Raw genomic sequence first — 55996 nt, forward strand, 5'->3', positions numbered from 1 at the left:
CCCTGGGTCGTGTCTTCGACGTGGCGCCGTCCGCCCGCAGGGCGGGGCCCGCGGCGGCCGGCGCGGTGCGTCGCGAGACGGAGGACCGGTCTCGCACCGGGCGTACCCGGCCGACTCCGACCACGCGGCGATGCGCCGCGCCAGGCGTCCCGGGCCGGGCGGGACTTCGAAGACACGACCTAGGACTCCTCCGCCGCCACCCGGACGATCGCCCGCAACTGCTCCGTGATGTCCAGCCTGTTCTGGACGAAGACCGGGTCCGTCACCGAACCCGTCGCCGGATCGGTGTTGCCCGGCCCGAACTGGAGCACCGGCGTGTGGACATGGCCGCCCGGGATGTCCAGCCCGAGCCGGTCGCGCAGCAGCGTCGCCCGGTACGCGATCTCGTTCGACAGATAGTCCCCGCCGCCGCCCGCACGGGCCGCCGATCCGGGTGTCGGTCCCTCGGGCCGGACGACCGGCGTGGTGCCGCCCGCCGGGATCTCGGTGACCGACGTGTTGTCGTACACCGGGAAGCGCCCCGTGTCGGCGGCGACGATGTCCGCGTAGGGGAGGCTCGTCCGCGTCCACTGCGGCTGGGTGGCCGGGTCCTTCACCGGGACGAGCCCGGTCTCGGACACGTTCTCGTTGTCGCCGAAGCCGCCGCGCCACGCGCCGTTGTACCGCTCGACATCGATGCGGCCCACCCGTCCCTGACTCACCGTCACGAACAGATCGGCGCGCGGCAGCGCGCGGCGCAGGGCGCGTTCGACCGTGCCGTCGGCGAAGTCCCCCCAGCGCACCGGGAAGACGGCCGTCTCGACGCGTGCGGGTCCGTCGGCCGTACGGATCACCGTGCCGTCCAGGGCGAGCGCGACCGCCCCGGACGGGTTGCTGATACGGATGTCCCGGTCCAGTGTGAAGGGGTCGAAGCCGGTCACCACGATCCGCTTGAGACCCTTGTCCCGGCCGCCGCCGAGCGCCAGCGATTCCTGCCCGCGCGACGCGCTCTCCAGCCGTTCCAGCAGCCGTGTGCCCGCCGCCTCGGACAGCCCCGACTCCGCGTGCCAGGCGCGCAGTTCACGGGTCATGGCCAGCCGCGCCCAGTACAGCGGCCGGTCGTCGTCACGGCTCAGCTCACCGCCCGCCGGGCCCCGCCCCTGCGCGCGGTCCACCGCGCGCTGCCACAGCCGTTCGCCGTGCCGTACGGCGGCGCGCTCCGCCCGCGGGTAGGAGTCCGCGCCGCGCAGTGCGGCCGCGAACGCCGGGGCGACCTCGTCGAAGCCGCTTTCGGCGAGTATCCGCCGGGGTACGTCCCTGTCGAGCCGCGCCTCCTCGACGGTGACCGCCGGCGCGGCGTCGGACGCCGCGCGGGCGACGGCTCCGCTGCCTGCCGCGGCGTGCGGGGGAGGCGCCACCGCCACGAGCGCGGCCGACGCGAGCAGAACGAGGCCGAGCCGGCCGGCTGTGTTGCCTGTGGTGCGCACGAGTCTCACGGGAGTCCTTCCTTCGGGTGGCGGAAGTATCACCTCCGCACCCCGCCCCTGGCTACGGCACCCGCCGCGCCCCGCGCCTCCCGGCCGGCCCGGCGACGACAGACACCCCTTATCTCCCGGGCCCCTCCGCCCCGCCCCGCAGCAGCGTGACGAACGCCCGGAACGCCTCTCCCATGTCCACCGACTCGGGCGCCAGCAGCCACTGGTACTGGAGCCCGTCCATGACGGCCACCAGCAGCGGCGCCGTCTGCTCGGGCGTGAGCCCGCTCGGCAGCCGGTCGCCGAACTCGTCGCGCAGTACGCCCGCCATGTTCCCCCGCACCTGGACGTACCGCCGGGTGAAGAACTCCCCGGCTGGGTGACCCTCCGTCACGCTCTCGCCGAGGAGCGCCGAGAACGTCTGCACGATGCCCGGCCGCATCGCGTTGTAGTCGACCATCGACGTCAGCAGCTCTAGCCGCCAGCCGTCCGCGCCGCGGCTGCCGCCACCGGTGTCCCACTGGTCGCGCTCGTCCATGACGGCGAGCAGCAGCGCCTCCTTCGTGGGGAAGTAGTGGAGCAGCCCCTGCTGGGTGAGACCCACCCGTTCGGCCACCGCGCCCAACGTCGCACCGCGGTAGCCGCGTTCGGCGATCACCTCGATGGTGGCGCGGAGAATCTCCGCCCGTCGCTCCACGCCTCTGGGCCTCGCCATCCAACCGGGTCCTCTCGCCTCGCACCTGGCCGCTCACCGACCGTTGCCCGGACCGTACACGAGTAACAAACCGGTAACGAAGCCTACCCGGCTACAGAATCGGGGGCCACCATGTAACCGTCCGCACGACGCAGGGCACTGACGAGGAGGTACCGCCGTGACCGGCGCACCCATCACCCGGGCCGACCAAGCACGCGAAGCGGCCGTCGAGGCGGCGCTCGGCAAGCTGGAACTGGACGACAAGGCGCGGCTGCTGGCGGGGCAGGACAACTGGTCGCTGCCCGCGCTCCCGGAGATCGGCCTCGCCTCCCTCGTCATGTCCGACGGCCCGATCGGCGTCAGGGGCGTGCGCTGGACCGCCGACGACCCGTCCGTCGCGCTGCCCTCGCCCACCGCGCTCGCCGCCACCTGGGACCCCGGACTGGCCCGCAGGGCAGGCAGGCTGCTGGCACAGGAGGCCCGCCGCAAGGGCGTGCACGTCCTCCTCGCGCCCACCGTCAATCTGCACCGCTCCCCGCTCGGCGGACGGCACTTCGAGGCGTACAGCGAAGACCCCTACCTCACCGGCGAGATCGGCACCGGCTACGTCCTCGGTGTCCAGGACGGCGGCGTCGGCACGACCGTCAAGCACTTCGTCGCCAACGACGCCGAGACCGACCGCTTCACCGTCGACAACATCGTCGCCCCGCGCCCGCTGCGCGAGCTCTACCTCGCCCCCTTCGAGGCCATCGTCAAGAACGCCCATCCCTGGGGCATCATGGCCGCGTACAACCAGGTCAACGGCGACTCGATGACCGAGCACCGCCATCTCCAGAACGAAGTCCTGCGCGGCGAATGGGGATTCGACGGCTTCATCGTCTCCGACTGGCTGGCCGCCCGCTCCACCACCGGCGCCCTCCTAGGCGGCCTCGACGTCGCGATGCCCGGCCCCAAGACCGTCTACGGCCGGGCGCTCGCCGCCGCCGTCCGGGCCGGCGAGGTCGGGGAATCCCTCGTCGACGACGCCGTACGCAACGTACTGAGGCTCGCGGCCCGCGTCGGCGTCCTCGACGACGCCCCCGCCGTGGTCGCCCCGTCCGCTCTCCCCGCACCCGTCGACGGCGACGCGCTGGCCCGCGAGGTGGCGCGCCGCTCCTTCGTCCTCGTACGCAACGAGGTACGCGACGGCCACCCCGTCCTGCCCCTCGACCCGGCCAGGACCCGCACCGTCGCACTCAGCGGCGCCGCCGCCCGCGACGCCCGCATCCTCGGCGGCGGATCGGCCACCGTCTTCCCGCCGCATGTCGTCGCCCCGCTCGACGGCCTCACCGCCGCCCTCCCCGAAGGCGCGCTCAGCTACCGCGTCGGCGCCGACCCCAGCGACCAACTCGGCGTCGCCTCGAAAGGGTTCGAGCTGCGCGCCGTCTGCCGCGCCGCCGACGGACGGGTGCTGGGCACCACCGGCATCCCCTCCGGCATGGTCCAGTGGGTCGGCGCCGACCTGCCCGACGGCGTCCGCTACGACGAGCTGCACACCGTCGAGTTCACCGGCACCTTCACCCCGCGCGAGAGCGGCGACCACACCTTCGGCACCCGCGGCATCGGCCCCCTCGTCCTCACCGTCGGCGGCGAGAAGGTCTGGGAGGGCGAGGAACGCCTCGGCGCCGGAACCGACCCGTTCAACGCGTTCTTCGGCGAGCGCCTGGAACGCGGCCGAGTCACCCTCACCGAGGGCGAGACGGTCGATGTCTCGCTGCGCCTCACCGTGCCCAGGCTGCCCGGCGCCCCGATGGACGCGGTCGCCTTCTCACTGCTCCACCTCGGCCCGCGACGCGACCCCCGGGAGCTGATCGCCGAGGCCGTCGAGGCCGCCAGGACCGCGGACACCGCCGTCGTCGTGGTCGCCACCACCACAGCCGTCGAGTCGGAGGGCTTCGACCGTACGAGCCTCGAACTGCCCGGCCACCAGAACGCGCTCGTCGCGGCCGTCGCCGCCGTCAACCCGAACACCGTCGTGGTCGTCAACACCGGCTCACCGGTCGAACTGCCGTGGCGCGACGACGTCGCCGCCGTACTGCTCAGCTGGTTCCCCGGCCAGGAGGGCGGCGCCGCCCTCGCCGACGTCCTCACCGGAGCCGAGGAGCCCGGCGGCCGGCTCACCACCACCTGGCCGGTCGCCCTGACCGACGTCCCCGTCCGCGACACCACACCCTCCGACGGCGAACTCCACTACACCGAGGGCGTGTTCATCGGCTACCGCGCCTGGGAGCGGACCGGCACCGCGCCCGCGTACCCCTTCGGACACGGCCTCGGCTACACCGACTGGGAGTACGAGACCCTCCGCGCCACCGCGGACAACGCCACCGTACGGCTGCGCAACACCGGGGCGCGGCCCGGCCGCGAGACCGTGCAGATCTACCTCGCCCCCGCGCCCGGTGCCGCGCCGGGGACCCCCGAGCGCCCGACGCGCTGGCTGGCGGGCTTCGCCTCCGCCGAGGCGGGGCCGGGTGAGAGCGTCGAGGTGACCGTCCCGCTGAGGCCACGCGCCTACCAGATCTGGGACGAGCACGAGAACGCGTGGACGACCGTCCCCGGCACGTACGAGATCGAGGCGGGCCGCTCTCTGACGGACCGCCGGCTGACCGCGACGGTCGAGCGGTAACCGGTCCGTCCCCCGGTCGCCGGGCTCGGCAGGAGCCCGGCGACCGCGACACCCCTACACCACGCCGAACCCGTACACCGTCTCCGAGGTGAACTCCTCACCGGGCCGCAGCACCGTGCTCGGGAAGTCCGGCCGGTTCGGCGAGTCCGGGAAGTGCTGGGTCTCCAGCGCGATGCCCTCGCCCGGCCCGAACGGCCCCGCGTCGAAGTGGTCACCGGTGTACAACTGCATGCCCGGTTCGGTCGTCGTCACCGTCAACAGCCGCCCCGACGCCGGGTCGTACAGCTCCGCCGCCACCGAACCCCCCTGGTCCAGCACGAAGTTGTGGTCGTAACCCGAACCCACCTTGCGCGGCTCACGGAAGTCGAAACGCGTCCCGTCGACCGGCACCGGTGGGCCCGTCGGCACCGAGTCGCCGTCCAGCGGCGTGATGTGACCGGCCGCGATCCGCAGCACGTGTCCCGCCGCGCCGCCACCGCCCGCGCCGCCCAGATTCCAGTACGAGTGATTCGTCAGGTTCAGCACCGTCGGCGCGTCCGTCACCGCCCGGTAGCCGATCCGCAGGGCCCCCGCCGCGTCCAGCGCGTACGTCGCCGAGACCTCCACCCGCCCCGGAAACCCCTCCTCGCCGTCCGGGCTCACCAGCGACAGCCGCACACCGTGCCCGTCCGCCGCGGGCTCCGCGTCCCACACCCGCTTGTCGAAGCCGCGCTCCCCGCCGTGCAGACAGTTGCGGCCGTTGTTGCGCGGCAGCCGGTACGTACGCCCGTCGAGGGTGAACGCACCACCCGCGATCCGGTTCGCGTACCGCCCGATCAGCGCGCCGAAGTACGGGGAGGGACAGCCGACGTACCCCTCGACGTCCTCGAAGCCCAGCACCACGTTCGCGGGTGCCCCCTCGCGGTCCGGCACCTCGACGGACTGGAGGATCCCGCCGTAGGTCAGCACCCTCACCCGCACACCCGCCCGCTCAAGGGTCCAGCGGTGCACCGCGGTTCCGTCGGGCGCCGAACCGGCCGGCTCGGGCGTCATCTCGTTCACCGTCGACTCGTCCACGGTCGCCGACCCTACGCCGGGGGCTTCGCCGCCACCACGTTGCGGTAGGCGATGTCGGCCAGCTTCCCCTGGCCGTTCTTGCTCGGATGGAACCAGTCCCACGTGCTCAACTGCTCACCGGTGAACCGGAAGTCGAAGACCGCCCCGCCGTCGTGACGGCAGCGCAGATCCTTCGCGCACACCTCCTTCAGCACCTTGTTGTACGCCACCACCCGCGACTGCACCGTCGACCGCCGCTGCCGCGCCTCGGCGCCCATGTCCTGCGAATCGCCCAGCATCGACGCGCAGATCCCCAGCTTCCAGATCTGCCGGCCCAGCGGATTCTCCCGGCCCTCGGACCAGAGCCGCTTCAGATCGGGCACACTGGCCACGTACACATGCGTTTTGGGAGACTCCGCCCGCAGTCGGCGCATCGACTCCTCGAACGACGTCCGGAACTCGTCCACCGGCGTCATCAGGGACACCTCGTCCTTGCACGCGTCGTTGGCCCCCATCATCACCGTGACCAGATCCGGCTCGTGGGCCGCCGCCTTCCCCATCTGCGCCGGCAGCGCGGCGACGGACGCGCCCGAGCGCGCGTAGTTCCAGCTGCGCTCCACGGCGCCCGGCTTGCCGAGCAGCCGCAGCGCCAGGCTGCGCACACCGTCGTCGGTGCCCGTCGCCCACGACACCTCGGGGCAGTCGCTCAGCACCCCGCACGCGTCGAAACCACGTGTGATCGAGTCGCCCACCGCGGCGATCGAGGCGGGACTGCGGTTCCAGATCGGCTGGGGCGGCGACTGGCTCGCCTTCGCCTTCTTCCCCTCCGGACCGGCGTCGTCCGACGACGTGCAGCCCGCCAGGGCCGCCACGGCGACCACCAGCCCCGCACAGGACGCGGCGACCGCCGCGTACGGGGTGCGGCGGCGGGGGGAGCGCCCGGCGAGGCGTCGCCCGTGTCCCTGAGGGCTCTCCTGCATCGTCCGAACCCTCCGCGTGGGCGTCGTCATGCGTACGGCGGCGTCCTGGCGAGTGAAAGCTTCGCGTATATCGCGCCTGGGACCGACAGTACGGCACCCCCGTGGCCCCCGCGCAAGGTAGCTTTTCAGGCGTCGAACCAGAGTCAACAACGCTCTCCGGATCCGGCGCGTCACACCCCGTCACATGCTGTCCGTTTTGCGGGTTTTCCATCGCGATGATGTTTACTGAGGCCGCTGGGCAATGGCGATCCTCGTACCACACTGGAGGTCCCGGTGACCACACGTGGCGTTCTGTACGTGCACTCCGCACCGCGTGCGATGTGCCCCCACGTCGAATGGGCGGTGGCGGGCGTCCTCGGCCTGCGCGTCCAGCTCGACTGGACCAAGCAGCCCGCCTCACCGGGCACCTGGCGCTCCGAGTTCTCCTGGCGGGGCGAGGCGGCCACCGCCTCCAAACTCGCCTCCGCGCTGCGCGGCTGGCAGATGCTGCGCTTCGAGGTGGCCGCCGAACCCAGCGCCACGGCCGAGGGCGAGCGTTACAGCGCCACCCCCGAGCTGGGCATCTTCCACGCCGTGACGGGCGTGCACGGCGACATCCTGGTCCCCGAGGACCGGCTGCGCGCCGCACTCGCCCGCTCACTGACCGGCGAGACCCAGCTGGAGACCGAGGTCGCCAAGCTGCTCGGCAAGCCGTGGGACGACGAACTGGAGCCCTTCCGGTACGCGGGCGAGGGCGCCCCGGTGCGCTGGCTGCACCAGGTCGTGTGAGCCCGGCCGCACGTCCCGCCCCACGGAACGCGCGCCCGCGCCCTACCGTGGGCACATGGCTGATCAACTCGAAGTGGCCGTCCTCGGCGCGGGCATCATGGGCGCCGCGATGGCCCGCAATCTCTGCCGGACCGGTCACACCGTCCGGGTCTGGAACCGTACCCGCGCGAAGGCGGAGCCGCTGGCGGCCGACGGGGCACGCGTCGCGGACAGTCCGGCGGACGCCGTACGGGGCGCGGACGTCGTCCTCACGATGCTGTACGACGGCCCCGCCGTCCTGGAGGCGATGACCGCGGCGGCACCGGGGCTGCGGTCCGGCACCGTCTGGCTCCAGTCGACGACGGCCGGCCCGGAGGGGCTCGCCCCGCTCGCGGAGCTGGCCGGGGCGCACGGACTGGTCTTCATCGACGCGCCCGTCCTGGGCACCAGGGGCCCCGCCGAGCAGGGAAGGCTCACCGTGCTGGCCGCGGGCCCCGAGGCCGCGCGTGACACCCTCGCGTCCGTCCTGGAGGCCGTCGGCGAGCGCACGGTGTGGGTGGGCGACGACGGGGCGGCCGGAGCGGCGACGAGACTCAAACTCGTCTGCAACAGCTGGGTCCTGACGCTCACTCACGGAACGGCCGAGGCACTGGCCCTGGCGAAGGGGCTGGGCGTCGACCCGCGCGCCTTCCTCGACGCGGTGGCGGGCGGCGGCCTCGACTGCGGTTATCTCCGCGTCAAGTCGGCGGCGATCCTCGACGACGACTACACCCCGAGCTTCGCCCTCACCACGGCCGCCAAGGACGCCCGGCTGATCGTCTCGGCGGCGGAGGCGGAAGGAGTCCGGCTGGACGTCGCCGAGGCGGGCGCGAACCGTTTCGCCCGCGCGGAGGAGATGGGGCACGGCGCGCGGGACATGGCGGCGACCTACTTCGCCAGCTTCGACACCTGAGCCGCCGCCTGGCACACGCAGGCGCCGGACACACGCAGGCGGGGGGGGGGGGGGGGGGGGGGGCGGGGGGGGGGGGGGGGGGGGGGGGGGGGGGGGGAGAGGTGGGGTGTGGCGGGGGGGGAGAAAACACCCCCCCCCCCCCCCCACCAACCCCCCCCCCCCCCCCCCCCCCCCCCCCCCCCCCGCCTGGGGACGAACGGTCAGACCGAGCGGAACGCCAGCACCACGTTGTGGCCGCCGAAGCCGAACGAGTTGTTGATCGCCGAGATCGTGCCCTCGGGCAGCGCCCGCGGCTCACCGCGCACGATGTCCGCGTCGACCTCCTCGTCCAGGTCGTCGACGTTGATCGTCGGCGGGGCCAGCCGCTTGTACAGCGCGAGCACCGTCGCCACGGTCTCGATACCGCCGGCGCCGCCCAGCAGATGGCCGGTCATCGACTTCGTACCGGAGACCGCGACATGGTCGAGGTCGTCGCCGAGGACCCTGCGCAGCGCCTTGATCTCCGCGATGTCGCCCTGCGGCGTGGAGGTGGCGTGCGCGTTCAGGTGCACGACCTCCGAAGGCTTCATACCGGTGTTGTCCAGCAGGTTCCGCATCGCCGCCGCGACACCGCGGCCGGTCGGCTCCGGCTGGGCGATGTGGTGGCTGTCGGCGGACAGACCCTGGCCCAGCACCTCGCAGTAGACCCGCGCGCCACGCGCGGCCGCGTGCTCGGCGGACTCCAGGACCACGACACCCGCGCCCTCACCCAGGACGAAGCCGTCACGGGCCTTGTCGTACGGGCGGGACGCCTTCTCGGGCGTCTCGTTGTTCTTCGACATCGCCATCATGTTGGCGAACGCGGCGACCGGCAGCGGGTGGATCGCCGCCTCCGTACCGCCCGCCACCACGACATCGGCGCGGCCGGTGCGGATCATCTCCACGGCGTAGCCGATGGCCTCGGCACCCGACGCGCAGGCCGACACCGGAGTGTGCACGCCCGCCTGGGCGTTCACCTCCAGGCCGACGTTGGCGGACGGACCGTTGGGCATCAGCATCGGCACGGTGTGCGGGGAGACGCGGCGTACGCCCTTCTCCTTCAGCACGTCGTACTGGTCGAGCAGGGTGGTCACGCCGCCGATGCCGGAGGCGATGACCGTACCCAGACGTTCGGGGGCGACGGAGTCGTCCTCGCCCGCCTTGTCCTTGTAGCCCGCGTCGGCCCACGCCTCACGGGCCGCGATCAGCGCGAACTGCGCCGAGCGGTCCAGCTTGCGGGCGAGCGGGCGGGGCAGCACGTCGGCCGGATCGACCGCGGCGACCGCGGCGATCCGGACCGGCAGGTCGGCGAACCGCTCGGTTTCGAGGGGCTTGACGCCGGAGCGGCCGGCGAGCAGGCCCTCCCAGGTCGATGCGCTGTCGCCACCCAGCGGTGTGGTTGCGCCGATACCGGTGACGACCACGGTGCGATTGGTCGGGCTCACTGGAATTCTTTCTCCACGTGTAGAGGGTGCGGAATTTCTACGGCACCACCACCGGGTGGCGTCAGCCGCGCGACCTGGATCAGGCCTGGTGCTTCGCGATGTAGTCGGCGGCGTCGCCGACGGTCTTCAGGTTCTTGACGTCGTCGTCCGGGATCTTCACGTCGAAGCGCTCCTCGGCGGCGACGACGACCTCGACCATGGACAGCGAGTCGACGTCCAGGTCGTCGGTGAAGGACTTGTCCAGCTGGACGTCCTCGACCGGGATACCGGCGATCTCGTTCACGATCTCGGCAAGACCGGTGACGATCTCTTCCTGAGTGGCGGCCATGTGGGCGCTCCTTCGATATTCAGCGTTGAGCAGAGGGATTTGTACGAGCACGGTCCGGAAAGATCCGGTGTGCCTAGGGGAGGGTAACGACCGTCGCGGCGTACACGAGACCCGCCCCGAAGCCGATGACGAGCGCGGTGTCACCGCTCTTCGCCTGACCGGTCGCCAGGAGCCGCTCCATCGCGAGCGGGATCGAGGCGGCCGAGGTGTTGCCGGTGGTTTCCACGTCACGGGCGACCGTGACGTGCTCCGGCAGCTTCAGAGTCTTCACCATCGAGTCGATGATCCGCATATTGGCCTGGTGCGGAATGAAGACGTCCAGGTCCGCCGAGGTGATCCCGGCCGCGTCCAGGGCCTGTTGGGCGATCTTCGCCATCTCGAAGACGGCCCAGCGGAAGACCGCCTGGCCCTCCTGCGTGAGGGCGGGGAACCTCTCGACCGTTCCGCGGCGGTAGTCGTCCCACGGCACGGTCTGCGTGATCGTGTTGGACTTGTCGCCCTCGGAACCCCAGACCGTCGGACCGATCTGCGGCTCGTCCGACGGGCCGACGACGACCGCGCCCGCGCCGTCGCCGAACAGGAAGGCCGTGGCGCGGTCCTCCAGGTCGGTGAGGTCCGACAGCCGCTCCACACCGATGACCAGCACGTATCGCGCCGAGCCCTCGACGACCATGCCCTTGGCGAGCGTCAGCCCGTAACCGAAGCCCGCGCAGCCGGCCGAGATGTCGAACGCGGCCGGCCTGCCCGCGCCGATCCGGTCGGCGATCTCCGTCGCGACGGCCGGTGTCTGCTTGAAGTGCGAGACGGTCGACACGATCACGGCGCCGATCTGCTCCGGCGTGATCCCGGCGTCGGCGACGGCCTTGCCGGACGCCTCGATCGACATCATCGCCACGGTCTCCTCGTCGGAGGCCCAGTGGCGGGTCGCGATACCGGAGCGGGAGCGGATCCACTCGTCGGACGAGTCGATCGTCTCCAGGATCACCTCGTTGGGCACCACGCGCGTCGGACGGTAGCCACCGACACCCATGATGCGGGCGTACGGAGCGCCCTGGCCGGGCCTGATCTTCGCCATGCTCTCTCGGGCTCCTTAGGAAGCGCGCTCTGCGACGATCTCGCGAGCGGCGTCGAGGTCGGCGGGGGTCTTCAGCGCGAGGGTCCGCACCCCTGGCAGGGCGCGCTTGGCGATACCGGTCAGCGTGCCACCGGGGCACAGCTCGATCAGCGCGCTCACACCCTGCTCCTTGAACGTCTCCATGCACAGGTCCCAGCGGACCGGGTTCGCGACCTGGCCGACCAGACGCGCGACGACCTCGGCCCCCGTGGTCACAGTCTGCCCGTCCTTGTTGGAGACGTACGGCAGCGCCGGGTCTGACACGTCGAGCTTTTCGGCCGCTTCCGCGAGCTTCGCCACCGCCGGAGCCATGTGCTCGGTGTGGAAGGCGCCCGCGACCTTGAGGGCCACCACGCGCCGTACGCCCTCGGGCTTGTCGGCCTCCAGCGCGGCGATCTGCTCCAGCGTGCCCGCGGCCACGATCTGGCCCGCGCCGTTCACGTTCGCCGGCGTCAGACCGAGCTTCTCCAGATGCGGCAGGGTCACGTCCGGGTCGCCGCCGAGCAGCGCCGCCATACCGGTCGGCGTGATGCCCGCCGCCTCGGCCATGGCCAGCCCGCGCGTACGGACGAAGCCCAGCGCGGCCTCCTCGCTCAGCACACCCGCGTACACGGCCGCGGTGATCTCGCCGACACTGTGCCCCGCGACCGCGCCGATCCCCGCGCCGTCGCCGACCAGGCCGCGCACGGCCCCGGACGACAGCAGACCGGCCGCGACCAGCAGCGGCTGGGCCACGGCGGTGTCGCGGATCTCGTCCGCGTCGGCCTTCGTGCCGTAGTGGACCAGATCGAGGTCGATGGCGTCCGACCACGCCCGCAGCCGGTCTTCGGCGCCGGGGAGGTCGAGCCAGGGAGTCAGGAAGCCGGGCGACTGGGCGCCTTGGCCGGGAGCGACGAGTACGAGCACCCTCACACTCTCTCCTGCGGACGGCCTCCGACGCCCGTGGGGACAGGGACGAAGAACCGTCGGGGGAATTGTTGATGTCCCACAAAAAGCTATGAGGACGATTCTCCGTCGGCCAGCCGCCCCAAGATCAACGCGATCCGCAGAGTGAAAGCGGAACGGACGTCGGACGGTGACCAGCCGGTGACGTCCGTCACACGTCGAAGCCGGTAGCGCACGGTGTTGGGGTGCACGAACAGCATCCGGGCGGCGCCTTCCAGACTGCTCGCCTGCTCCAGATAGACGCTGAGAGTCTCCAGCAGCGCCGAGCCCGCCTCTTCGAGCGGTCTGTAGATCTCCTCCACCAACTGCTCACGCGCGGCAGGATCCGACGCGATCGCGCGCTCCGGCAGGAGATCGTCCGACAGTACGGGACGCGGCGCGTCCTGCCACGCCGAACACGCCTTCAGGCCGGCCGCCGCCGCCTGCGCCGACCTCGTGGCCGCCAGCAGGTCGGGCACCACGGGACCCGCCACCACCGGCCCCGCCGCGTACGGCCCGATCAGCGCCTTCGCGACCTGGAGCGGATTGTCGCTGCCGCCCGCGATGACGACCAGCCGGTCCCCGAGCACCCCCGTGAGGACCTGGAGCTTGGCGTGCCGCGCCGCCCGCCGGATCGCCTCCACCGTCAGCTCGCTGTCCCCGTCGGGCGCCGTGCCCAGCAGCACGCACACATGCTCGGGCGAGTTCCAGCCCAGCGCCGAGGCCCGCGACACCGCGCCCTCGTCGGCCTCGCCCGACAGCACCGCGTTCACCACCAGCGACTCCAGCCGCGCGTCCCACGCACCGCGTGCCTCGGCCGCCTGCGCGTACACCTGCGCCGTGGCGAAGGCGATCTCCCGCGCGTACACGAGCAGCGCCTCACGCAGCACCGACACATCACCGGGCGCCGCGACCTCCTCGATCGCCGACTCCATCACCTCGATGGTGGTCCGCACCATCTCCACGGTCTGGCGCAGCGTGATGGCCCGCGTCAACTCCCGCGGCGCGGTGCCGAACACATCGGTCGAGATGGCCTGCGGGGTCTCCGGATGCCGGAACCACTCGGTGAAGGCCGCGATCCCCGCCTGGGCCACCAGACCGATCCAGGAACGGTTCTCCGGAGGCATCGCCCGGTACCACGGCAGCTTCTCGTCCATGCGGGCGATCGCGTTCGCGGCCAGCCGGCCGGCCGACTTCTCCAGTCGGCGCAGGGTCGCGGGGTGCGGATGGGCTTCGTTCGCGGGTTCAGGCACGGGACAAGACTGCCTTATCCGGACGGGCGCGTGCCGGGGCGGGTCTACCGTGGGGACGTGATTTCCGTCCGGTACGCCGACGACCGCTATCCCGGCGGGGACCCGTCCACCGGGATCGAGTCCTTCCACGCCTTCTCGTTCGGGCAGTTCTACGAGCCCGACAACCTTCGCTTCGGCGCGGTGATCGCCTGCAACGAGGAACACCTCGCGTCCGGTGCGGGATTCGACGAACACCCGCACAGCCACACCGAGATCGTCACCTGGGTCGTCGAGGGGGAACTCACCCACCGCGACTCCGCCGGGAACGCCACGGTGGTACGCCCCGGCGACGTCCAGCGGCTCGGCGCGGGCGGCGGCGTGCGGCACGTGGAGCGCAACGACGGCGCGGCTCCGCTGGTCTTCGTCCAGATGTGGCTCGCCCCGCTCGCGCCCGGCGGCGACCCCCGCTACGAGATCGTGCGCGGCATCGCCGACTCCACGCCGTACGCGCTGCCCGAGGCCGGCGCGATGCTGCACGTACGCCGCCTCCAGGAGGGCGAACGGGCGGCGGTGCCCGACGCGGCGCGGGCGTATCTGCACGTGGTCCGGGGCGTGGTGGTGCTGGCCGGTGTGGAACTGGGCCCCGGCGACTCGGCGCGCGTCACGGACGCCGACGGCCTCGAACTGACCGCGCAGACCCCGTCGGAGACCCTGATCTGGGAACTGGGGCCCTGACGGCGGGACGGGCGGGGCCCCGCGGACCCGCCCCAGGTCCCGTCTTCGAACCGGCGTCGTCCGCCCGCGGGGCGGGGCTCACGGCGTCCGGTGCGTGCGCCCGCGAGGCGGAGGACCGCCCTCGTACGGGACGTGCTCGTGCGACGTCCGGCAACGCGGCGCGGGCGCGTGCCGGGTGCCGTGAGCCGGACTCCGGTGTGAGGACAGGACCTAGCGTGCCGCCCGCAGCTCCGCCAGCACCGCGTCCGTGAACGGCGGCCACGCCTCGATCGCCCACGGGCCGAAGGCCCGGTCGGTCAGGGCCACGCACGCCGCGCCCGCGTCCGGGTCGACCCACAGGAACGTGCCCGACTGACCGAAGTGGCCGAACGTACGCGGCGACGACGAATCGCCCGTCCAGTGCGGCGACTTGGAGTCCCTGATCTCGAAGCCCAGACCCCAGTCGTTGGACTTCTGGTGCCCGTAACCCGGCAGGATCCCCGACAGCCCCGGATGCACCACCGTCATCGCCTCCAGCACCGTACGGGGGTCCAGCAGCCGGGGCGCCTGGAGCTCCGCGGCGAACGCGGCGAGATCGTCCACCGTCGAGACACCGTCCCTCGCGGGCGAACCGCCCATGGTGGTCGACGTCATGCCCAGCGGCTCCAGGACCGCCTGGCGCAGATACTCGCCGAACGGGATGTCCGTCGCCTTCGTCACATGGTCCCCGAGCACCTCGAAACCCGCGTTCGAGTACAGCCGCCGGGTACCGGGCGGGGCCGTCACCCGGTGCTCGTCGTAGGCCAGCCCACTGGTGTGCGCCAGCAGATGGCGCACCGTCGAGCCCTCGGGCCCGGCCGGCTCGTCCAGCTCGACCGCGCCCTCCTCGTACGCCACGAGCACCGCGTACGCGGCGAGCGGTTTGGTCACCGACGCCAGCGGAAAACGGCGCGACGCCGGACCGTGCGATCCGCTCACCGTGCCGTCCGCCCGTACGACGGCCGCCGCGGCGGCCGGCACCGGCCAGTTCTCGATCAACGCCAGGCTCTCCATGGCCACGAGCGTAGACGGGGCCACGTCCGGCACCCGACCCCGGTACGGCGACGCCCGAAAATCGTCACGGGTCGCACTTGCTTCGAGTGCACTCCAGGGTTCTACGTTGAAGGCATGACGCTGATGGAGAGCACCCCCGTCCGCACCGACACCGAGGACATCTGCGTAACGGCCCCGCCGACGCATCCGCGCCCCGCCGGACGGGACCAGTACACGATCAGCGAAGTCGTCTCCTTCACCGGCCTCACCGCGCACACCCTGCGCTGGTACGAGCGCATCGGGCTCATGCCGCACGTCGACCGGTCCCACACCGGACAGCGGCGCTTCTCCAACCAGGACCTCGACTGGCTCGCCTTCGTCGGCAAACTGCGTCTGACCGGCATGCCGGTCGCCGACATGGTCCGCTACGCCGAACTCGTCCGGGAGGGCGAGCACACCTTCGACCAGCGGCAGGAACTGCTGGAGCGGACCCGGCGCGACGTACGCGCACGGATCGCCGAACTCCACGACACCCTCGCCGTACTCGACTACAAGATCGACTACTACGCCGGTGCGCGCCCCGCCACGGAAAGGGCCTCATGAACACCCCCAGCACGGAGAAGATCACCTCGGTCACGCTCGGCGCCGCCGGGCCCACCGTCGGCGTCCAGGGCTTCGGCGCCATGGGCATCAGCGAGTTCTACGGCGACAGTGACGACACCGCCTCCCGCGACACCCTCGAAGCGACCGTCGAGACCGGCGTCACCCTCATCGACACCGCGGACGCCTACGGGCGCGGCGCCAACGAGACGTTCCTCGCCCCCTTCGTCGCCGCCCACCGCGACGAGATCACCCTCGCCACCAAGTTCGGCATCGAGCGCGGCGACGACCCCGCCTACCGCGGCATCCGCAACGAACCCTCCTACATCAGGCAGGCCGTCGAAGGCTCACTGCGGCGCCTGGGCGTCGACGTCATCGACCTCTACTACATGCACCGGCACAACCCCGCCGTGCCGTTCGCCGAATCCGTCGGCGCGATGGCCGAACTCGTCTCCGAAGGCAAGGTCAAGTACCTCGGCCTGAGCGAGGTCACCGGCGCGGAGCTGCGCGAGGCGCACTCGGTGCACCCCATCACCGCGCTCCAGTCCGAGTGGTCGCTGTTCTCCCGCGACGTCGAGACGAGCGCCGTGGCCGTCGCCGCCGAACTCGGCGTCGCCGTCGTGCCGTACTCCCCGCTCGGACGCGGCTTCCTGACCGGCTCGTTCACCCGGGCCGACAAGGAACTGAAGGGCGCCGACATCCGCCTCACCCAGCCCCGCTTCACCGGGGACAACGCGGACCGCAACGCCGCGCTCCTCGAACCCGTCCGCACCGTCGCCGCCGCGCACGACGCGACGCCCGGCCAGATCGCGCTCGCCTGGGTGCAGCAGCGCGCCCGGGAACACGGCCTGACCGTCGTACCGATTCCCGGCACCCGCAAGCGCTCACGCCTGCTGGAGAACGCCGCAGCCACCCGCATCACCCTCACCCCCGGGGAACTCGCGCTCCTGGAGCCGATCGCCGGACAGGTCGCGGGCGACCGCTACCCGGACATGTCCGCGACAGCGTCCGCCCGCGAGTAGCCGCGCGGCGTCTCACGACGCCAGCGCGTACACCGCGAAGCCCGCCGCCAGCAGCGCCGCCGCCGCCCGGCGGCTGCTCGCCGCCCGTGTCCCCGACCGCCACGGCGCCTCGAAGACACGCGCGTACCGGGCGATCAGCACCAGCAGCACCGCGAACAGCGGCATCCACAGCAACCGGCCGAGAATCCAGTCGTACGAATCCGGCGCCGTCGTCAGCCCCGGCACCGCCCCCAGATACGAGCCCGGCACCGCCGCCGCGAGCATCGCCGTCTGGTGCCAGCACAGGATCGTCATCGCCGACAGATTGATCACCACGACCGGCGCCCACAGCGCCGGCCTGCGCAGCACACCCGCGATCCGGTCCCGCAGCAGGATCGCCGCACCGCTCTGCGCCGCCGCCAGCGCCAGAACCAGCAACGACGGCGGATGCGAATTGGTCCGCGCCTCACCGGGCACCCCGACCATCGACGCCGGGTAGTGGAAGACCAGCAGCAGAACGGCGAACAGCACCCCGCCGCCCACGAGCAGCGCCCGCGCCCCGCGCCGGCCGATCCGCCCCTCACCCCACGACACACCCAGCTGATACGCGAACAGCCAGCCCGGCAGGATGTTGACCACGCTCAGCCACGGAGGCACCGCCTCGCCGTACGGGCCGTACCTCAGCACGTCCACGACGGCCACCACCCCCAGCAACGGCGCCGCCGCCCACCCGCCCAGCCGCGCCGCCGCCCGCACGCAGTACGGCGTCAGCGCCGTCACCACGACGTACACCCCCACGAACCACAGCGGCTGCACCACCAGCGTCGAGCCCGTACGCAGCGTCGTCCCCGGCACACCGGCCGCGTACAGCACCGGGATCAGCACCGCCCACACCGCCGTCACCCCCAGCACCGGCCGCCCCAGCCGGGCGGCACGCCGCCGGAGCCAGGCCGCCGTGGAGGACTCCCGGCGCCGGTACGAGAGCACCGACGCGTAACCGCCGACCAGGAAGAAGACGCCCAGCAGCTGAAGCACCCAGCTCACCGGCGCGAGGAAGCCGAACGTGCTCAGCGGGCTCGCGTTGCGCAACGCCCCCGCGTCCAGGGTGAATCCGCCCAGCAGCCAGTGCCCCGTCGGCACCGCGAGCAGCGCCAGCGCGCGCAGACCGTCGATCGCGCGGTCACGGGAGGCGGGCGTCCGCGCCTCGATCCTCTCCACGAGCCTCATCGCACGTCACCACCCGTGGCGATCGAGGCGAACGCACGCAACGAGTCCGTGCCCGGGGCGAAGTAACCGGTGTGCCCCCGCGCGGTCCGCGCGGGCACCCTGCGCGCCCCGAAGCCCTCGGCCGCCGGGTCCGCGCCGTGGCCCAGGCCGAGGAACTCCACGTTCGGCACCCTGGAGATCCAGTCCGACGCGTCCTTCGCCGCCCACACCCGGGCCTCGGTGCCGAGCGCGGCGGCGTTCGCGGCGCGCATGCCGGGAGAGCCCAGGACCACGATGTCCGACGCCTTCGCCTCCGACGCGGCGAGCCCGCACACCACCGAGCCGTAGCTGTGGCAGAACAGCGCGGGTGTCCTGACCTCCTGCGCGGCCAGCCCCCGCGTGAACCGGGCCAGCCGCTCCGCGCCCGCCTCGGCGAGTTCCCCGGTCGCGGCGTCCAGCCCGACGCCGACGGGTGTCGTGTAACCGGCCCACGCCACCACGGCGGTACGCCCCCCGGTCGCGGTCCGCAGCGACGTGGCCATCCCGGCGGGGGTGCCGTACGGGTCGCCCGGCCGGTCGTACGTCCCGGCGTCGATGTCCGAACCCGGTACCACGACGGCGACATGACGGGACGTCAGCAGATCCCCGTACACCTCGGCGACGGTGCCCCGGCCGCGCGGGTCGAACGCGAGGATCTGCCGGCCGGGGGCGGCGAGACGGGCGTGGCGGGGGTCCTTCGCGAGCGCGATCCGGTTGGCGCGGTAGCGGAGTCCGACGGGGGCGCCGTCGAGGTTCCCCACGACCGAGGGGTGCCGCTCGGCGAGGTGCCGCCGATGTTCGGGGCTCAACATGCCGAAGAACGCGGCGACTTGGGCGGGGGGCGCGGTCTCCGGGTCGGGCAGCGCGCGGCCGAGCGATCGGTCGTGCCGCCAGGCGTCGCTGCCGGGCGGTGGCCCGTCGACCGGCTGCTGCCCACTCCCGGCGGCCGATCCGGCGGTGCCGGACACCAGGGTGGCCATCAGTGCGACGGCGGCCAAGGTCCTTGTGCAGCGGCGCATCTCGCGTCTCCCTCGTCGTGGCCACGGGGGTGTGGCGGGAGGAAGGTAGGAAGCCGACGGGTGCGAGGGCGTCACACTGTGGGGCCAAGTCGTGGGTGCTACCGGGGTAGGGGGTGTACGCCTCCGTTGCGGGGGGGTCTTTGCGGGTGCCCTCCCGGCGGGTGGCGGTTGCGGGTGTCCTCCCTGCGGGGTGCGGGGTTTGGGTTGCGGTTGTGGGTGTGGGTCGGGGTGCGGGGTCTCCGGAGGTGCATGTCCGGACGGCGTGATTTACGGCGCGTGCCCCGTTCGTTGGACCCGCTGACCCACCCTGTCCACGCACCACAAATCAGCCTGAGTGTCCGAACACGCACCTCCTGCGCCCCCGCCCCCCTCCCGCCGTCACCCGCGACGGTCACCGACCCCGGCCCTCGTGAGGCACCCGCCCCCGGACCGGCCCCCGGGTCCCGCTCCTACGGCGCCACGAGGCCGGTACGGCCCGGGGCCGCCTCCTGCGGGGTGATTCCGGCGGTCACCGGCCCCGGTCCCCGTGAGGGCACCCGCAACGGTCACCGATCCCCCGGTCCCGCTCCCGCGGCGTCACGAGGCCGGCACGGGGCCGACCCTGGTGGCCCCTCCCGCGGGTGATCCCTAATGGTCGACCTCCGAGTCCGCTTCCCGGCGTCGTGACACCGCACGGCCCCGGGGCCGTCTCTCGCGCGGGTGGTTCCGGTGGTCACCGATCCTCGGTGCCCCTCCCGCCGCCCGCAGAGACAGGTCGTCCCTCTTCCCGCGGGGGGAAGGGGGACGCGCAGGGGGCGTGGTCGGACACTTGGGCTGATTTGTGGCGCGTGGACAGGGCGGGTCGTCGGGTCCAACGAGCGGTGCACGCGCCGTAAATCACGCCGTCCGGGCATGACCCCGGAGCGGCACCCGGGCACCGGCCCGCACCACCGAAGCCCGGCCGGCGATTGAGGCCACCCCGCCCCGGCCCGCAGGGGCGGCACCCCGGCCCCGGAGCGGCCCCGGGCGCCGGCCCGCAACACCCCGGCCCGGCCGGCGATTGAGGCCACCCCACCCCACCGGCACCCCGCAACCGGCGCCCCGCAACCACCCGCACTCCGCCAGCAACGTCAATCAACCCCCGGCGCCACCAGCCCCGACTCGTACGCGAAGATCACCGCCTGCGCCCTGTCCCGCAACCCCAACTTCGCCAGCACCCGCCCGATGTGCGTCTTCACCGTCTGCTCCGCGAGGATCAGCCGCCGCGCGATCTCCTGGTTCGACAGACCCCGCGCGATCAGTTCGAGCACCTCCGTCTCGCGCGGCGTCAGCCCCTTCAGCCGCAGCGAGCGGTCCTTGCGCGGTGCCGGCCGCTGCTGGGCGAAGTCCGCGATCAGCCGCCGCGTCACGGACGGCGCCAGCAGCGCCTCGCCCGCCGCGACCACGCGCACCGCCGAGATCAGGTCCGCCGGCGGCGCGTCCTTGAGGAGGAATCCGGACGCCCCCGCGCGCAGTGCCTCGTACACGTAGTCGTCCACGTCGAACGTGGTCAGCATCAGCACCTTCGGCCGGTGCACCACCCCCACCGACGGCTCCAGCAGCGCGCGGGCCGCCGCCAGGCCGTCCATCTCCGGCATCCGGACGTCCATCAGGACCACGTCGGGATGGGTGCCGCGGCTGACCTCGATGCCCCGGCGCCCGTCCGGCGCCTCACCGACCACGTCGATGTCGGCCTGCGCCGACAGCAGCGCGGCGAACCCCGCCCGCACCATGGCCTGGTCGTCGACGATGATCACGCGGATGGTCAAGACAGGTCCTTCGAGGTCGGGTCGGTGACGGCGGCCGGGCCGGGCGCGGCGGCATCCGGCACGGCCCCCGGCGTCAGCGGAAGCCTCGCCGCGACCCGGAACCCCCCGTCCGGCAGCGGCCCCGTGTCCAGCGTGCCGCCGGTCAACCGTACGCGTTCGCGCATACCGATCAGCCCGTGACCGGTGCCGGAGGTCTCCAGCGGTGAGGTGCGGGCGCCGGCGGGCCCGTTGACGACCAGCACGGTCAGCCAGTCGCCGTCCGAGGTCACCGAGACCCGTGTCGGGGCACCGGGCGCGTGCCGTACGACATTGGACAGGGCCTCCTGGACGATGCGGTACGCGGAGAGGTCCACGGACGGCGGGACGGGGCCCGGGTCCGCCGCGAGGGACAACTCGGCCGGCACCCCGGCCCGTACCGTCGCCTCGACGAGCTGCTGCACCCGCCCGAGCCCCGGCTGCGGCGTGCGTTCGGCCGCCGAGCCGTCGCTGCGCAGCACCGCCAGCAGCCGCCGCATCTCGGTCAGCGACTCCCGCGCCCCGGCGGCGATCGTGGAGAACTCCTCGCGCGCCGCCGCCGGAAGCCCTTCGATCCGGTACGGCGCCGAGTCGGCCTGCACCGTGATCACGGACATGTGGTGGGCGACCACGTCGTGCAACTCGCGTGCGATCCGGGCCCGTTCCTCCAGCAGTGTGCGCTGCGCCCGTTCGACCTCGCTGATCGTCTCCTGCTCCACCAGTCTGCGCTGGGCGTCGCCGCGCTCCCGCAGGGCGCCCGTGACGAGCAGGATCACCCCGCTCAGTACGAACAGCAGCAGGTGCACGCCGTCGCTGCGGTCCTGTGAGACCAGCTCGAAGACCAGCCCCGCCGCCCCGGTCGCCAGCCAGACGGCGAGCAGCGTACGGCGCGGTTCGCGCAGGCCCAGGAAGACCATCAGCAGGAGGTAGCCGACGACCACCATCGGTGTCCACGGCCAGGAGCGGCCGTCGAGGCCGTCCGCCGCGGTCAGCAGCAGCACCGCGCCGAGGACGTCCGCCGTGAAGACGATCCACCAGGCCTGGAGCGGCCGGGTCACGGCGAGCAGCAGCGGCGCGGCCTGCGCGGTGGCGAGTGATCCCGCCCACCCGCCGGCCAGCCCGTAGTCCTGGACGAGCACGGTCACCGTGACGGGCAGCAGCGCGGCGGCGAAGCCCAGGGCGACGACGTACGGGACGGAGCGCTGCCAGGGCTTCGCGGCGCGCGCCATCAGCGGCTCGGTGGACGCGGCCGGGGTGCGCAGGGCGCTGCCCAGCGAGCGCAGCGACGCGCGGGCGGTGCGGGGCGCCGGGGGAGAGGGCGGGTCTTCGGTACTCATGGCCCGTTCAGCGTATGCAGCCCGCCCGCCGGCGGCGTCATACCCGGGAGCCACCCGCGGCCTCGTACCCCAGTAGGGGGTCGGCCCGCTACGCGCGTCACAGCTCGGCGAGCAGCTCCGCCTTCTTCGCGCTGAACTCGTCGTCCGTCACCAGCCCCGCCTCGTGCAGCTCCCCGAGGTGCCGGATCCGTTCGGCGATGTCGGCGGGGTCGCGCCGGCCCGGCGCCGCCACCGCCACCGGGACCGGTCCGCCGTCCGTGGCGGGCGCGGGCCCCGATGTCCGTACGGCGGCCAGTACCGCCGCCGCGAACGGCAGTGACTCGTGGACCGGCCCGTAACCGAGGCCGAAGACCACCGCCGCCGGGTCGTGGTCGGCCTGTGCGGGCTGCTCCTGGGCGCCCCTGCGCAGCAGCCGCAGGTAGCCGTCGAAGACCTCGGGGGAGCGCCATTCGACCCCGCACAGCTCGTCGACGGCGAACCGCTGGTCGCCCGCCTTCCACTTCGCCGACGACGCGCCCGTCCAGAACCAGCGGAAGGAGACCTTGGACCCGTCGAAGGACGCCTTGCCGTCGTACGCCTTGAAGCGCAGCGGCGCCGGCGGAGGCTCCACCAGACAGCGGTCGGCCGGCTCCCGCTCGCCGGGCGGCGCGGTCGCGGCGAGGGCGGCGCGCAACTCGTCCGCGTAGTACTCCGCGAGCGTCTCGCGCTCGGCGGGCAGCACCAGCCGGTACGGGTCGCAGGTGTCCTTGAGCTGGCCCGCCGCCGCCTCCATCAGGGGGTCGGCGCCCGGTCGGGGCTCGGCGTGCAGGACCACCGTCCCGCGTCTGCCCGGGGTGAGCGTCACCGACGTCAACGCCTCGTGCGGTACGCGCCGTTCGCGCAGTGCCTGGAAGAGCTTCGGTGTGCGTATCCCCCGTTCGAAGCGGATGAGCACGGAGTCGCTGTCGAACTCCCAGGTGGCATGAATTCCGGCCAGCACATCACCCATGTGCCTCATCGTATGCGGCGGGAGTCCGCACGTCGCCCCTCGGAGCCCACCCCGGCGTCCCGAGTTCTACGCGCGTCCGGTCACTTCGGCGGCGGAGATTCAGCTCCGGCAGGTGTCGCCGTCGTCGGCGCAGCTGGTGTTGCGGTACGAACCGACCCCGATGTCCGCGAAGTTCCGCAGGCTCTCGGTGTCCGGCTCGAAATAGCCGCCGTGACCGACCGCGCCCCGCGCGGACAGCACCCGCGCGCCGAACGCCGGTGTCATCGGGTCGGCACCGTGGCCGAGCCCGACGACCTCCAGATACGGCACGCCCTGGATCCAGTCGTCCTGGTCGCGCATGGCCCACACCCGCGCGTGGGTGCCGAGCTGCCCCGCCGACTCGACGCGCATGCCGGGGCTGCCCGCGACCGCCACGTCCGTGACCCGGGCGGGCAGCCGGCGGGCGGCCACGCCGCACACCACGGAGCCGTAGCTGTGGCAGATCAGTGAGACCCGGGAGTCGCCGGGCAGCGCGCTGGTGAGCGCGTTGAGCCGCAGGGCGCCGTCGGAGGCCAGCCTCCCGGTCGCCGCGTCCATGCCGAGCCCGGCGGGCGCCGTGTAGTCGGCCCAGGCGATGACGGCGGTCCTGGTACGGGGGGAGGCCGCCCGCTCCGCGTCGTACAGCGACCTGGCCATGCCGACCGGCGCGGTGAAGCGGCGCTGTGTCCGCTCGAACGTCAGCAGGTTCGTGTCGACGCCGGGGACGACCACCGAGACGCGCTCGGCGCCGCCGAGGTCACCGAAGACCTCGGCGGCGCGTCCGCCGCCGGTGGGATCGAACGCGAGTATGTGGCGGTCGCCGTTCGCCATCGACTGGAGGCGGTGCATCCGCCGGTTCGCCAGCTGCCGCCCGTCGGGCGAGAGCCTGCCGTCGCGCAGCCGCTGGCGCTCGGTGTCCCGTGCCTGGAGCACGGCCAGCCGGTTGGCGCGGTAGCGAAGGGTCAGGGGGACGCCGTTGAGGTTGCCCACCACCAGGGGGTACCGGTCGGCGAGTCGGACGCGCTGCGCGGCGGTGATCGAGGCGAAGAACGCGGCGATCACCCGGTGCGAGGAGGCGGGGTCCGGCAGGTCGAGGGCGCCGACCCGGCCCTTCTCCCAGGCCGACAGGGCTCTCTCGCGCGCGGTGCCGCGCTCGCCGTGCTGCTGGAGCGCCGTCCAGCCGGTGGTCGCCAGCATCACGAACACCACGGCGAGTGCCAGCGAGGTGCGCCATGCGGTGGGGGACGGGGAGGAGTCTGCGGAAGTCACTGCGCCACACCCTAGGAGACGTTCGGCGGCACTCATGGCGACCGTGAGGCAGATCACGGAGTGGAAAGGGGCGAACTTTCGTTTGTTCACGCTCCGTCGGGGTAGAGGGCACGGACCGGAGTACCCCTGTTTCATGCATAACCGGACGAAGGGTGCAAACCGACCTGTCGGTTGGAGGTGCCGAACACCGCACCGCTGGCCCGGCCGTGACGCGCGGTGAGGTCTCGGCCCCGCCCGCCGGACCCCGCTCGACGGCTCCCACGGGTGTCCTCGGCCCGTCGCTCCCGGTCCACTCGGGGAACCGGCCCCTGCCCCGGACGAGGTGTGAGCCACCTGACAGTCACCGGCGGGCGGAACGGTTGGCCAACCGTCAGACGCGGTCATTAGCCTCGTGACATGACTAGTCAGACGGCCGTCGAATCGGCGTCGAACGATCCCGGGGAAGCGGTTCCTGAAGCCCCCGAGGGCCTGCGCGGCCACCCCTGGCTGACCCTCTTCTCCGTCGCCATCGGCGTGATGATGGTCGCGCTCGACGGCACGATCGTCGCGATCGCCAACCCGGTGATCAAAGAGGACCTGGGCGCGACCTTCGCCCAGGTCCAATGGATAACCAATGGCTATCTCCTCGCGCTCGCCGTGGCGCTCATCACGGCGGGCAAGCTCGGCGACCGCTTCGGCCACCGGCAGACCTTCCTCATCGGCATCGCTGGCTTCGCCGCCGCCTCCGCCGCCATCGGCTTCTCCGACGGCGTGGCCTTCGTCGTCGCCTTCCGGGTGCTCCAGGGCGTCTTCGGCGCCCTGCTGATGCCCGCCGCCCTCGGCCTGCTGCGCGCCACCTTCCCCGCCGAGAAGCTGAACATGGCCATCGGCATCTGGAGCATGGTCATCGGCGCCTCCACCGCGGGCGGTCCGATCGTCGGCGGTCTGCTCGTCGAACACGTCAGCTGGCAGTCGGTGTTCTTCATCAACGTGCCCGTCGGTGTCGTCGCCCTCGCCCTCGGGCTGGTGATCCTCAAGGACCACCGCGCGGCGAACGCGCCGAGGTCCTTCGACGTCGTCGGGATCCTGCTGCTCTCGGCCGCGATGTTCTCGCTGATCTGGGCGATCATCAAGGCGGGCGAGTCCTGGGGCTGGACCTCGGGCGGCACCTGGGCGTTCCTCGGTGCCGCCGTCCTGTGCTTCGTCCTGTTCGCCGTCTGGGAGACGAAGGTCAGGGAGCCGCTGGTACCGCTGAGCATGTTCCGGTCCGTCCCGCTCAGCGCCGGCACGATCCTCATGGTGCTGATGGCCTTCGCCTTCATGGGCGGCCTCTTCTTCGTGACGTTCTACCTCCAGGGCGTGCACGGCATGAGCCCCGTCGACAGCGGTCTGCACCTGCTGCCCCTGACCCTCATGATGATCATCGCCTCGCCCGTCGCGGGCATGCTGATCACCAGGTTCGGCCCACGGGTCCCGCTGGTCGGCGGCATGGTCGCCACGGCCGCCGCCCTGTTCGGGATGTCCACCCTGGCGCCCGGCTCCGGCACGGTTGTGATGTCGGTCTGGTTCGCGCTCCTCGGCGTGGGCCTGGCGCCGGTCATGGTCGGCGCCACCGAGGTCATCGTCGGCAACGCGCCGCTGGAGCTCTCCGGCGTCGCCGGCGGTCTCCAGCAGGCCGCGATGCAGGTCGGTGGCGCGCTCGGGACGGCGGTCCTCGGCGCCGTCATGTCCGCCAAGGTCGGCGCCGACCTGGAGGGCAACTGGCAGGACGCCGGCATCCCGCTGCCGCTGGACCCGTCCCTGGAGCAGGCCGCCGAGATCGGCGTCGCCCCGCCGGCCCTCGCCGAGGTGCCCGGAGTCTCCCCGGACGTCTTCGCCAGGATCACCGGAGTCATGCAGGACACCTTCGTGTCCGGGATGAGCACGGCGTTCCTGGTCGCCGGTGTGGTCGCGGTGTTCGCGGCGTTCGTCGCCACCCGCGCCAAGCGCGGCGACAACGCGGACGCGGCCGGGGGCGGCGTCCACATCTGACACCCGGCGGCGGCCCTTTGACACGGCGTCACCGGAGTGCGTCGAGGGTGCGACGAGAGCCGTCGCGTCAACCGCACGTGATTCGGTACGACGGCCCCGCCCGGTCATCCCGGCGGGGCCGTCGCCTGTTCGGGTGGAGTGGGCCAAGATCCTCTTCCCGTGGAGCGGCCCGCCGGGTGAGAGTGCCGACAACTGATCTGCACGACACGGGGGTTCACCATCATGCGTACGACCACGCCTGCCAGCGTGCTCACCGCGGCCACCCTGGCCGCCGCCACTCTTCTGCTGCCCACCGCGGCCCCGGCCGCCGGCGCCGCCGCACCGCGCGGTGCCTGTGGACCGGGCGAACTCTGCCTGTGGGGAGAGCCGGACTTCCGCGGCGCCCGCCAGACCCATGAGCTGTTCCGCACCGAGATCCAGAACTGTGTCCCCCTGCCGCCGGGCACCGACGCCCAGTCCCTGGTCAACCGGCTGGGACGGCCCGTCACCACCTACCAGTCCGGTGAGTGCGAGGAGACCGGCGAGTTCGAGACGTACCCCGGCGACGGCACCTGGATCCCCCAGTCGCCCCATCGTGTACGGGCCTTCAAGGTCTGGGAGCGCTGAGCGGGGGTACCCGGTGTTTCAGACAGCCCACATCCACCGAGACAGGGAGTGATGATGACGGGCTTCGGAAACACCCGGACACGCAAGCACCCCCGCTCACGCGGCCGGACGGGGTCGCGGAACGGGACGGATCGCGTGACCGTCGGGATGGTAGGTCTGGTCTTCGCCGTCGTGGGTCTCTTCGTGGCGTCGATCGTGCTCGGCCCGCTGGCCGTCGTGCTCGGCTGGCTCGGCATGGGCAGGCGGTGGAGCACCGCGTATGTTCCCGCGGTGATCGCCTTCACGCTCGGAATCGTCGACACCGTACTGGCGCTCATGTGGATTGCCTGATCCGCCACTTGAGTGCCCGGGACGGGGCCCACGACTCCAGCCTGTCCGGCCGGACCAGCGAGGTCAGCGGGACCGGAGGAACCGGACAGCGCGACCGGACCGGTGTGCGGCCGGCTGTCGTACCGTCGCTCTCCCCCGCTCGACCGGGCAGGGCGGCACCCGGCAGCCGGCCCACCCTCGCCCGCGAGCCCCACGCCCGCACCGCATGGCGGGCCGCGACCGGGACGCCCCGGTACGCCTGAGCCGCCCCCCAACGAGCGGTGGCCGGCCCCGTACTCACGGGAACCGGCCACCGGTGATCGTTCGCCCTACGCGTCGCCGCCCGCGGGGCCCGGGTCCGCCGCCGTCACGTCCAGCAACTGATAGCGGTCCACGGCCTGCTTCAGCACCGAGCGGTCCACCTTGCCCTCCCTGGCCAGCTCCGTGAGCACCGAGAGAGCGATCGACTCCGCGTCGATGTGGAAGAACCGGCGGGCCGCGCCGCGCGTGTCCGCGAAACCGAAACCGTCCGCACCCAGCGACTGGTACGTCCCCGGCACCCAGCGCGAGATCTGGTCCGGCACGGCGCGCATCCAGTCGGACACCGCGACGAACGGCCCCTCGGCACCCGACAGTTTCCGCGTCACGTACGGAACGCGCTGCTCCTCCTCCGGGTGGAGCAGGTTGTACCGCTCCACGTCCACGGCCTCGCGCCGCAGCTCGTTCCACGACGTCGCCGACCAGACGTCCGCGCGCACGTCCCACTGCTCGGCGAGGATCCGCTGCGCCTCGACCGCCCACGGCACGGCCACACCGGACGCCATGATCTGCGCCGGGATCGAGCCGCCCTCGCCCCGCTTGAAGCGGTAGACGCCCTTGAGGATGCCCTCGACGTCCACGTCGGCCGGCTCGGCCGGGTGCTGGATCGGCTCGTTGTAGACCGTCAGGTAGTAGAAGACGTCCGGGTCCTCGCCCGGATGCGGCTGCCCGTACATCCGGCGCAGCCCGTCCTCCATGATGTGCGCGATCTCGTAGCCGAACGCCGGGTCGTAACTGACACACCCCGGATTCGTCGAGGCCAGCAACTGCGAGTGCCCGTCCGCGTGCTGAAGGCCCTCACCGGTCAGAGTCGTACGACCCGCGGTCGCACCCAGAACGAACCCGCGCGCCAACTGGTCGGCCATCTGCCAGAACTGATCGCCGGTCCGCTGGAAACCGAACATCGAGTAGAAGACGTACACCGGGATCAGCGGCTCGCCGTGCGTCGCGTACGCCGAACCCGCCGCGATCAGCGACGCCGTACAGCCCGCCTCCGAGATGCCGTCGTGCAGCATCTGCCCGGTCGGCGACTCCTTGTACGCCAGCAGCAGCTCACGGTCGACCGACTCGTACTGCTGGCCGAGCGGGTTGTAGATCTTCGCGCTCGGGAAGAACGCGTCCATGCCGAACGTGCGGTACTCGTCCGGTGCGATCAGCACGAAACGCTTACCGATCTCCTTGTCCCGCATGAGGTCCTTCAGCACCCGCACGAACGCCATCGTCGTGGCGATCGACTGCTGACCCGACCCCTTCTTCGCCGCCGCGTACGCCTTGTCGCCCGGCAGCGCCAGCGGCTTCGACCGCACCACACGGGTCGGCACATAGCCGTCCAGACCCTTGCGGCGGTCGTGCATGTACTGGATCTCCTCCGAGTCCCTGCCCGGGTGGTAGTACGGCGGCTGCCCGTCCTCCAGCTCCCGGTCGCTGATCGGCAGATGCAGCCGGTCCCGGAAGCCCTTCAGGTCCGCCACGGTCAGCTTCTTCATCTGATGCGTCGCGTTACGGCCCTCGAAGTTCGGACCCAGGGTCCAGCCCTTCACCGTCTGCGCGAGGATCACCGTCGGCTGGCCCTTGTGCGCCTTCGCCGCCGCGTACGCCGCGTACACCTTCTTGTGGTCGTGACCGCCACGGCCCAGATGCAGGATCTGCTCGTCCGACATGCCCTCGACCATCGCGCGCAGCCGCTGGTCGTCACCGAAGAAGTGCTCACGGATGTACGCGCCGGTCTCCGTCGCGTACGTCTGGAACTGACCGTCCGGCGTCGTGTTCAGCCGGTTGACCAGCACACCGTCCCGGTCCTGCGCCAGCAGCGGGTCCCACGAGCGGTCCCAGACCAGCTTGATCACGTTCCAGCCCGCACCCCGGAACTGCGACTCCAGCTCCTGGATGATCTTGCCGTTGCCGCGCACCGGGCCGTCGAGCCGCTGAAGGTTGCAGTTGACGACGAACGTCAGATTGTCCAGACCCTCACGGGCCGCGATCGACAGCTGACCCAGCGACTCCGGCTCGTCCATCTCGCCGTCGCCCAGATACGCCCACACATGCGACCGCGACGTGTCCGCGATGCCCCGCGCCTCCATGTAGCGGTTCATCCGCGCCTGGTAGATCGCGCCCAGCGGACCGAGCCCCATCGACACCGTCGGGAACTCCCAGAAGTCCGGCATCAGCCGCGGGTGCGGATAGCTGGACAGCCCGTCCGGCGCCTTCGACCTCTCCTGGCGGAAGGCGTCGAGCTGCGCCTCACTCAGCCGGTCGAGCAGGAAGGCGCGGGCGTAGATACCCGGGGACGCGTGCCCCTGGAAGAAGATCTGGTCGCCGCCGTCACCGCCGTCCTTGCCCCGGAAGAAGTGGTTGAAGCCCACGTCGTACAGGGAGGCGGAGGACGCGAAGGTGGCGATATGACCGCCGACGCCGATCCCGGGGCGCTGCGCGCGGGAGACCATCACCGCCGCGTTCCAGCGGGTCGCGTTGAGGACCTTCCGCTCGATCTCCTCGTTGCCCGGGAAGAACGGCTCGTCCTTGGTGGCGATGGTGTTGACGTAGTCGGTGCTGCGCATCTCGGGCACGGCCACGCGCTTCTCGCGGGCGCGCTCGATCAGGCGGAGCATCAGGTAGCGGGCGCGCTCACGCCCCCGTTCGTCGACGGCGGCGTCGAGCGAGTCGAGCCACTCCTGGGTCTCCTCGGGATCAAAGTCCGGGACCTGGCTGGGAAGGCCGCCAATGATGATCGGGTTGCGATCGGATCCGGAAGCCACACTTTTCCTTCGCTGTTCGGGTCGTGTCGCGCCCCGCGTCCGCGCCGGCCGTCCGACCGGTCACCTCATCACGCTGGGCACGCCTGTGGGTCCTGCGAGTACATCTGCTGTCGGTGGAGCTTGCCTCTTCTGCCGCCAGGGAACAGGCACGGGGAGCGGGCCGTACGGCGTATCCATCGTGTACCGCGACGACGGAAACGTCACCTCTACCGAGGGGTAACCCTCACACTGCGGCGAATTCCGGAGCATCACGACCTCCGCGAAGTCGTCCGCCGTGGTCGGGGTAGGGCCAAATCGCAATCTTACGCCCAAGGCGACTATGCGTTCCGTTCGGCTGTTCGCACCCGATTGACGTATCGAAGCCGCGTAGGATGACAAAGAGGGAGGAAACTCCGGACAGGCATCACGCCCAGTGTTATCGGCGTGTCAGGAGATGCGATGAAGCAGCCCGGAACGTACCCGTTTCGGCGGTCTCGGCCGTCGGGTACTTGCGCGATCCGCCCGGCCCGTGTGGACTACGGCCAGCGCCCCGCGTACGCGCGTGGCTGAAGCTTTTTCCAAAACATGATCAGGAGGCAATCCGTGAGCGCGACCGCGGACCACGCGGAGGAACGGACCAACGTTGCCGCGAGGCTTGGGTTCGAACCCGGACAGGTGGTCCAGGAGATCGGCTACGACGACGACGTCGAGCAGGAGCTCCGTGAGTCCATCGAGGCCGTCATCGGCCAGGAGCTCGTCGACGAGGACTACGAGGACGTGGCCGACGCCGTCGTGCTCTGGTTCCGCGACGACGACGGCGACCTGACGGACGCGCTGGTGGACGCCATCGGTCTGATCGACGAAGGCGGGGCGGTCTGGCTGCTGACGCCCAAGACGGGCCGTGCCAACTACGTCGAGCCCAGCGACATCAACGAGGCCGCCCAGACCGCAGGCCTGGCGCAGACCAAGAGCATCAACGCCGGCAAGGACTGGACGGGCAGCCGGCTGGTCACGCCCAAGGCGGCGAAGTCGAAGCGCTGAGAACGGCCGCCGCATCCGAGCGCGAGAGCCGGAACGGCGGCCCGGCAGACCTGCCTCGTACGCCTCCCACGCACTGACGGCCCCCGTCGGCATCCGCCGCCGGGGGCCCTTGCGTAGGGTGGCGGGGCGGGCGATTCACCGAACGGGGGGACGAGAGGCGTGACGATGACAGGGACAGCACAGGAGGCTCCGGCACCGAAGGGGATTCCCGTCGGCAGCCAGGCGCCCGACTTCACCCTCAAGGACAACCACGGGCGGACCGTACGCCTCTCCGAGCTGCGCGAGGGCGCTCCGGGCGGGGACGGACGCGGCCGGAACGTGGTGCTGGTCTTCTACCCGTTCGCCTTCACCGGCGTCTGCACCGGCGAGCTGCACGCACTGCGCGACGAACTGCCCGCCTTCGTCAACGACGACACCCAGCTGCTCGCCGTCTCTACCGACTCGATCCACAGCCTGCGGATCTTCGCCGAGCAGGAAGACCTGGAGTTCCCGCTGCTGTCGGACTTCTGGCCGCACGGAGAGACCTCACGGGCGTACGGGATCTTCGACGAGGAGAAGGGCTGCGCGCTGCGCGGCACCTTCGTCATCGACAGGCGGGGTGTGGTGCGCTGGTCGGTCGTCAACGGGCTGCCGGACGCACGGGATCTCGACCAGTACGTCAAGGCACTCGCTGCTCTGTGACGACAACTCGCCACTCGCGGTCACGAAGTCCAATGAAAAGCCTTGTGGGAACAGGGTTGTACCACGTAAACCGCACAAGGGGCGGGAACCGGTCACTAGGATCCACTCGTTGATCCGATGCCAATTGCACCAGGGGGCGCGTGCGGCGCGGCGACGGCTGCCCAGGCGGCCGGGGCCCGGACGCCCGCCCCTGTGAAACTCATCAAGGGAGGACTCGTGGGAGTCAGCCTCAGCAAGGGCGGCAACGTCTCGCTGACCAAGGCCGCGCCCAACCTGACCGCGGTCACCGTGGGTCTGGGCTGGGACGTCCGCACGACCACCGGAAACGACTTCGACCTCGACGCCAGCGCCCTGCTGACGAACGCCGAGGGCAAGGTCACGGGCGACGGGAACTTCGTCTTCTTCAACAACCTCAAGAGCCCCGACGGCTCCGTCGAGCACACCGGTGACAACACCACCGGTGAGGGCGAGGGCGACGACGAGGCGATCAAGGTCAACCTCGCCGCGGTCCCCGCCGACGTCGACAAGATCGTGTTCCCGGTCTCGATCTACGAGGCCGAGACCCGCCAGCAGTCCTTCGGCCAGGTGCGCAACGCGTTCATCCGCGTCGTCAACCAGGCGGACAACAACGAACTGGCGCGGTACGACCTCACCGAGGACGCGTCGACCGAGACCGCCATGGTCTTCGGGGAGCTTTACCGAAATGGCGCCGAGTGGAAGTTCCGCGCCATCGGACAAGGGTATGCCTCTGGCCTGCGTGGCATCGCGCAGGACTTCGGCGTCAACGTCTGAGCCGTTGGTCCGACCGTCCGGCGCCGCACATCCCAGTGCGGCGCCGGACGCGCCTCACCGTGCGGGGTCCCGCCGGCACCACGTTCGCGTACCACGCACACGCACCACGGGCACGGCGTCAGGCGCGCCGCACCCGGTATCACGTCACCTCGGGGAGGACTTCACCATCATGGGCGTCACACTCGCCAAGGGGGGCAATGTCTCCCTCTCCAAGGCCGCACCGAACCTCACCCAGGTGTTGATCGGTCTCGGCTGGGACGCGCGCTCCACCACGGGAGCGCCGTTCGACCTCGACGCCAGCGCTCTGCTCTGCCAGTCAGGGCGGGTACTCGGCGACGAGTGGTTCGTCTTCTACAACAACCTCACCAGTCCCGACGGCTCCGTCGAGCACACCGGTGACAACCTGACCGGTGAGGGCGACGGCGACGACGAGTCCCTGCTGGTCAACCTCCCCAGTGTCCCCGCCAACGTCGACAAGATCATCTTCCCGGTGTCGATCCATGACGCCGACGCCCGCGGCCAGACCTTCGGTCAGGTGAGCAACGCGTTCATCCGCGTCGTCAACCAGGCGGACGGTCAGGAATTGGCGCGGTACGACCTCACCGAGGACGCGTCGACGGAGACCGCGATGATCTTCGGCGAGCTGTACCGCTACGGGGGCGAGTGGAAGTTCCGGGCAGTGGGACAGGGGTACGCGTCGGGCCTGCGCGGCATCGCTCTAGACTTCGGGGTCAACGTTTCGTAAAGCAGTACTCGCGCGGGGGAGAACCCGTGAGAAACCAGATGGGGTAGCCAGTGATCCTGAAAACCTTCGGCTGGTCGTTCGCCATCACGGCGGCCGGCCTTGCCTTCGCGGCCTGGCAGTGGGGGTGGGAGGCGTTCGGGATCGTACTGATCCTGTCGATCCTTGAGATCTCCCTGTCGTTCGACAACGCCGTTGTCAATGCCGGGGTCTTGAAGAAGATGAATGCCTTCTGGCAGAAGATCTTCCTCACCATCGGCATTCTGATCGCCGTGTTCGGTATGCGGCTGGTGTTCCCCGTCGCCATCGTGGCGATCAGCGCCAAGGTCGGCCCCATCGAGGCCGTCCAGCTGGCGCTGGACAAGCCCGAGCAGTACGAGGCACTGGTTACGGACGCGCACCCGGCGATCGCCGCGTTCGGTGGCATGTTCCTGTTGATGATCTTCCTGGACTTCATCTTCGACGAGCGTGAGCACAAGTGGCTCGGCTGGCTGGAGCGTCCGCTGTCCAAGCTCGGCAAGGTCGACATGCTGTCGGTCTGCGTCGCGCTGATCGTCCTGCTCGTCACGGCCATGACGTTCGCCACCAACGCGCACACCAGCACCGGGTACGCGGACAAGTCCGCCACCGTACTGCTGTCCGGTGTCGCCGGTCTGATCACCTACCTCGCGGTCAACGGGCTCTCCAGCTTCTTCGAGAACAAGCTCGAAGAGGAGGAGGAGCGCGAACACGAGGAGGAGGAGAAGGCCAAGGCAGAGGGCAAGCAGGTCTCGGCCGTCGGCCTCGCGGGCAAGGCCGCGTTCTTCCTCTTCCTCTACCTCGAAGTCCTCGACGCCTCCTTCTCGTTCGACGGGGTCATCGGCGCCTTCGCCATCACGAACCACATCTTCTGGATGGCGCTCGGCCTCGGTATCGGCGCGATGTACGTCAGGTCGCTCACCGTCTACCTCGTCCGCCAGGGCACCCTCGACGACTACGTCTACCTGGAGCACGGCGCGCACTACGCGATCGGCGCGCTCGCCGCGATCCTGCTCATCACCATCGAGCACGAGATCAGCGAGATCATCACCGGCCTTGTCGGTGTCTTCCTGATCGGTGCGTCCTTCTGGTCATCAGTGGTCCGCAACAAGCGAGTTGCGGCTGAAGGTGGCGAGGATTCGGAGGACAAGACAACAGTCCATGTCTGAGTCCCCCTCCGGGGTGTGACCAGGCGGTGATAGCGGGAACGCTCTGAGCGGGGCGACCTGAGGCGGAAGCCTTCCGGTCGCCCCGCTGTTCACGTTCTGTACGGCGTCCGTGGGGCGCCCTGTAGGGCGTCCGACGAGTGGGAAATGGTGGGGGTGGGTCGGGGATGGCCTTCTGGGACAATCTGTGGCGAGGCAAGGCCGCGCAATTCGATTCGGGCAGCGCGTCGACGAACTCGATCGAGCTGACCAAGCGCAATCCGACGGTCTCACTCACCAAGCAGGGCGCCGCCACCGGGAACCTACGGGTCAACCTGTCGTGGCGGATGCGCACTTCGGACATCGAGGGCCGGTCGAGGCAGGGCGGCGGACTGCTGCGGCACCCCTTCAAATTCTTCAAGCCCGATGTCGTGCAGGCCCACACCCTGGGTGTGGTCAATGTGGACCTCGACATCGGCTGCATGTACGAACTGGCCGACGGCACCAAGGGTGTGGTGCAGCCGCTCGGCGGCTTCTTCGGCAGCCTGAACGAGGCGCCGTACATCAAACTCAGCGGTGACGACCGCTTCGGCGCCCCGTCCGGCGAGACGATATTCATCAACCTCGACAACCGGGACGAGATCAAACGGCTGCTCGTCTTCGTCTACATCTACGACCGCACTCCCGCCTTCGACCGGACGGACGCCAACGTCACGCTCTACCCGAGCAACGGCCCGCGCGTCGAGATCGAACTCGACGAGCGCGCTCCGCAGGCCCGGTCCTGCGCGGTGTTCTCCATGGAGACGGTCAAGGGCGAGCTGGTGGTGCGGCGCGAGGTGAAGTTCGTCTACGGCTTCCAGGCCGAACTGGACCGGCTGTACGGCTGGGGACTCCAGTGGGGACGGGGCTACAAGACGAAGACCTGAGCGGTCGGGGAGTGCGGCGGATCGGCCCTCGCGGCGGGCCGCCCGGCTCGCCGCGAGCCCCTGACCACTACGGCCTTACGAACTGCGGTCCCATCGGCGGCAGCCGGAAGTTCGGGTCCGGCGCGGGAGCGGCCGCTGCGGCCGGCTGCGGGTAGCCGTAGGCCGGGGCACCCTGCGGAGCCGGCGGCACCGCCGGTGGCTGAGGGCCCGGCCCCGGAGCGGGCGCGTGCGGGTAACCGTAAGCGGGCTGTGGCGACGCCGACTGCGGATATCCATAGGCCGGCGGGACCGCGGGCTGCGGAAAGCCGTAACCGGACTGTCCCTCCGGCTGGGGCGGGAACGACGGCTGCCGCGCGGGGGGTGAGGGCGGCGCCTGGGGCCCGCCCGGCACCGGCGCCGGACCGCCGGGAAGCTGGGCGGTCACGCCCTCCGTGTCCGGCGCCCCGTCCGCCCCTTCCGTCTCGTCGACCAGGATGCCGAAGGCCGTCGCCAGCCCGATCAGCCCGGTCGGATACCCCTGGCCCACGGCCCGGAACTTCCAGCCGCTCCCACGCCGGTAGAGCTCACCGCAGATGACCGCGGTCTCCTCGCCGGTCTCGGGGCGTACGTCGAAGACCGCCAGCGGGTCACCGTCGGCCTGGCCCGCGTCGTACAGCAGGATCCGCAGGTCGTGCACGTGATGGAAACTCGCCCCGTCCGACGACGCCGCGAGCACCACCTGGTCCACGCTCGGGTCCAGGGCGGCGAGATCCGCCTCGATGGTGTCGGTGAGCCCCTCCGGCACCTGCTTCTTCGGCAGTCGCCTGACCACGCCGGAGGGATGACGCGGCTGGTTGTAGAAGACGAAGTCCTCGTCGGAGCGCACGCGCCCCTCCGGCCCCAGCAGCAGCGCCGACGCGTCGACATCGGGAACCCCCGGCCCCGGCGTCCAGCGCAGCACGGCCCTTACGGCCATGGCGTCGAGGGGGACGTTCGAGCCCTTCACCATCGCGTGCGTCATGCCGGTCATCCTGCCTTCCCGCAGGCCGCGCGGACAACGTGGGGGCATGGTGGAGAGGAGAGGGAAGGCGGCGTGACGGGGGTGAGGCAGGGGCGAGAAGTGGACGAGTTACCTGAAATTCATGCACGCGTGGAACTCTTGACTCCCGTCCATACGTACTATTACCGGCCACATGTCAACGCGACCACCGTGGCAGTACGGGGGATGTAAATGCGTCACTTCGGGCACATTCCGCCCACTGCCCGGCAGGGGTTGTTCCACCAGGAGCCCGGCGAGTTCACCGCCGCCTCTCCCGCCCGCATGCTCTCGGCGGCCCTCGGGGCCACCCTCTACAGCCCCGCCACCAGGTCCCGGCTGGCGGACGACGTGGTCAAGCTGGCCGGCCGCGGCGTCGTCTCGATGGTGCTGTGCCTTGAGGACTCCATAGACGACTCCGAGGTCCCGTGGGCCGAGGAGAACCTCATCAGGCAGTTCGCGGAGCTGGACCGGCGAGGCGCGGAGGTGCCCCTGCTGTTCGTCCGCGTCCGTGAACCGGGCCAGATACCCGACCTCGTCCACAGGCTCGGCCCCACCGCTCACATGCTGTCCGGATTCGTACTCCCCAAATTCACCGAGGAGCGCGGAGTCCCCTTCCTCGAAGCGCTGATTTCAGCCGAACATGAGAGCGGGCAGCGCCTCTTCGCCATGCCCGTGCTCGAATCGCCCGAATTGCTCCACCTGGAGACCCGTGCCGACACCCTCACCGGCATCGCCCGCACCGTGGACAAGTACCGGGAGCGGGTACTCGCGCTGCGACTCGGCGTCACCGACTTCTGCTCCGCGTACGGGCTCCGCCGCTCACCCGATATGACCGCGTACGATGTACGCATCGTCTCGGCCGTCATCGCGGACGTCGTGAACGTCCTCGGCCGCGCCGACGGCACCGGCTTCACCATCACCGGCCCCGTGTGGGAGTACTTCCGGCTCCACGAGCGGATGTTCAAACCGCAGCTGCGCCGCAGCCCCTTCCTCGAAGGGCGGGCCGAGGAGCTGCGCACCGCGCTCATCGAGCACGACCTCGACGGACTGCTCCGCGAGATCCAGCTCGACCAGACCAACGGCCTGATGGGCAAGACCTGTATCCACCCCTCGCACGTCATGCCCGTGCACGCGCTGTCGGTCGTCAGTCACGAGGAGTTCAGCGACGCCAGGGACATCCTGCGGCCGGAACGGGGCGGGGGAGGCGTGCTGCGCTCCTCGTACACGAACAAGATGAACGAGGTGAAGCCCCACCGCGCCTGGGCGGAACGCACCATGCAGCGCGCCGAGGTCTTCGGTGTCGCCAAGGAGGACATCGGCTTCGTGGAACTGCTGGCCGCCGGGCTGGTGGAGTGAGCCGTACCGGGAACGAAACCGAGTACGAAACCGAGTACGGAACCAAGCACGGAACCGAGCAGGCAGAGGAGAACATCGACGTGGTGTGGTCGGGGTCATGGGTCGCCGAACGGCTGGGCATAGAGCTCGTCGGCGGGGACGAGCTGCGCGAGCTGCTGGGTCTGGCCCTGCGCCGCAACCCCAAGCGTGCCCACCTCCTGGTCTCGAACGTCCTCGGCAAACACGTCCCGCAGCGGCCCTCCGTCGTCCACGGCGCCGGCGTCGCCCTCGGCGAGCGGGTCCGTGACCTGCTCGGTGACGCCGTCGGGCGGACCGTGATCCTCGGCTACGCGGAGACCGCCACCGGGCTCGGCCACTCGGTGGCCGACGGCGTGGCGCTCGCCCCGTATCTGCACTCCACCCGGCGGCCCGTGCCCGGTGTGGCCACGGCGGGTGGCTTCGAGGAGTCCCACTCGCACGCCACCTCGCACCTGCTGCTGCCCGAGGACCCGGCGCTGCTGGCGGGCGACGGGCCGCTGGTCCTCGTGGACGACGAGTTCTCGACGGGGAACACGGTCCTCAACACCATCCGCGCCCTGCACGCCCGCTATCCGCGCCGGTGGTACGTGATCGTGGCCCTGGTCGACATGCGCACGCCCGCCGACCGGGACCGGCTCGCGGAATTCGCCCAGGACATCGGCGCCCGCGTCGACCTGGTGGCGATGGCCTCGGGCACCGTCACCCTCCCGGAAGGCGTCCTGGCCCGTGGCCAGGCACTGGTCGCCGAGCAGGACGCCGGTGCGCCGCCGGGCGCCAGGCCGGGCACACACGCCGCCACGGACCCCGGCACACCCGCCTCCCCTCCCCGGGGTACGGCGGACGGCGAGATCGTCCGTGTGCCGCTCGGCTGGCCCGCGGGGCTGCCCGACGGCGGGCGCCACGGCTTCACGCCCGCCCACCGGGCGCGCCTGGAGGCCGCCGCGCCCGGCATGGCCGCCAGGCTCGCCGAGGAGCTCGGAGACGCCCGGCGTGTCCTCGTCCTCGGCTTCGAGGAGCTGATGTACGCGCCCCTGCGGCTCGCCCTGGAGCTGGAGCGGTCCGTCACCGGCGTCGAGGTCCGCTACTCGACCACGACCCGCTCGCCCGTCCTCGCCGTGGACGACCCGGGCTATGCGATACGCAGCCGTCTCGTCTTCCCGGCCCATGACACCGCGGCCTTCCCGGCCGGCGACGGCACCGGCGACGGCTCCAGGGACGGCACCGGCGACCGGTACGCCTACAACGTCGCCGGCGGCGGCTTCGACGCCGTCGTCACCGTCGTCGACTCCCTGGGGGACTCGCCGGAGCTGCGTGCCCCCGGCGGTCTGCTCCCACAGCTCGCCGCTCATGTCCCCCGGGTCGTACTCGCCGTCGTTCCCTCGTACCTCCCCGCTCCCTCGCGCGTCACCGACCGGCAGGAACCCTCCATGCTGCCCGCCCCCCTCCGCGGCCCCGCCTTCTCCTCGTACGCCGCCGACGATGTCGGCTGGCTCCTCCAGGACCTGTCCGACGTCACGCTGGAAGCCCCGACGGAGGAGCGTGAGGAGGCGATCCAGAGCGGCGGCGCCCATTACGCGGAGTCACTGCCCGTCGAGTACCAGCCCAGCGCCCAGTACCAGGAACTCTTCCGGTCCGCTCTCGACACCTCCGCCGCCCGCATCGCCCGTGCCGTCGGCACCGTCACCGAGACGGTCCTGGCCGAGCACCCGCGGCGCTACGACGACCCGACCTCGGCGGAAGCCACGCGGGCACTGCCCGTCCTCGTCTCGCTGGCCCGGGCCGGCACACCCGTGGGTGTGCTGATGCGCCGCTGGGCCCAGCACCGGCACGGCCTCGATCTGCCGCACTACGCCATCTCGATCGTGCGCGGACGCGGCATCGACACCAACGCCGTGCGCTGGCTCGCCGCCCACCACAACCCCGCCGACGTCGTCTTCGTCGACGGCTGGACCGGCAAGGGCGCCATCACCCGCGAACTCGCCGACGCACTGGGCGAGTTCGACGACTTCCACCCCCAGATCGCGGTACTCGCCGACCCCGGCGGCTGCGTACGGACCTACGGCACCCGTGAGGACTTCCTCATCCCCTCCGCCTGCCTCAACTCCACGGTCTCCGGGCTCATCTCCCGCACCGTCCTGCGCGCCGACCTCGTCGGACCCGACGACTTCCACGGCGCCAAGCACTACCGCGAACTCGCCGACGCCGATGTGTCCGGCTACTTCCTGGACACCGTCGCCGCCCGGTTCGACGACGTCACGGACGCGGTGGACACCGAGGTCAAGGAACTCCTCGCCACCGACCGCGCACCCACCTGGGAGGGCTGGGCCGCCGTCGAGCGGATCAGCGAGGAGTACGGCATCCACGACGTGAACCTCGTCAAGCCCGGCGTCGGCGAGGCCACCCGCGTCCTGCTGCGCCGCGTCCCCTGGAAGATCCTCGCCAGACGCGGCGCGGGAGCCGACCTCGACCATGTGCGACTGCTCGCCCGGCAGCGCGGCGTACCCGTGGAAGAGGTCGACGGACTTCCTTACACCTGCGTCGGGCTGATCCACCCCCGCTACACCAGGGGCGCCACGGGCGCGGACGGTACGGCGGTGGCCACCTCGTGAACGCGACCACCCCCGCCGCCCTGGTCGCCAGCGACCTCGACCGCACACTCGTTTATTCGGCCGCCGCGCTCCAGCTCGCCGGACCCGACACGGACGCCCCCCGACTGCTCTGTATCGAGCTCTACGAGCGCCGTCCCCTCTCCTACATGACGGAGACCGCCGCCCGGCTCCTCGACGTTCTCGCCCGCGACACGGTCTTCGTACCCACCACGACACGCACCCGCGAGCAGTACTCCCGTATCCATCTGCCCGGCTCCGCCGCGCGGTTCGCGATCTGCGCCAACGGCGGCCATCTGCTCGTGGACGGCGAGTCCGACCCCACCTGGCACGCCGGGGTACGCGAGCGCCTCGCCGCGAGCTGTGCCCCTCTGAAGGAAGTCAGGGAACACCTCCGCTCCGCGGCCGACCCCGCCTGGCTGCTCAAGGAGCGCGTCGCCGAGGACCTCTTCGCGTATCTCGTGGTCGACCGCGCACGGCTGCCCGAGGGCTGGGTGAAGGAGCTCTCCGAGTGGGCCGACGGCCGCGGCTGGACCGTCTCCCTCCAGGGCCGGAAGATCTACGCCGTACCCCGTCCGCTGACCAAGAGCGCCGCCGTGCGCGAGGTGGCCCGGCGCACCGGGACCGAAGTGACCCTGGCCGCCGGTGACTCGCTCCTCGACGCCGACCTGCTCCTCGCCGCGGACCGCGGCTGGCGCCCCGGCCACGGGGAACTGGCCGACACCGGGTGGAGCGCCCCGCACGTGGAGGCGCTGAGCGAGACCGGCGTGCTCGCGGGGGAGGAGATCCTGCGGCGGATCAGTGCTGCCGCTGCTCCTTCCGGGACCTGATCACCCGCCTGACCACCCAGGCCACGAGGGCGAGCAGCGCGACGCCCAGTACCAGCTTCGAATACGTCGAGACATAGCCGCTGACCTCCTTCCAGTTCTCGCCCAGCGCGTATCCGGCCATGATGAACGCGGCGTTCCATATCGCGCTGCCGAGCGTGGTCAGAGACAGGAAGACGGGCAGCGGCATTCTCTCGACGCCCGCGGGCACGGAGATCAGACTGCGGAAGACGGGCACCATCCGGCCGAAGAAGACGGCCTTCCTGCCGTGCCGCTGGAACCAGTCCTCGGTCTTCTCTATGTCACTCGCCTTGACCAGCGGCACCTTTGCGGCGAGAGCGATCATCCGCTCCCGGCCGAGCCAGGCGCCCAGCCCGTACAGGGCGAGGGCGCCCACGACCGAGCCCGCGGTGGTCCACAGCAGGGCCGCGACCAGATGCATCCTGCCGCTGCCGGCCGCGAAGCCGGCGAGCGGCAGGATCACCTCGCTGGGCAGGGGTGGGAACAGATTCTCCAGGGCAATGGCCAGGCCCGCGCCCGGCGCACCGAGCGTGTCCATCAAGGTGTTGACCCACTGCTCCAGGCTGCTTCCGATCATGACTCCCACGCCAGACGCCTGCTCGGCGAGCACATTGAGGTGAACCGTACGGACAACTGAGCGTTCCCGCAGTGAGCGGTCATATGCCCGCCGCCCGCGCCGCGCACCCCTGGCGTCGAGCTGCTAGGAGCAGCAGCCCCCGCCGCAGCAGCCCCCTCCGCCGCCGGCGGCCGAGGGGGCGGGGGAGCCCTTCGCCGAGCCGCCCACCGCGACGGTGGACAGCAGCTTCACGGTGTCCCGGTGGCCGGCCGGGCAGGTCGCCGAGGCCGACGACTCCGCCATGGGACGGCTGAGTTCGAAGGTCGTGTCGCAGGGGCGGCAGCGGTACTCGTAGCGAGGCATGGGGTCAGGTTATCCGGCCGACCGGTGCGCCCCCTGCCGGTGCGAGCTGACAGCACGGCGGGCGTGGGCCGCGCGCTGACCGGCCGCGGCACGGCCGCGCCGCTCGTCCTCGACCTCGGTGGGGTGACGGGCCCGCCAGTACGGATTGTCGTGCGGCAGCCCGCCGCTGACCCTGCCGTACATGCCGAAGAACATCAGCAACAGGCCCACCACGAAGCTGAACAGCACGTTCTGGATCCGGAAGGCGAGGGGGTTGAACGAGCTGTCGAGCAGCGCGAGATTGACGAAGCCGCTGAGGATGAACAGCACGCCGAGGATCATGTTCAGCGTCGACGCGAAGTTCTTGCCGATCAGCATGCCCACGAAGAGCAGCACGCCGACACAGATGGACAGGACGCTGAGCGCGCCGTTGGTGTTCAGACCGGCGGTGGTGTGGCTGCCGGTGCCGAAGACACCGATCTGGTCGGTCAGTCCGAGGATGCCGAACACGAGCAGCACGAGACCGATCAGTCCCGCTCCGACGCGGTACACCCGGCTCAGACGGTGGTCGACGGGCAGGTGCTCGTCGATCATGACCCCTCCGCGGCGTCGTCGCGCGGGGTGGGAACGGGTTTCGGAACCGGACACGAGCGGATCCCTTCAGCCGGTGCGCACCTGTGCGCTCGGTGCGTACCTCAAGGATCCGTCCGGCACGATCAGGGGACAAATCGGACGCGAGGGGAGGGGCTGGGGCCGGTCAGGCCCCGGCGCCCCGCTCGTCACGGATCTCGCCGACCACCCGGGCCACCGTGTTGCGCACCGCCTCGGTCTCCGTGAGGAAGTGCCACCAGTCGGGGTGCCGGCCCTCCAGCCCCGCCACGGCCCGGTCCAGCCGTGCCACGGCGTCGTCCAGGGGGCGCGCGTGCCGGGGCTCCGGCGTATTGCGCCCGGCCATGGCCAGCCGCTGGGCGTCCCGGACCGCGAACCGCGTCCGGTCGATCTCCTGCTGCGGGTCCTTCGAGACGGCGTTGAGCCGCTGAAGCCGGTCACCGGCGGCCGAGACGGCCTCGTCGGTGGAGTTCAGCAGCGCGCGGACCGTGCTGAGCAGGGCCGTCGCGTCCGGCCAGCGCTGCTCCTCGCGCGCCTTGGCGGCCTCCTTCAGCTTCTCCTCCGCCTGGTGCACGGAGGTCGCCGCCTGACCCGCCACGGGCTGGAGATCCTGCCAGCAGGCGGCGCTGAAGCGGCGCCGCAGCTCGCTCAGGACGGGCTCCACGGTGCCGGCGCGCGTGGTCAGGGCCTGTGCGCGCGTCCGCAGCGACACCAGCCGCCGGTCGATCTCCGCCGCGCGCTCCGGGAGCCGCTCGGCCTCGGCCCGTACCGCCTCGGCGTCCCGCAGCACCCGGTCGGCACGCTGAATGGTCTCCGCCACGCCGTGCTGCCCCGCGCCCTGGTTGAGCTTGGTCAGCTCCGGGCCGAGCGTCGCGAGCCGCGCGGCGAGGTCGTCGGCCCGCAGCCCGGTGCCGCGCACCGCGTCGAGGGCGTTGCTCGCCGCCAGCAGGGTCTGCCGCGCCCGCTCCACGGCCGGCGCCAGCCGTGCGAGCTGCGTCTCCGCCTTGTCCAGCAGCGGACCGAGCCCGCGCTCGAAGCGGTCGAGCTCACCCTTGACCCGGACGAGCTCGTCCTTGGCCCTGGTCAGCTCCGTACGGGCCGTGGAGGCGACCGAAGGCTCCAGATCGTCCCGGTCGAGGTCGTGCGCGTCGACGGCGTTGATGTAGCCGCTGCTGGCCTCGTCGATCCGCCGGCCCAGCGCGGCGAACTCGTCGACGACCCGCCGCGCGCCCGGCGAGCCGTCCACGGCCGTGATCGTCTCTATCGAGATGCGCAGGTCCCGCTGGGCGGTGTCCAGCTCGTAGAAAGCGGCGGCGGCGGCGTCCTTGGCGGCCTGCGCGCCGGCCCGCTGGTTCTCCCCGCGCCCCCCGAACCACCGTCGGGTGCCCCCGCCGGCGAAGGCTCCCGGCAGGGTCGCGGCGATCAACGGCACCGGCAGCAGCATCAGGATGACGACGTCACGGACGCCACCCGCCCTCGCTCGTGCGTGCGGCTGCGCGTGTGTCGCCGTCACATCCCTCTCCCGTGCCGATTACGCCCTGCCCTGATTCATTCTCCCACCAGGAAAGGACGAACACACGGGTCGGTTAGTTCGCGCTTCGGACTGTGACTTTGCCGTTGTCGCTGCGGGCCTTCACCACATGGGCGCTGCCGTCGTCCGTGGGCACGTCCACATCGACGCTCCCGTTGGCGCTCCTGGCGGTCACCGCGTAGCGGGTGCCGGACTCCGGCAGGTCGATCGTGACGGACCCGTTGTCACTGAAGGTGTCCACCGTGTCGGGTACGGAGGTGAGCCTCAGCCGCACCGCCCCGTTGTCGGACCGCGCGTGCACCGACTTCGACGAGACGCCCTCGGTCGTCACCCTGCCGTTGTCGCTGAACAGATCGAGCGTGCCGCTGGAGTCGCGCACGTCGACGGAACCGTTGTCGGAGCGGAGGTTCAGGGCGGTGTCGAAGCCCTCGGCGCGCACCCTGCCGTTGTCGTTGTCCACCTTCACGGCCACCCCGCGCGGGACTTTCACGCGGTGCCGCGACTCGCAGTCGTTCACCAGGGCCGTGCAGCTCACCTTGAGCGTGAGGGTGCCGTCCGCCATCTTCCAGACGGGGTCGGGGCCCGAGCCGAGCACGACCCACCCGTCGACCTGACGCGTCACCTCGATGTCCTTCACGTCGGCCGGCACCAGATCGATCGAGGAGTTCGCCGAGGCGATGGTCAGCGTCCTGCCGCTGAAGGCGAACGACCGCTTCTCGACCGGCGCCTCGTCGGCGTCGGTGCTCCCGCACCCACCGACGGCGACCACGGCGAGCACGGCGCCTCCGGCGGCGACAAGGGTGCGCGCGCGACGGCTGCGGCGGGTGTGCTGTGTGCGGTGTGTGTCCACGGTGATCGGTCCCCCTGGCTGGTCCTGCTGATGTGCCCTCAGCGTACGAATCCGGCCGCCCCCGAACGATCCGGTCGGCCACCGTCTCCGTGGTGGGGCTATCCCCCGGCCCCCACCCCGCCCGCCCCGGACAGGGCGCCCGGCGGCGAAGGGCGTTTGTGAGCGCGGGGCGTACGCCATGTACGCTGATGCCTCATCCACGGGTGCGTAGCTCAGGGGTAGAGCGTTGCTCTTACAAAGCAAATGTCGGCGGTTCGAAACCGTCCGCGCCCACCGGTAGTCACCACAGGTGAGACCTGTGTCGGCCTCTCGTCCAGTCAAGGACGGGGGGCCGTTTTCCGTGGCCGGCCCGTCAGGAGCCCTCATCCGCGCGCCGTGCGCCCACCTGCTCCCCCCGCTTCCCCCGTCTGCCGGGTGGCAGGAAGGTGGGGGAATGCGCCGAGTTGGCATGATGTGTCGCGTCGGGTGGAGTGATCCTCGGGGTGAGGTGGGGGAGTGGCACGCGTGCGGACAGATGTCGTGCCGTCCGTCGGGGGCGGCGCGGTGGTGCGGGGCAGTGCGGTCGGGGTGGGGGCGTGGGGGCTCGGTGGGGTGTGCCTGGGGTTCGTGGTCGTCGCGGGGGTGCTCGTGCCCGTCGGGTTGCCGCTCGGGTGGGACGAGATCGTCTATGCCAGCAGGTTCGGTCCGCACGGGCCCGCCGTGCCGTTCAGCGCGCCCCGTACGCGCGGGGTGCCGTCGCTGCTCGTGCCCGTCGCCTCGTGGAGCGATTCCGTGGTGCTGCTGCGGCTCTGGATGGGGGCGCTGGCGGGTGGGGCTCTCTGGCTGGGGTGGCGGCCGTGGCTGGGGGTGCTGCGGCGTCCGGAGGGTGTAGCGGTGGCGGCGGGGCTGTACGGGAGCCTGTGGGTCGCCCTCTTCTACGCCAACTCCGCCATGCCCAACCACTACACGGCCATGGGCGCCGCCGCCGCCACCGGCTGCTTTCTGCGCCGGGACCCGGGGCGCGGCGCGTACGCGGGGATCGTCGCCGGGCTGGCCGTCGTCACGCTGATACGGCCCAACGACGGTGCGGCCGTGGCCTTTCCGCTGCTCGTCGCCGCCCTCGTGGTGCCCGCGTGGCGCGGCCGGGGAAGGCCGGTGGCCGTGGTGGCGGGCTTCGGGGCGGGCGCACTGCCGTGGGTCGTGGAGGCGTGGCTGCGGTTCGGCGGTGTGGCGCGGCGGCTCGCCGAGGCGAGCGACATCCAGGGCGGTACGGGGCCGGTCCTCTCGGTGAAGGCCCATCTCACCGCCCTGGACGGCCCGTTGCTCTGCCGCCCCTGCACGGGTGACACCGTCGCCTCCGGGGTCGTCGAATGGTGGCCGCTGCTTCTACTGCTGGTCGCGCTCGGGCTCCGGACCGTGCGACGGGCCGGCGGCGCGGGAGCGCCGTTGTGGCTCGCGGTGGCCGTCGCGGTCTCCGTCTCGGCGCCGTACCTCTTGCTCGTCCCCTACGCGGCGCCCCGTTTCCTCCTGCCGGGTTACGCGCTGCTGGTGCTGCCCGCCGCCGTCGGTCTGCTCGCCGTCGCCGACCGGGCGCGTGGCTCGCGCCCGCTCGCGGTCGTGCTCGCCTCCGTGCTGCTGGGGCACGCCGCCGTACAGATCACGCAGGTACGGACCCATGTGGGTGTCCAGGAACGGGCGCGGGCCGACTGGCCGCGGATCAGCGCCGTGCTCCGTGAGGAGGGGGTGCGGGCGCCGTGTCTGATCAAGGGGAACAGTTCGGCGATCCCCGTCGCGTACACGGCGGGCTGCGCGTCGGCCGGCATGGACGATCCGGTGCCCGCGACGGCGGTGGTGCTGCGCCGCGCGGATCCGCCGCACTGGGCGCGGGGCTGGCCGGAGCGCCCCGTCCCCGGCACGTACAACCCCGGCTGGTCCGTCGCGGTGCGTCCGTAGGCGTTCAGAGGCTCTCCGGCCGGTCCGCACCGCCCTCGGGTGTCTCCAGCGCCGTCGCGAGGATCCTCTCGCGCAGCTGGGGCATGTCCCGCGCGACGAGGCCGGGGACCACGTCGTTCCAGCGGGCGGCCATCGTGTCCAGGGTGCGGATGAAGTGACGGCGCAGGGCGCGGGCGGCGAAGAACAGCGCCACGGCCGTCAACGGGCGCAGCAGGGAGCGGCCCCGGGCGGTCAGTGAGACGTGGATCGCCCAGCGGCCGTCCGGCAGTTGGCCGGGTGTCGCGCGTACGGTCACCCGGCCCAGACGGTGGTCGAGCCGTCCTTCGAGCGGCGGGAGAGGGCGGTGCGCGGGGCGTTCCTCGCCGGTGGTCCGGGGCGGCCACGGCCCGGAGGCCGCGTCCCACCAGTCGTCCAGCCGGATGTGCGATGCGGCGGTGGCGCGCTTCAGTGAGGCCCATCTGCCGGGCCTGTTCGGCCCGTTCGGCCCGTTCGGCCCGTTCGGCCCGTTCGGTTCGTTGGGTCCGTTCAGTCCGTTCCAGCTCAGCGAGCCGCGCAGTCCGGCCTCGCGGGGGCGCTCGACGTCCTTGAGCACCCCTTCGACCTCCACCGTCACCGAGCCGTCGGTGATGTGCTGGGCGACGCGCACCGCCGAACGCCGGTCCCACTCCTCGACCCGCACCTGAGCGTCGCCCTCCACGGCGTACACCGCGCCCGCGCGCAGATGGCCGCCCCGTACCAGCCGGATGTCCGGCACCTCGCGGCCGTCCGCGAGGAACAGCCGTCCGCCGTCGGTACGGGTCTCCGCCACCAGGTCGTGGAGCGTGACGACCGCCTGCTCGAACCACCGTCGTGGCACCGGCTCGACGGTCGCGGTGTGCTTGAGATGGACCATGCGGGCAGCATGGCCGGTCCGGGGCCCCTCCCGTCAGGTCCGGGACCGGCCATGTCGTGCGGGTGGCGGTTGCCGGGTCCCGGCAGATCGCGGCGGTGATCGGTCACACTGGAGGTATGTGCCGCAGTATCAAGACTCTCCGTCCGCCCGTCATCCCCGAAGAGGCCACCGAGGAGGAGATGAGGGCCGCCGCCCTCCAGTACGTGCGCAAGGTCTCCGGCTTCCGTGCGCCCGCCGCCCACAACCGGGAGGTGTTCGACCGGGCCGTCGACGAGATCACCGCGTCCACGATGCGGCTGCTCGACGGCATCGAGGTGCGGGGCGCGGCCCGCACCTGAGGGGGGACCGCCGGGCTCAGACCACCGGGGACGGCGCAGTCCCCTTTGATGCCTGGGCGGACGTCGGCGCGGGTGCCGCCGCGTTCTCGTGTGCCGTTTCGCGCCTGCGCGACGGCCGGCGGACGATGTACGCGGCGACCGCGCCCGCCGCGAACAGCGCCAGTACGGACACCGCCGCGCCGAACCAGCTCGCGCCCAGCCACTGGCCGCCGAAGTAGCCGAGGCCCACGCTGTAGCCGGTCCACGCCACGGCCGCCAGCGCCGACCAGGGCAGGAACTCCTTCACCTTGCGGTGCGCGGCGCCCGCGCTGAGTGAGACGACCGAGCGTCCGGCCGGTGCGAAGCGCGCGATCACGACGAGGATCCCGCCACGGGTGAGGGACGAGCCGAGGCGCTCCTGCGCGTTGGTCAGCCGGCGCGAGCGCGCGATCGCGCGGGCCAGCCGGTCGCCGCCGCGCCAGGCGAGGCGGTACGCGACGAAGTCGCCGATCACGGAGGCGACGGCCGCGCACACCATCAGGACGAGCAGCGAAGGCACCTCCTGCGGCACATGCGCCACATGAGACACCTTCCCGGCCGCGTCGGCGACCGCCGAGGTCCCCGCTGCCGCAGCCGTGGCCGTCGTGATCACCAGTACGCCGCTCGGCAGCACCGGCAGGAACACGTCCAGAAGCACGGAGAGCGCCACCACGGCGTAGATCCATGGGCTGCCGGTCAGCGCGCCCAGACTCTCCAGCACTGTTACATTCCCCGTTTCCGTAACGAAGCCGAAATCAACCGGCCTCGTACCCCCGTGACCGCCGGCCCCCTCGCGCGAGGCGAACGCGGGGGCGGCTGTCAGCCATACAGCGTACGCCTGTGTGGTGGACCACCTTCCCACGGGGCGGGTGTTGTCCACCTCCTGTTTCCGCAATGGCCGAGATCCGGGAATGGCCGAATGTGAGCGTTCGCCGGGTCCCGCCCACGCGCGGGCGCCCGGACCCCGTCGGAACGGGATCCGGGCGCCGTGTGCCGCTCGGCCGGCCGGACCGGCCGGCCGCGTGTCGGTCAGACGGTCACCGCCGTGGGCCGGTCCCGGCGCTCCGGCTCGCGTGTGCCGCGCGCGCCGATGAGCCGGTCCAGCGACAGTGCGCCGGGGCCGTTGAAGACGATCAGCAGGAAGGCCCAGCAGAAGATCGCCGCGGTTTCGCCGCCGTTCTCCATGGGGAACAGCCCGTCGGGCTGGTGGACGTTGAAGTACGCGTAGGCCATGGAACCCGAGGCCACGAACGCGGCGACCCTGGTTCCCAGGCCGAGGAGGACCAGGCTGCCTCCCGCGAGCTGGATGACCGCCGCGTACCAGCCGGGCCAGGTGCCGGCCTGGAGGGCTTCCTTGCCGAGGACGCCGAAGAGTGTCGCGGCGCCGTGGCAGGCGAAGAGCAGTCCGATCACCATGCGGAAGAGTCCGAGGGCGTACGGCTGCGCATGGTTGAGGCGTGTGTACATGGGGGGTGGGCTCCTTCGGTTCGGGACGTAACCGACGAGAGCCCCCACGTTAGGCAGCCCCAGAGAATGCTTGCAAGTTCAACATCTGGCGGACGGGCCCTTCTCGGCCCCGGACCCGTTCTCCGGAGCGAATCCGGTCCGTGCCCTCCGACCTGGGGCTTCCGAACGGCTTGTCGCGACTGCGACGGAGATCCCATTCGTTGGGGCATGGGTCGACCAATGACCGGTACGGAGGAACCGGGCGCAACGGGCTTAGGGCGTCAGAAAGCCGTCAACCGGGGCGAGTTGACGGCTTCGAGTGGGGGCGGGCCCCCTGGGTGTCAGCCGGAGGCCAGTTCCCGTTCGTCCACGGTCACGAGTCGCACGCCCGCCTCCGGCTCGCCGTCCCGCGTCCGCGCCTGGACCAGGCTCAGCCGCGCCGAGCGTCCGCGCAATGTCAGTGTCATCAGCTGGTTACCGAACCAGGGGCCACCGGTCTTCCGCCATCCGACGGACGGCTCGGCCACCCGCCCGTGCCGGGCGAACGCGCGTCCCAGCCTCCGCCCCACCCTGCTCCAGCCGAACCGGAAACCGAGGCGGATCGAGAGCGGGATGGAGTTGTGCACGGGGGAGCAGGTGAGCTGGACGACCCGCGACCGGGGCTGCCCCGTGCGCCAGACCGGTTCGGCGGCATACGCGTGGTGCACGTCGCCCGACAGCACACAGACCGTCGCCGGCGCGTCGGGCCCCGTGCCCGCCTCCGCGATCAGTGCCGCCAGCTTCTCGAACGACGTGGGGAACGCCGCCCAGTGCTCCAGATCCGCCGCGCGGCGCAGGGCCTCGCCGAAACGCGCCCACCGCTTGCCCCGCTCACCACGCGCCAGCGCGGCGTTCCAGCTCTCCGCGTCGTGCACCAGCGGCGGCAGCAGCCAGGGCAGGGAGGTGCCGATGAGGAGGTGGTCGCGGTCGCCGGGATCGGTCAGCGCCTGCTCGCGCACCCACCGGGCCTCCTCCGCGTCCAGCATCTCGCGGTGCCCCTCCTCCAGGACGCGGGCCGCCCGCGAGTCGACCATCAGCAGCCGCGTCCGGCCGAAGTCGCGCCGATAGCTCCAGCGCACACAGCCCGGATCGGCGTCGGCCTCGGCGGCGAACTCGCGCAGCCGGTCGGTGCCGTCCGCCTCTCCCCGTACGGCGGCGTACAGCTTGTCCGTCGCCAGCTCGGCGGGGGAGAGATTGCCCAGGTGCTGATACACCCAGTACGACATCAGCCCGCTCAGGATGCGCTCACGCCACCACGGCTTCGTACGCATCTCGGCGAGCCAGGACGCGCTGGTGTTCCAGTCGTCTATCACGTCGTGGTCGTCGAAGATCATGCAGCTCGGGACGGTCGAGAGCAGCCAGCGGACCTTGGGGTCGCTCCACGACTCGTCGTAGAGACGGGTGTACTCCTCGTAGTCCGCGACCTCCGCGCCCGGCGGTTCGGACAGGTCGCGGCGCTCGGCCAGCCAGCGGCGGGTGGCCTTCGACGTCTCGTCGGCGTACACCTGATCGCCGAGCAGGATCAGGACGTCGGGGCGTACGGCCCCCGGGTCGGCCGCGAGGGTCGCGGCCAGGGTGTGGAGGGCGTCGGGTCCGACCGGGTCGGGCTCGCCGACCGGCGCGGAGGCCCAGCGGCAGGAGCCGAAGGAGACGCGGAGCGCGGGCGCGGTGGTCTCCGGGGAGGGCGCCGACGGTGTACGGATCACGCTCGGCGGGAGCGCCGAGTCCTCCGGCGGCCAGACCCGCCGCTCGTCCAGCAGGACCTCGTACGCGGCCGCGGTGCCCGGGGCCAGCCCCGTCACCGGGATCAGGGCGTAGTGGTGGCCGGCGATCAGGAACGTGCGCGACGAGCCGTACGCGCCGCCCTCGCAGCGGACCTCGGCCGTGCACGGCCCGTCCGTCTCGACCCAGATCGTGGCCGTGCCGGCGGATTCCCCGTCGACATGGCGCAGCAGTGGTCCCAGGCGCAGCCCGGTCATGGTGCCTCCTCCGTCGCCCCGTACGGTACGGAACGACGGAGGGGGCCGACCAGTTTCCGGTCTGTGATGTCGAGCGCGACCGGCTCGGGAGAGCCCGCTCAGCAGCCGTTCAGGACGCTCTGGAGCTTGGCCTTCTCCGCCGAGTCGACGCTCAGGTTGTAGTGGTGCTTCACGTCCACCCACATACGGGCGTACATGCAGTGGTACGCGGCGCGCGGCGGCATCCACTCCGCCGGGTCGCGGTCGCTCTTGGACTGGTTGACGTTGTCCGTGACCGCGATCAGCTGCGGCTGGCTGAGGTCGTTGGCGAAGGTCTGGCGCTGGGCGGTCGACCAGCCACTGGCGCCGGAGGTCCAGGCCTCGGCGAGCGGGACCATGTGGTCGATGTCCACGTCACTGGCGGCGCTCCAGGTGGCGCCGTCGTACTCGGAGTACCAACTGCCGCTCGTGGCCGCACAGCTGGAGTTCGTCACCACGTTCCGGCCGTCCCGCTTGAGCACGGTCTCGCGGGTGTCGCAGGCGCCGGACTGGGTGACCCAGTGCGGGAACAGGTCGCGGCTGTAGCCGCTGGTCGAGCCCTCGGCGCGCACGGTCAGCTGACCGAGGTAGGTGCGCGCGGTGGAGGCGGCGATGGGAGTGGGCGGGGCCGCCTGGGCGGGGGACGGGGCGACGAGCAGGGCAGTGGCCGAGAGGAAGGCGACGGAGGCCGCCATGCCGGCTATTCGGCGGGTGGGGCGACCATGACGCGCGTAGATACCTGACATGCGAACTCCCTTGTCGTGGGGGAATGCTGACCGTTCGGAAACCGTGTCGTGGGGTCGGGGCCCGAAGGCCATGGTGGTGGCGCCGGATTGCCGCGAGGTGGGCGCCAGGTAACAGGGTGACGACATGGGCACGTCACATCAAGGGCTTTGGTGCTTCCGACCTGAGGTCGCGGCAGTGTCAATGCCCCGTCAGTGGGAGTTGTCTGACGGAGAGGCAGAAATGTCCGCGATGAATCAACACCGGTCGGGCACATGTTGCTGAGAGTCGATGTCGCGTTCGGGATCGTCCTCGCCGTCCTGCTCGTCGCCGCTGCCCGCACCGCGGCGCTCGCGCACCTCGGGCGGGCGCGCGAGATCGCGACGGCGGGGGTGCGCGCGGTGCTCCGACTCGGCGCGGTCTCCCTGGTGATCGGGCGTAGCGGAGGGCGGGGCGGGCCGGGCGGGCCGGAAACTTAAGTCACGGCTTGACTTTCCCGGGCCGGCGATTAAAGTTAAGTGCATGCTTAAGTATGAGGGGGAGGAGGCCGACCGGGTCTTCCACGCGCTCGCGGACGCGAACCGGCGGACGGTGATCGAGCGGCTGACCCGTGGGCCGGCCACCGTGAGCGAGCTGGCGGCCCTGCTCGGGGTGACCGTCGCCGCGGTCGTTCAGCACATACGGGTGCTGGAGGACAGCGAGTTGGTCCGGTCGGAGAAGGTCGGGCGGGTCCGCACCTGTCGGATCGACACGGCCGGTCTCCGCAACGCCGAGGCGTGGTTGCGACGACAGCGCACGGCGTGGGAGCAGCGCCTGGACCGCCTCGGCGCGGTCCTCGACGACCAGTCGAAGGAGCGGGAATCATGAACGATCACTCGGTGAAGCACAGCACGTTCACGCTGGAGCGGAGCTACGCCGCCTCGCCCGCCGCGGTCTTCGCGGCATGGTCCGACCGTGACACGAAGGCCAAGTGGTTCGCGGCCGGGGACGCGCGCTACTCGCTGGACTTCCGGGTCGGCGGTACCGAGGCCGTGCACGGCGGGGACGGGACCGGCCTGGTCGCGAGGAGCGAGTACCACGACATCGTCTCCGGCGAGCGCATCGTCTACACGACGGCCCTGTTCACCGGCGAGGTCCTGTCGACCGTGTCGCTGACCACGGTGCGGTTCGCCCGCGACGGCGACGGGACCCGCCTGGTGCTCACCGAGCAGGGCACCTTCCTGGACGATCAGGAACAGCCCGAGTGGCGCGAGCGGGGCACCGCCGACTGGCTGGACGCCCTCGGCCGGCAGGTGGCCCGGCGATGACGGCGGACAGCGACCGGCAGATCCGCGAGCTGCTGGAGACCCGCACCCGGGCGTTCGGGCGCCGGGCCGCCGCCGACGCGGCCGCCGGCTACGACGACGACCTCGTGCTGTACGACGTGGTCGGCCCGTTCGTCCGCCGCGGCGAGGACCCGGCCGGGCGGCTGGAGAGGTGGATCGCGTCGTACCGCACCGCGATCGGGCACGAGATCCGCGACCTGGAAATCACCGCCGGAGCCGATGTCGCGTTCTGCCACTTCCTCGTCCGGATCAGCGGCACGATGCGCGACGGCACCGAGGTGGGCATGTGGGTGCGCGCCACGAGCTGCCTCCGCCGGCGGGGCGGCACCTGGACGATCACGCACGAGCACGCGTCGGTCCCCTTCGACGCCGACACCGGCCGGGCCGTGCTGCGCGGGGAACTGTGATCCCCTCCGCCGCCGGGGCCGGTGTGCGTCCGCGGAACCGGGCAGGTCTCAGCCGCCGACGTCGATCCGGATCGTGCCGTCCGGGAGCGATGTCACCCTGACGTCCGTGAGGTCCTCGGTGTGGGCCGTCGGGGAGAGGGCCGCCGCCCGCGGCCCCACCCCCAGCACTCGCATCCCCGCCGCGAACGCCGCCGTGATGCCCGCGTCGGAGTCCTCCAGGGCCAGGCAGTCCGCCGGGTCGACGCCCAGCTCCGCGGCGGCCTTCAGGAAGCCCTCCGGGTCCGGCTTGCTCGCGGAGACGTGTTCGGCCGTCACGCGCGTCGAGGGGATCGGGAGTCCGGACGCGGTCAGGCGGGCCGTGGCGAGGGCTTCGTCCGCCGATGTCACCAGGGCGTGCGGCAGTGCCGCGATCGCCGCCATGAACGCGGGCGCGCCCGCGATCGGGACCACACCCTCCAGGTCCGCCGTCTCCTGCGCGAGCATCACGCGGTTGTCGGCGAGGTTCTGCTCCATCGGCCGGTCCGGCAGCAGTACCGCCATCGTGAGGTAGCCCTGGCGGCCGTGGACGACCTTCAGCGCCTCCTCCGGGTCCAGGCCGTGCTCGATCGCCCAGCGGCGCCAGCAGCGTTCGACGACGGCGTCGGAGTTGACGAGGGTTCCGTCCATGTCGAGCAGGAGCGCGCGGGCGTTCAGGACGGATGTCGTCGTGGTCGGGGCGTTGGCCGGCATCGGCGGACTCCAAGCGGGGGAAGAGCACAGGCAAGAGCGGCTCCCGCCCGCCGGTCAGGGACACGGGCGGGAACCGCTTTGTTCAATGAATATACAAAGTGGGTGAGGAATCACGCCACCCCGGCCCCCGTCACCCGGCCCCGCCGGCGCGTGATTCCCGGCCCGCCGGCACGCGGCCGGTGCCGTCAGTCCCGCCAGTCCCCTCCCCGGCCCGGTCCGCCCCCACCCGGTCCACCGCCCGGCCCGCCCCCGCCCTGCTCCCGGCCCCGCCCGCTGGTCTCCGCCTCCAGGGCGCGCTCGGTGTGGGGGCCGTACACGCCGCTCGGGTCGCCCTCGATGCTCTTGTACGACTGGTAGATACGGACCGCCGCCTCCACGCGCTCGCCGTACCGGCCGTCGTACCCGTCGTTGTACAGCCAGACCTCCGACAGCCTCCGCTGGAGTTCCTCGACCTCCGGCCCGCTGTCACCGCGCCGCAGGCCC

54 protein-coding genes and 1 tRNA gene (1 of these 55 cut by a window edge) are annotated in these 55996 nt (G+C 71.6%); 25 read left to right on the forward strand and 30 right to left on the reverse strand.

Going from position 1 to position 55996, the window contains the following annotated elements; translation table 11 throughout:
* Nucleotides 1-179: 179 nt before the first annotated feature.
* Together ACZ61E_RS25905 and ACZ61E_RS25910 are read right to left on the reverse strand one after the other, a co-directional pair.
* Entirely contained in the window at nt 180-1466 is a 1287-nt protein-coding gene (locus ACZ61E_RS25905; protein ID WP_469702321.1) for a pyroglutamyl-peptidase I, read from the reverse strand.
* 118 nt (nt 1467-1584) lie between these two features.
* Entirely contained in the window at nt 1585-2169 is a 585-nt protein-coding gene (locus ACZ61E_RS25910; protein ID WP_469702266.1) for a TetR/AcrR family transcriptional regulator, read from the reverse strand.
* 157 nt (nt 2170-2326) lie between these two features.
* On the opposite strand from ACZ61E_RS25910, the gene ACZ61E_RS25915 reads away from it, so the two are divergent.
* Nucleotides 2327-4810 (forward strand): beta-glucosidase, encoded by a 2484-nt coding sequence (locus tag ACZ61E_RS25915; protein ID WP_469702267.1) that lies wholly within the window; start codon nt 2327-2329, stop codon nt 4808-4810.
* 54 nt (nt 4811-4864) lie between these two features.
* Here ACZ61E_RS25915 and ACZ61E_RS25920 read toward each other — a convergent pair whose 3' ends face one another.
* Both ACZ61E_RS25920 and ACZ61E_RS25925 read right to left on the reverse strand, forming a co-directional pair.
* The gene (locus ACZ61E_RS25920) at nt 4865-5842 is read right to left on the reverse strand and encodes an aldose epimerase family protein (RefSeq protein WP_469702322.1); all 978 of its coding nucleotides are present in this window, start codon (nt 5840-5842) and stop codon (nt 4865-4867) included.
* A gap of 35 nt (nt 5843-5877) precedes the next feature.
* Entirely contained in the window at nt 5878-6825 is a 948-nt protein-coding gene (locus tag ACZ61E_RS25925) for an SGNH/GDSL hydrolase family protein (RefSeq protein WP_469702268.1), read from the reverse strand.
* A gap of 273 nt (nt 6826-7098) precedes the next feature.
* On the opposite strand from ACZ61E_RS25925, the gene ACZ61E_RS25930 reads away from it, so the two are divergent.
* Complete coding sequence (locus ACZ61E_RS25930) at nt 7099-7593, forward strand: DUF3145 domain-containing protein (RefSeq protein ID WP_469702269.1); 495 nt, start codon at nt 7099-7101, stop codon at nt 7591-7593.
* A 55-nt stretch (nt 7594-7648) separates the two neighbouring features.
* Nucleotides 7649-8524 (forward strand): NAD(P)-dependent oxidoreductase, encoded by an 876-nt coding sequence (locus tag ACZ61E_RS25935; RefSeq protein ID WP_469702270.1) that lies wholly within the window; start codon nt 7649-7651, stop codon nt 8522-8524.
* A gap of 200 nt (nt 8525-8724) precedes the next feature.
* Here ACZ61E_RS25935 and fabF read toward each other — a convergent pair whose 3' ends face one another.
* The 5 genes from fabF to ACZ61E_RS25960 form a co-directional block, all read right to left on the reverse strand.
* On the reverse strand, nt 8725-9987 hold the full coding sequence (gene fabF, locus ACZ61E_RS25940) for a beta-ketoacyl-ACP synthase II (protein ID WP_469702271.1): 1263 nt from the start codon (nt 9985-9987) through the stop codon (nt 8725-8727).
* Between the two features lie 79 nt (nt 9988-10066).
* Nucleotides 10067-10315: an acyl carrier protein gene (locus ACZ61E_RS25945; RefSeq protein ID WP_078077492.1), complete on the reverse strand. Its 249-nt coding sequence runs from the start codon at nt 10313-10315 to the stop codon at nt 10067-10069.
* Between the two features lie 73 nt (nt 10316-10388).
* Nucleotides 10389-11390, reverse strand: a complete 1002-nt coding sequence (locus ACZ61E_RS25950) for a beta-ketoacyl-ACP synthase 3 (protein WP_469702272.1) — start codon at nt 11388-11390, stop codon at nt 10389-10391.
* 15 nt (nt 11391-11405) lie between these two features.
* The gene (locus ACZ61E_RS25955; protein WP_469702323.1) at nt 11406-12335 is read right to left on the reverse strand and encodes an ACP S-malonyltransferase; all 930 of its coding nucleotides are present in this window, start codon (nt 12333-12335) and stop codon (nt 11406-11408) included.
* An 89-nt stretch (nt 12336-12424) separates the two neighbouring features.
* Nucleotides 12425-13606, reverse strand: coding sequence for a PucR family transcriptional regulator (locus ACZ61E_RS25960; RefSeq protein WP_069631053.1), 1182 nt, complete (start codon nt 13604-13606; stop codon nt 12425-12427).
* 60 nt (nt 13607-13666) lie between these two features.
* On the opposite strand from ACZ61E_RS25960, the gene ACZ61E_RS25965 reads away from it, so the two are divergent.
* Entirely contained in the window at nt 13667-14320 is a 654-nt protein-coding gene (locus tag ACZ61E_RS25965) for a pirin family protein (protein WP_469702324.1), read from the forward strand.
* Between the two features lie 210 nt (nt 14321-14530).
* Here ACZ61E_RS25965 and ACZ61E_RS25970 read toward each other — a convergent pair whose 3' ends face one another.
* The gene (locus tag ACZ61E_RS25970; RefSeq protein ID WP_469702273.1) at nt 14531-15352 is read right to left on the reverse strand and encodes a serine hydrolase domain-containing protein; all 822 of its coding nucleotides are present in this window, start codon (nt 15350-15352) and stop codon (nt 14531-14533) included.
* A gap of 114 nt (nt 15353-15466) precedes the next feature.
* Here ACZ61E_RS25970 and ACZ61E_RS25975 point away from each other — a divergent pair, with 114 nt between their 5' ends.
* Both ACZ61E_RS25975 and ACZ61E_RS25980 read left to right on the forward strand, forming a co-directional pair.
* The gene (locus ACZ61E_RS25975; protein ID WP_469702274.1) at nt 15467-15934 is read left to right on the forward strand and encodes a MerR family transcriptional regulator; all 468 of its coding nucleotides are present in this window, start codon (nt 15467-15469) and stop codon (nt 15932-15934) included.
* Nucleotides 15931-16953, forward strand: coding sequence for an aldo/keto reductase (locus ACZ61E_RS25980; RefSeq protein ID WP_469702275.1), 1023 nt, complete (start codon nt 15931-15933; stop codon nt 16951-16953). Before ACZ61E_RS25975 ends, ACZ61E_RS25980 begins: the two co-directional genes overlap by 4 nt.
* Before the next feature lie 12 nt (nt 16954-16965).
* On the opposite strand, the gene ACZ61E_RS25985 is transcribed toward ACZ61E_RS25980, so the two are convergent.
* The 6 genes from ACZ61E_RS25985 to ACZ61E_RS26010 form a co-directional block, all read right to left on the reverse strand.
* The gene (locus ACZ61E_RS25985; protein ID WP_469702276.1) at nt 16966-18159 is read right to left on the reverse strand and encodes an acyltransferase family protein; all 1194 of its coding nucleotides are present in this window, start codon (nt 18157-18159) and stop codon (nt 16966-16968) included.
* Complete coding sequence (locus ACZ61E_RS25990) at nt 18156-19196, reverse strand: alpha/beta hydrolase (RefSeq protein ID WP_469702277.1); 1041 nt, start codon at nt 19194-19196, stop codon at nt 18156-18158. The genes ACZ61E_RS25985 and ACZ61E_RS25990 overlap by 4 nt, the downstream gene beginning before the upstream one ends.
* Before the next feature lie 1109 nt (nt 19197-20305).
* Nucleotides 20306-20983 carry a response regulator gene (locus tag ACZ61E_RS25995; protein ID WP_469702278.1) on the reverse strand — a complete coding sequence of 226 codons (678 nt, stop codon included), beginning with the start codon at nt 20981-20983 and terminating at the stop codon, nt 20306-20308.
* Nucleotides 20980-22335 (reverse strand): sensor histidine kinase, encoded by a 1356-nt coding sequence (locus ACZ61E_RS26000; protein ID WP_469702279.1) that lies wholly within the window; start codon nt 22333-22335, stop codon nt 20980-20982. The genes ACZ61E_RS25995 and ACZ61E_RS26000 overlap by 4 nt, the downstream gene beginning before the upstream one ends.
* A 97-nt stretch (nt 22336-22432) precedes the next feature.
* Nucleotides 22433-23323, reverse strand: coding sequence for a DUF4429 domain-containing protein (locus ACZ61E_RS26005; protein WP_469702280.1), 891 nt, complete (start codon nt 23321-23323; stop codon nt 22433-22435).
* A 99-nt stretch (nt 23324-23422) separates the two neighbouring features.
* Nucleotides 23423-24610, reverse strand: a complete 1188-nt coding sequence (locus tag ACZ61E_RS26010) for an alpha/beta hydrolase (protein WP_469702281.1) — start codon at nt 24608-24610, stop codon at nt 23423-23425.
* 396 nt (nt 24611-25006) lie between these two features.
* Here ACZ61E_RS26010 and ACZ61E_RS26015 point away from each other — a divergent pair, with 396 nt between their 5' ends.
* The 3 genes from ACZ61E_RS26015 (at nt 25007) to ACZ61E_RS26025 (ending at nt 27556) form a co-directional block, all read left to right on the forward strand.
* Nucleotides 25007-26620 carry an MFS transporter gene (locus ACZ61E_RS26015; protein ID WP_469702282.1) on the forward strand — a complete coding sequence of 538 codons (1614 nt, stop codon included), beginning with the start codon at nt 25007-25009 and terminating at the stop codon, nt 26618-26620.
* A 222-nt stretch (nt 26621-26842) separates the two neighbouring features.
* Nucleotides 26843-27226, forward strand: coding sequence for a peptidase inhibitor family I36 protein (locus ACZ61E_RS26020; RefSeq protein ID WP_469702283.1), 384 nt, complete (start codon nt 26843-26845; stop codon nt 27224-27226).
* A gap of 135 nt (nt 27227-27361) precedes the next feature.
* On the forward strand, nt 27362-27556 hold the full coding sequence (locus tag ACZ61E_RS26025; RefSeq protein ID WP_469702284.1) for a hypothetical protein: 195 nt from the start codon (nt 27362-27364) through the stop codon (nt 27554-27556).
* A 308-nt stretch (nt 27557-27864) separates the two neighbouring features.
* On the opposite strand, the gene aceE is transcribed toward ACZ61E_RS26025, so the two are convergent.
* Nucleotides 27865-30609 (reverse strand): pyruvate dehydrogenase (acetyl-transferring), homodimeric type, encoded by a 2745-nt coding sequence (gene aceE, locus ACZ61E_RS26030; protein WP_469702285.1) that lies wholly within the window; start codon nt 30607-30609, stop codon nt 27865-27867.
* Nucleotides 30610-31191: 582 nt separating this feature from the next.
* On the opposite strand from aceE, the gene ACZ61E_RS26035 reads away from it, so the two are divergent.
* The 6 genes from ACZ61E_RS26035 to ACZ61E_RS26060 all read left to right on the forward strand — a co-directional run bounded on the left by ACZ61E_RS26035 (nt 31192) and on the right by ACZ61E_RS26060 (nt 35933).
* Complete coding sequence (locus tag ACZ61E_RS26035) at nt 31192-31629, forward strand: DUF3052 domain-containing protein (RefSeq protein WP_242574357.1); 438 nt, start codon at nt 31192-31194, stop codon at nt 31627-31629.
* 165 nt (nt 31630-31794) lie between these two features.
* Nucleotides 31795-32310 carry a peroxiredoxin gene (locus ACZ61E_RS26040; protein ID WP_469702286.1) on the forward strand — a complete coding sequence of 172 codons (516 nt, stop codon included), beginning with the start codon at nt 31795-31797 and terminating at the stop codon, nt 32308-32310.
* Nucleotides 32311-32526: 216 nt separating this feature from the next.
* Nucleotides 32527-33102: a TerD family protein gene (locus tag ACZ61E_RS26045; RefSeq protein WP_147872904.1), complete on the forward strand. Its 576-nt coding sequence runs from the start codon at nt 32527-32529 to the stop codon at nt 33100-33102.
* Nucleotides 33103-33271: 169 nt separating this feature from the next.
* A complete protein-coding gene (locus ACZ61E_RS26050) occupies nt 33272-33847 on the forward strand; it encodes a TerD family protein (RefSeq protein WP_469702287.1) in 576 nt (191 codons plus the stop codon).
* A 50-nt stretch (nt 33848-33897) separates the two neighbouring features.
* On the forward strand, nt 33898-35031 hold the full coding sequence (locus ACZ61E_RS26055) for a DUF475 domain-containing protein (RefSeq protein WP_469702288.1): 1134 nt from the start codon (nt 33898-33900) through the stop codon (nt 35029-35031).
* Nucleotides 35032-35195: 164 nt separating this feature from the next.
* A complete protein-coding gene (locus tag ACZ61E_RS26060) occupies nt 35196-35933 on the forward strand; it encodes a TerD family protein (protein WP_469702289.1) in 738 nt (245 codons plus the stop codon).
* A gap of 67 nt (nt 35934-36000) precedes the next feature.
* Here the strand turns inward: ACZ61E_RS26060 and ACZ61E_RS26065 are convergent, their stop codons facing one another.
* On the reverse strand, nt 36001-36933 hold the full coding sequence (locus ACZ61E_RS26065; protein WP_469702290.1) for a TerD family protein: 933 nt from the start codon (nt 36931-36933) through the stop codon (nt 36001-36003).
* A gap of 210 nt (nt 36934-37143) precedes the next feature.
* Between ACZ61E_RS26065 and ACZ61E_RS26070 the strand changes: the two genes are divergently transcribed.
* The 3 genes from ACZ61E_RS26070 to ACZ61E_RS26080 all read left to right on the forward strand — a co-directional run bounded on the left by ACZ61E_RS26070 (nt 37144) and on the right by ACZ61E_RS26080 (nt 41761).
* Entirely contained in the window at nt 37144-38307 is a 1164-nt protein-coding gene (locus ACZ61E_RS26070; RefSeq protein ID WP_469702291.1) for an HpcH/HpaI aldolase/citrate lyase family protein, read from the forward strand.
* 74 nt (nt 38308-38381) lie between these two features.
* Nucleotides 38382-40934: a phosphoribosyltransferase gene (locus ACZ61E_RS26075; RefSeq protein WP_469702325.1), complete on the forward strand. Its 2553-nt coding sequence runs from the start codon at nt 38382-38384 to the stop codon at nt 40932-40934.
* A complete protein-coding gene (locus tag ACZ61E_RS26080) occupies nt 40931-41761 on the forward strand; it encodes an HAD family hydrolase (protein WP_469702292.1) in 831 nt (276 codons plus the stop codon). Before ACZ61E_RS26075 ends, ACZ61E_RS26080 begins: the two co-directional genes overlap by 4 nt.
* Here the strand turns inward: ACZ61E_RS26080 and ACZ61E_RS26085 are convergent.
* The 5 genes from ACZ61E_RS26085 to ACZ61E_RS26105 form a co-directional block, all read right to left on the reverse strand.
* Nucleotides 41730-42356 carry a DedA family protein gene (locus ACZ61E_RS26085; protein WP_469702293.1) on the reverse strand — a complete coding sequence of 209 codons (627 nt, stop codon included), beginning with the start codon at nt 42354-42356 and terminating at the stop codon, nt 41730-41732. The two genes, ACZ61E_RS26080 and ACZ61E_RS26085, sit on opposite strands and share 32 nt — an antisense overlap.
* Before the next feature lie 123 nt (nt 42357-42479).
* The gene (locus ACZ61E_RS26090) at nt 42480-42698 is read right to left on the reverse strand and encodes an FmdB family zinc ribbon protein (protein ID WP_469702294.1); all 219 of its coding nucleotides are present in this window, start codon (nt 42696-42698) and stop codon (nt 42480-42482) included.
* 9 nt (nt 42699-42707) lie between these two features.
* Nucleotides 42708-43271: a DUF4383 domain-containing protein gene (locus ACZ61E_RS26095; RefSeq protein ID WP_469702295.1), complete on the reverse strand. Its 564-nt coding sequence runs from the start codon at nt 43269-43271 to the stop codon at nt 42708-42710.
* 163 nt (nt 43272-43434) lie between these two features.
* Nucleotides 43435-44799 (reverse strand): hypothetical protein, encoded by a 1365-nt coding sequence (locus ACZ61E_RS26100; protein WP_469702296.1) that lies wholly within the window; start codon nt 44797-44799, stop codon nt 43435-43437.
* A gap of 73 nt (nt 44800-44872) precedes the next feature.
* Nucleotides 44873-45667, reverse strand: a complete 795-nt coding sequence (locus ACZ61E_RS26105) for a DUF4097 family beta strand repeat-containing protein (protein WP_469702297.1) — start codon at nt 45665-45667, stop codon at nt 44873-44875.
* A gap of 201 nt (nt 45668-45868) precedes the next feature.
* Between ACZ61E_RS26105 and ACZ61E_RS26110 the strand changes: the two genes are divergently transcribed.
* Nucleotides 45869-45940, forward strand: a tRNA-Val gene (locus ACZ61E_RS26110).
* A 231-nt stretch (nt 45941-46171) separates the two neighbouring features.
* A complete protein-coding gene (locus ACZ61E_RS26115) occupies nt 46172-47599 on the forward strand; it encodes a hypothetical protein (protein ID WP_469702298.1) in 1428 nt (475 codons plus the stop codon).
* A 4-nt stretch (nt 47600-47603) separates the two neighbouring features.
* On the opposite strand, the gene ACZ61E_RS26120 is transcribed toward ACZ61E_RS26115, so the two are convergent.
* Nucleotides 47604-48491 (reverse strand): hypothetical protein, encoded by an 888-nt coding sequence (locus tag ACZ61E_RS26120; protein ID WP_469702299.1) that lies wholly within the window; start codon nt 48489-48491, stop codon nt 47604-47606.
* 116 nt (nt 48492-48607) lie between these two features.
* Here ACZ61E_RS26120 and ACZ61E_RS26125 point away from each other — a divergent pair, with 116 nt between their 5' ends.
* Nucleotides 48608-48829 carry a DUF2277 domain-containing protein gene (locus ACZ61E_RS26125; protein ID WP_469702300.1) on the forward strand — a complete coding sequence of 74 codons (222 nt, stop codon included), beginning with the start codon at nt 48608-48610 and terminating at the stop codon, nt 48827-48829.
* A gap of 16 nt (nt 48830-48845) precedes the next feature.
* Here ACZ61E_RS26125 and ACZ61E_RS26130 read toward each other — a convergent pair whose 3' ends face one another.
* From ACZ61E_RS26130 to ACZ61E_RS26145, 4 genes are all read right to left on the reverse strand, one after another.
* On the reverse strand, nt 48846-49568 hold the full coding sequence (locus tag ACZ61E_RS26130; RefSeq protein WP_469702301.1) for a DedA family protein: 723 nt from the start codon (nt 49566-49568) through the stop codon (nt 48846-48848).
* 308 nt (nt 49569-49876) lie between these two features.
* On the reverse strand, nt 49877-50314 hold the full coding sequence (locus tag ACZ61E_RS26135; protein ID WP_469702302.1) for a DoxX family protein: 438 nt from the start codon (nt 50312-50314) through the stop codon (nt 49877-49879).
* A 320-nt stretch (nt 50315-50634) separates the two neighbouring features.
* A complete protein-coding gene (locus ACZ61E_RS26140; RefSeq protein WP_469702303.1) occupies nt 50635-52311 on the reverse strand; it encodes an alkaline phosphatase D family protein in 1677 nt (558 codons plus the stop codon).
* A 98-nt stretch (nt 52312-52409) separates the two neighbouring features.
* Complete coding sequence (locus ACZ61E_RS26145; protein WP_469702304.1) at nt 52410-53075, reverse strand: HNH endonuclease family protein; 666 nt, start codon at nt 53073-53075, stop codon at nt 52410-52412.
* 252 nt (nt 53076-53327) lie between these two features.
* Between ACZ61E_RS26145 and ACZ61E_RS26150 the strand changes: the two genes are divergently transcribed.
* Genes ACZ61E_RS26150 through ACZ61E_RS26165 form a run of 4 tightly spaced genes read left to right on the forward strand, consistent with a single transcriptional unit; the run spans nt 53328 to nt 54784 of the window.
* The gene (locus ACZ61E_RS26150; protein ID WP_469702305.1) at nt 53328-53531 is read left to right on the forward strand and encodes a hypothetical protein; all 204 of its coding nucleotides are present in this window, start codon (nt 53328-53330) and stop codon (nt 53529-53531) included.
* A 43-nt stretch (nt 53532-53574) separates the two neighbouring features.
* On the forward strand, nt 53575-53919 hold the full coding sequence (locus ACZ61E_RS26155; protein WP_469702306.1) for an ArsR/SmtB family transcription factor: 345 nt from the start codon (nt 53575-53577) through the stop codon (nt 53917-53919).
* On the forward strand, nt 53916-54359 hold the full coding sequence (locus tag ACZ61E_RS26160; protein ID WP_469702307.1) for an SRPBCC domain-containing protein: 444 nt from the start codon (nt 53916-53918) through the stop codon (nt 54357-54359). The genes ACZ61E_RS26155 and ACZ61E_RS26160 overlap by 4 nt, the downstream gene beginning before the upstream one ends.
* Nucleotides 54356-54784 (forward strand): YybH family protein, encoded by a 429-nt coding sequence (locus ACZ61E_RS26165; protein ID WP_469702308.1) that lies wholly within the window; start codon nt 54356-54358, stop codon nt 54782-54784. The genes ACZ61E_RS26160 and ACZ61E_RS26165 overlap by 4 nt, the downstream gene beginning before the upstream one ends.
* A 48-nt stretch (nt 54785-54832) precedes the next feature.
* Here the strand turns inward: ACZ61E_RS26165 and ACZ61E_RS26170 are convergent, their stop codons facing one another.
* A complete protein-coding gene (locus ACZ61E_RS26170) occupies nt 54833-55513 on the reverse strand; it encodes an HAD-IA family hydrolase (RefSeq protein WP_469702309.1) in 681 nt (226 codons plus the stop codon).
* Between the two features lie 185 nt (nt 55514-55698).
* Nucleotides 55699-55996: the 3' portion of a peptidoglycan-binding domain-containing protein gene (locus tag ACZ61E_RS26175; protein ID WP_469702310.1), read on the reverse strand. The gene runs 698 nt beyond the window's last position; 298 of the gene's 996 nt are visible here — the last part of the coding sequence; the start codon falls outside the window, past its right edge; it ends in the stop codon at nt 55699-55701.

This window comes from Streptomyces sp. NPDC104581, assembly GCF_055583685.1.

Excerpts from the sequence above, each read along its gene's own strand:
- ACZ61E_RS25945 (WP_078077492.1), bottom strand. The coding sequence starts at position 10,315 with ATGGCCGCCACTCAGGAAGAGATCGTCACCGGTCTTGCCGAGATCGTG.
- ACZ61E_RS26165 (WP_469702308.1), top strand. The coding sequence starts at position 54,356 with ATGACGGCGGACAGCGACCGGCAGATCCGCGAGCTGCTGGAGACCCGC.
- ACZ61E_RS26000 (WP_469702279.1), bottom strand. The coding sequence starts at position 22,335 with ATGAGTACCGAAGACCCGCCCTCTCCCCCGGCGCCCCGCACCGCCCGC.
- ACZ61E_RS25975 (WP_469702274.1), top strand. The coding sequence starts at position 15,467 with ATGACGCTGATGGAGAGCACCCCCGTCCGCACCGACACCGAGGACATC.
- ACZ61E_RS25990 (WP_469702277.1), bottom strand. The coding sequence starts at position 19,196 with ATGCGCCGCTGCACAAGGACCTTGGCCGCCGTCGCACTGATGGCCACC.
- ACZ61E_RS25970 (WP_469702273.1), bottom strand. The coding sequence starts at position 15,352 with ATGGAGAGCCTGGCGTTGATCGAGAACTGGCCGGTGCCGGCCGCCGCG.
- ACZ61E_RS25925 (WP_469702268.1), bottom strand. The coding sequence starts at position 6,825 with ATGCAGGAGAGCCCTCAGGGACACGGGCGACGCCTCGCCGGGCGCTCC.
- ACZ61E_RS26120 (WP_469702299.1), bottom strand. The coding sequence starts at position 48,491 with ATGGTCCATCTCAAGCACACCGCGACCGTCGAGCCGGTGCCACGACGG.
- ACZ61E_RS26040 (WP_469702286.1), top strand. The coding sequence starts at position 31,795 with ATGACAGGGACAGCACAGGAGGCTCCGGCACCGAAGGGGATTCCCGTC.
- ACZ61E_RS26150 (WP_469702305.1), top strand. The coding sequence starts at position 53,328 with ATGTTGCTGAGAGTCGATGTCGCGTTCGGGATCGTCCTCGCCGTCCTG.
- ACZ61E_RS25935 (WP_469702270.1), top strand. The coding sequence starts at position 7,649 with ATGGCTGATCAACTCGAAGTGGCCGTCCTCGGCGCGGGCATCATGGGC.
- ACZ61E_RS26170 (WP_469702309.1), bottom strand. The coding sequence starts at position 55,513 with ATGCCGGCCAACGCCCCGACCACGACGACATCCGTCCTGAACGCCCGC.
- ACZ61E_RS26020 (WP_469702283.1), top strand. The coding sequence starts at position 26,843 with ATGCGTACGACCACGCCTGCCAGCGTGCTCACCGCGGCCACCCTGGCC.
- ACZ61E_RS26005 (WP_469702280.1), bottom strand. The coding sequence starts at position 23,323 with ATGGGTGATGTGCTGGCCGGAATTCATGCCACCTGGGAGTTCGACAGC.
- ACZ61E_RS26070 (WP_469702291.1), top strand. The coding sequence starts at position 37,144 with ATGCGTCACTTCGGGCACATTCCGCCCACTGCCCGGCAGGGGTTGTTC.
- ACZ61E_RS26015 (WP_469702282.1), top strand. The coding sequence starts at position 25,007 with ATGACTAGTCAGACGGCCGTCGAATCGGCGTCGAACGATCCCGGGGAA.
- ACZ61E_RS25950 (WP_469702272.1), bottom strand. The coding sequence starts at position 11,390 with ATGGCGAAGATCAGGCCCGGCCAGGGCGCTCCGTACGCCCGCATCATG.
- ACZ61E_RS26140 (WP_469702303.1), bottom strand. The coding sequence starts at position 52,311 with ATGACCGGGCTGCGCCTGGGACCACTGCTGCGCCATGTCGACGGGGAA.
- ACZ61E_RS26155 (WP_469702306.1), top strand. The coding sequence starts at position 53,575 with ATGCTTAAGTATGAGGGGGAGGAGGCCGACCGGGTCTTCCACGCGCTC.
- ACZ61E_RS26160 (WP_469702307.1), top strand. The coding sequence starts at position 53,916 with ATGAACGATCACTCGGTGAAGCACAGCACGTTCACGCTGGAGCGGAGC.
- ACZ61E_RS26060 (WP_469702289.1), top strand. The coding sequence starts at position 35,196 with ATGGCCTTCTGGGACAATCTGTGGCGAGGCAAGGCCGCGCAATTCGAT.
- ACZ61E_RS26145 (WP_469702304.1), bottom strand. The coding sequence starts at position 53,075 with ATGTCAGGTATCTACGCGCGTCATGGTCGCCCCACCCGCCGAATAGCC.
- ACZ61E_RS25920 (WP_469702322.1), bottom strand. The coding sequence starts at position 5,842 with ATGACGCCCGAGCCGGCCGGTTCGGCGCCCGACGGAACCGCGGTGCAC.
- ACZ61E_RS25910 (WP_469702266.1), bottom strand. The coding sequence starts at position 2,169 with ATGGCGAGGCCCAGAGGCGTGGAGCGACGGGCGGAGATTCTCCGCGCC.
- ACZ61E_RS26050 (WP_469702287.1), top strand. The coding sequence starts at position 33,272 with ATGGGCGTCACACTCGCCAAGGGGGGCAATGTCTCCCTCTCCAAGGCC.
- ACZ61E_RS25985 (WP_469702276.1), bottom strand. The coding sequence starts at position 18,159 with ATGAGGCTCGTGGAGAGGATCGAGGCGCGGACGCCCGCCTCCCGTGAC.
- ACZ61E_RS26095 (WP_469702295.1), bottom strand. The coding sequence starts at position 43,271 with ATGATCGACGAGCACCTGCCCGTCGACCACCGTCTGAGCCGGGTGTAC.
- ACZ61E_RS25980 (WP_469702275.1), top strand. The coding sequence starts at position 15,931 with ATGAACACCCCCAGCACGGAGAAGATCACCTCGGTCACGCTCGGCGCC.
- ACZ61E_RS26065 (WP_469702290.1), bottom strand. The coding sequence starts at position 36,933 with ATGACGCACGCGATGGTGAAGGGCTCGAACGTCCCCCTCGACGCCATG.
- ACZ61E_RS26090 (WP_469702294.1), bottom strand. The coding sequence starts at position 42,698 with ATGCCTCGCTACGAGTACCGCTGCCGCCCCTGCGACACGACCTTCGAA.
- ACZ61E_RS26125 (WP_469702300.1), top strand. The coding sequence starts at position 48,608 with ATGTGCCGCAGTATCAAGACTCTCCGTCCGCCCGTCATCCCCGAAGAG.
- ACZ61E_RS26135 (WP_469702302.1), bottom strand. The coding sequence starts at position 50,314 with ATGTACACACGCCTCAACCATGCGCAGCCGTACGCCCTCGGACTCTTC.
- ACZ61E_RS26085 (WP_469702293.1), bottom strand. The coding sequence starts at position 42,356 with ATGATCGGAAGCAGCCTGGAGCAGTGGGTCAACACCTTGATGGACACG.